The sequence below is a fragment of the Streptomyces sp. NPDC059850 genome (assembly GCF_042731515.1).
Taxonomy (GTDB): Bacteria; Actinomycetota; Actinomycetes; order Streptomycetales; family Streptomycetaceae; genus Streptomyces.
Genome location: NZ_JBHWJI010000002.1, coordinates 193,084 through 249,047, shown reverse-complemented (window position 1 = coordinate 249,047; position 55,964 = coordinate 193,084). Strand labels below are relative to the sequence as shown.

Annotated in this window: 54 protein-coding genes and 1 pseudogene (1 of these 55 running past the window's edge); 27 read left to right on the top strand and 28 right to left on the bottom strand. The window is 71.1% G+C overall.

Annotated elements, in window-relative coordinates:
- Positions 1-1,003: the 5' portion of an alpha/beta hydrolase gene (locus ACFV9T_RS03125; RefSeq protein ID WP_385436340.1), read on the bottom strand. It extends 128 nt beyond the left edge of the window; 1,003 of the gene's 1,131 nt are visible here — the first part of the coding sequence; the start codon lies at positions 1,001-1,003; the stop codon falls past the left edge of the window.
- A 166-nt stretch (positions 1,004-1,169) separates the two neighbouring features.
- On the opposite strand from ACFV9T_RS03125, the gene ACFV9T_RS03120 reads away from it, so the two are divergent.
- From ACFV9T_RS03120 to ACFV9T_RS03095, 6 genes are all read left to right on the top strand, one after another.
- Positions 1,170-3,017, top strand: coding sequence for a phosphatidylglycerol lysyltransferase domain-containing protein (locus ACFV9T_RS03120; RefSeq protein ID WP_385436339.1), 1,848 nt, complete (start codon positions 1,170-1,172; stop codon positions 3,015-3,017).
- 69 nt (positions 3,018-3,086) lie between these two features.
- On the top strand, positions 3,087-3,989 hold the full coding sequence (gene folP / locus ACFV9T_RS03115; protein ID WP_385436338.1) for a dihydropteroate synthase: 903 nt from the start codon (positions 3,087-3,089) through the stop codon (positions 3,987-3,989).
- Positions 3,986-4,465, top strand: a complete 480-nt coding sequence (locus ACFV9T_RS03110; RefSeq protein ID WP_385436337.1) for a nuclear transport factor 2 family protein — start codon at positions 3,986-3,988, stop codon at positions 4,463-4,465. The genes folP and ACFV9T_RS03110 overlap by 4 nt, the downstream gene beginning before the upstream one ends.
- A 237-nt stretch (positions 4,466-4,702) precedes the next feature.
- Positions 4,703-5,062 (top strand): dihydroneopterin aldolase, encoded by a 360-nt coding sequence (gene folB / locus ACFV9T_RS03105; protein ID WP_385436336.1) that lies wholly within the window; start codon positions 4,703-4,705, stop codon positions 5,060-5,062.
- Positions 5,059-5,652: a 2-amino-4-hydroxy-6-hydroxymethyldihydropteridine diphosphokinase gene (gene folK / locus ACFV9T_RS03100; protein ID WP_385436335.1), complete on the top strand. Its 594-nt coding sequence runs from the start codon at positions 5,059-5,061 to the stop codon at positions 5,650-5,652. Before folB ends, folK begins: the two co-directional genes overlap by 4 nt.
- A 59-nt stretch (positions 5,653-5,711) precedes the next feature.
- Positions 5,712-6,209: a DUF3180 domain-containing protein gene (locus tag ACFV9T_RS03095; protein ID WP_385436334.1), complete on the top strand. Its 498-nt coding sequence runs from the start codon at positions 5,712-5,714 to the stop codon at positions 6,207-6,209.
- A gap of 37 nt (positions 6,210-6,246) precedes the next feature.
- On the opposite strand, the gene folE is transcribed toward ACFV9T_RS03095, so the two are convergent.
- The 6 genes from folE to dacB form a co-directional block, all read right to left on the bottom strand.
- A complete protein-coding gene (gene folE / locus ACFV9T_RS03090; protein WP_385436333.1) occupies positions 6,247-6,852 on the bottom strand; it encodes a GTP cyclohydrolase I FolE in 606 nt (201 codons plus the stop codon).
- A 123-nt stretch (positions 6,853-6,975) separates the two neighbouring features.
- Positions 6,976-9,018: an ATP-dependent zinc metalloprotease FtsH gene (gene ftsH / locus ACFV9T_RS03085; protein WP_385436332.1), complete on the bottom strand. Its 2,043-nt coding sequence runs from the start codon at positions 9,016-9,018 to the stop codon at positions 6,976-6,978.
- 256 nt (positions 9,019-9,274) lie between these two features.
- Positions 9,275-9,814, bottom strand: coding sequence for a hypoxanthine phosphoribosyltransferase (hpt, locus tag ACFV9T_RS03080; RefSeq protein ID WP_385436369.1), 540 nt, complete (start codon positions 9,812-9,814; stop codon positions 9,275-9,277).
- 62 nt (positions 9,815-9,876) lie between these two features.
- Complete coding sequence (gene tilS / locus ACFV9T_RS03075) at positions 9,877-10,998, bottom strand: tRNA lysidine(34) synthetase TilS (protein ID WP_385436331.1); 1,122 nt, start codon at positions 10,996-10,998, stop codon at positions 9,877-9,879.
- Positions 10,999-11,198: 200 nt separating this feature from the next.
- Positions 11,199-12,338, bottom strand: a complete 1,140-nt coding sequence (locus ACFV9T_RS03070) for a zinc-dependent metalloprotease (protein WP_385436330.1) — start codon at positions 12,336-12,338, stop codon at positions 11,199-11,201.
- 116 nt (positions 12,339-12,454) lie between these two features.
- Positions 12,455-13,936, bottom strand: a complete 1,482-nt coding sequence (gene dacB, locus ACFV9T_RS03065) for a D-alanyl-D-alanine carboxypeptidase/D-alanyl-D-alanine-endopeptidase (RefSeq protein WP_385436368.1) — start codon at positions 13,934-13,936, stop codon at positions 12,455-12,457.
- 248 nt (positions 13,937-14,184) lie between these two features.
- Here dacB and ACFV9T_RS03060 point away from each other — a divergent pair, with 248 nt between their 5' ends.
- On the top strand, positions 14,185-14,676 hold the full coding sequence (locus ACFV9T_RS03060) for an inorganic diphosphatase (protein WP_009716864.1): 492 nt from the start codon (positions 14,185-14,187) through the stop codon (positions 14,674-14,676).
- A gap of 78 nt (positions 14,677-14,754) precedes the next feature.
- On the opposite strand, the gene ACFV9T_RS03055 is transcribed toward ACFV9T_RS03060, so the two are convergent.
- From ACFV9T_RS03055 to ACFV9T_RS03045, 3 genes are all read right to left on the bottom strand, one after another.
- Positions 14,755-16,464, bottom strand: coding sequence for a threonine/serine exporter ThrE family protein (locus ACFV9T_RS03055; RefSeq protein WP_385436329.1), 1,710 nt, complete (start codon positions 16,462-16,464; stop codon positions 14,755-14,757).
- Between the two features lie 177 nt (positions 16,465-16,641).
- On the bottom strand, positions 16,642-17,337 hold the full coding sequence (locus ACFV9T_RS03050; protein ID WP_385436328.1) for a DedA family protein: 696 nt from the start codon (positions 17,335-17,337) through the stop codon (positions 16,642-16,644).
- 179 nt (positions 17,338-17,516) lie between these two features.
- Positions 17,517-18,275, bottom strand: coding sequence for a MerR family transcriptional regulator (locus ACFV9T_RS03045; RefSeq protein ID WP_385436327.1), 759 nt, complete (start codon positions 18,273-18,275; stop codon positions 17,517-17,519).
- A 140-nt stretch (positions 18,276-18,415) separates the two neighbouring features.
- Between ACFV9T_RS03045 and leuE the strand changes: the two genes are divergently transcribed.
- Together leuE and ACFV9T_RS03035 are read left to right on the top strand one after the other, a co-directional pair.
- Entirely contained in the window at positions 18,416-19,105 is a 690-nt protein-coding gene (leuE, locus tag ACFV9T_RS03040; RefSeq protein ID WP_385436326.1) for a leucine efflux protein LeuE, read from the top strand.
- A 49-nt stretch (positions 19,106-19,154) separates the two neighbouring features.
- Entirely contained in the window at positions 19,155-20,567 is a 1,413-nt protein-coding gene (locus tag ACFV9T_RS03035) for a glutamate decarboxylase (RefSeq protein WP_385436325.1), read from the top strand.
- 13 nt (positions 20,568-20,580) lie between these two features.
- Here ACFV9T_RS03035 and ACFV9T_RS03030 read toward each other — a convergent pair whose 3' ends face one another.
- The 7 genes from ACFV9T_RS03030 to ACFV9T_RS03000 all read right to left on the bottom strand — a co-directional run bounded on the left by ACFV9T_RS03030 (position 20,581) and on the right by ACFV9T_RS03000 (position 27,749).
- Complete coding sequence (locus ACFV9T_RS03030; protein WP_385436324.1) at positions 20,581-21,981, bottom strand: hypothetical protein; 1,401 nt, start codon at positions 21,979-21,981, stop codon at positions 20,581-20,583.
- 77 nt (positions 21,982-22,058) lie between these two features.
- A complete protein-coding gene (locus ACFV9T_RS03025; RefSeq protein WP_385436323.1) occupies positions 22,059-22,844 on the bottom strand; it encodes an ABC transporter permease in 786 nt (261 codons plus the stop codon).
- Positions 22,841-23,878, bottom strand: coding sequence for an ATP-binding cassette domain-containing protein (locus ACFV9T_RS03020; RefSeq protein ID WP_385436322.1), 1,038 nt, complete (start codon positions 23,876-23,878; stop codon positions 22,841-22,843). The genes ACFV9T_RS03025 and ACFV9T_RS03020 overlap by 4 nt, the downstream gene beginning before the upstream one ends.
- A 62-nt stretch (positions 23,879-23,940) precedes the next feature.
- A complete protein-coding gene (locus ACFV9T_RS03015; RefSeq protein ID WP_385436321.1) occupies positions 23,941-24,594 on the bottom strand; it encodes a PadR family transcriptional regulator in 654 nt (217 codons plus the stop codon).
- A 58-nt stretch (positions 24,595-24,652) separates the two neighbouring features.
- Positions 24,653-25,225 carry a DinB family protein gene (locus tag ACFV9T_RS03010; RefSeq protein ID WP_385436320.1) on the bottom strand — a complete coding sequence of 191 codons (573 nt, stop codon included), beginning with the start codon at positions 25,223-25,225 and terminating at the stop codon, positions 24,653-24,655.
- Positions 25,226-25,337: 112 nt separating this feature from the next.
- Positions 25,338-26,795: an aldehyde dehydrogenase family protein gene (locus ACFV9T_RS03005; protein ID WP_385436319.1), complete on the bottom strand. Its 1,458-nt coding sequence runs from the start codon at positions 26,793-26,795 to the stop codon at positions 25,338-25,340.
- A gap of 90 nt (positions 26,796-26,885) precedes the next feature.
- Entirely contained in the window at positions 26,886-27,749 is an 864-nt protein-coding gene (locus tag ACFV9T_RS03000) for a helix-turn-helix domain-containing protein (protein ID WP_385436318.1), read from the bottom strand.
- 308 nt (positions 27,750-28,057) lie between these two features.
- On the opposite strand from ACFV9T_RS03000, the gene ACFV9T_RS02995 reads away from it, so the two are divergent.
- Complete coding sequence (locus ACFV9T_RS02995; protein ID WP_385436317.1) at positions 28,058-28,564, top strand: ATP-binding protein; 507 nt, start codon at positions 28,058-28,060, stop codon at positions 28,562-28,564.
- 14 nt (positions 28,565-28,578) lie between these two features.
- Here ACFV9T_RS02995 and ACFV9T_RS02990 read toward each other — a convergent pair whose 3' ends face one another.
- From ACFV9T_RS02990 to ACFV9T_RS02980, 3 genes are all read right to left on the bottom strand, one after another.
- Entirely contained in the window at positions 28,579-29,730 is a 1,152-nt protein-coding gene (locus ACFV9T_RS02990) for a site-2 protease family protein (protein WP_385436316.1), read from the bottom strand.
- 69 nt (positions 29,731-29,799) lie between these two features.
- Complete coding sequence (locus ACFV9T_RS02985) at positions 29,800-30,033, bottom strand: DUF397 domain-containing protein (RefSeq protein ID WP_385436367.1); 234 nt, start codon at positions 30,031-30,033, stop codon at positions 29,800-29,802.
- Between the two features lie 258 nt (positions 30,034-30,291).
- A complete protein-coding gene (locus tag ACFV9T_RS02980; protein ID WP_385436315.1) occupies positions 30,292-31,389 on the bottom strand; it encodes a family 43 glycosylhydrolase in 1,098 nt (365 codons plus the stop codon).
- Positions 31,390-31,568: 179 nt separating this feature from the next.
- Between ACFV9T_RS02980 and ACFV9T_RS02975 the strand changes: the two genes are divergently transcribed.
- The 6 genes and pseudogenes from ACFV9T_RS02975 to ACFV9T_RS02950 all read left to right on the top strand — a co-directional run.
- The gene (locus tag ACFV9T_RS02975) at positions 31,569-33,269 is read left to right on the top strand and encodes a bifunctional 3'-5' exonuclease/DNA polymerase (protein ID WP_385436314.1); all 1,701 of its coding nucleotides are present in this window, start codon (positions 31,569-31,571) and stop codon (positions 33,267-33,269) included.
- A gap of 76 nt (positions 33,270-33,345) precedes the next feature.
- A complete protein-coding gene (locus ACFV9T_RS02970; protein ID WP_385436313.1) occupies positions 33,346-34,374 on the top strand; it encodes a rod shape-determining protein in 1,029 nt (342 codons plus the stop codon).
- Positions 34,375-34,534: 160 nt separating this feature from the next.
- Positions 34,535-35,131 carry a sigma-70 family RNA polymerase sigma factor gene (locus ACFV9T_RS02965; RefSeq protein ID WP_050799946.1) on the top strand — a complete coding sequence of 199 codons (597 nt, stop codon included), beginning with the start codon at positions 34,535-34,537 and terminating at the stop codon, positions 35,129-35,131.
- Complete coding sequence (locus tag ACFV9T_RS02960; protein WP_385436312.1) at positions 35,128-35,946, top strand: zf-HC2 domain-containing protein; 819 nt, start codon at positions 35,128-35,130, stop codon at positions 35,944-35,946. Before ACFV9T_RS02965 ends, ACFV9T_RS02960 begins: the two co-directional genes overlap by 4 nt.
- A gap of 130 nt (positions 35,947-36,076) precedes the next feature.
- Positions 36,077-36,631 (top strand): RNA polymerase sigma factor, encoded by a 555-nt coding sequence (locus tag ACFV9T_RS02955; protein WP_358614826.1) that lies wholly within the window; start codon positions 36,077-36,079, stop codon positions 36,629-36,631.
- A pseudogene (locus ACFV9T_RS02950) lies at positions 36,628-36,771 on the top strand (zf-HC2 domain-containing protein); the annotation flags it as partial. The gene ACFV9T_RS02955 and the pseudogene ACFV9T_RS02950, both read left to right, overlap by 4 nt.
- A gap of 37 nt (positions 36,772-36,808) precedes the next feature.
- On the opposite strand, the gene ACFV9T_RS02945 reads toward ACFV9T_RS02950, so the two are convergent.
- From ACFV9T_RS02945 to ACFV9T_RS02925, 5 genes are all read right to left on the bottom strand, one after another.
- Positions 36,809-37,498, bottom strand: a complete 690-nt coding sequence (locus tag ACFV9T_RS02945) for a signal peptidase II (RefSeq protein ID WP_385436311.1) — start codon at positions 37,496-37,498, stop codon at positions 36,809-36,811.
- 236 nt (positions 37,499-37,734) lie between these two features.
- Positions 37,735-39,021 (bottom strand): glycoside hydrolase family 5 protein, encoded by a 1,287-nt coding sequence (locus ACFV9T_RS02940; RefSeq protein ID WP_385436310.1) that lies wholly within the window; start codon positions 39,019-39,021, stop codon positions 37,735-37,737.
- Complete coding sequence (locus tag ACFV9T_RS02935; RefSeq protein ID WP_385436309.1) at positions 39,018-39,365, bottom strand: DNA-binding response regulator; 348 nt, start codon at positions 39,363-39,365, stop codon at positions 39,018-39,020. The genes ACFV9T_RS02940 and ACFV9T_RS02935 overlap by 4 nt, the downstream gene beginning before the upstream one ends.
- A 237-nt stretch (positions 39,366-39,602) precedes the next feature.
- Complete coding sequence (locus ACFV9T_RS02930; RefSeq protein ID WP_385436308.1) at positions 39,603-40,676, bottom strand: glycoside hydrolase family 6 protein; 1,074 nt, start codon at positions 40,674-40,676, stop codon at positions 39,603-39,605.
- 7 nt (positions 40,677-40,683) lie between these two features.
- Positions 40,684-41,739, bottom strand: a complete 1,056-nt coding sequence (locus tag ACFV9T_RS02925; RefSeq protein ID WP_385436307.1) for a S8 family serine peptidase — start codon at positions 41,737-41,739, stop codon at positions 40,684-40,686.
- A 519-nt stretch (positions 41,740-42,258) separates the two neighbouring features.
- On the opposite strand from ACFV9T_RS02925, the gene ACFV9T_RS02920 reads away from it, so the two are divergent.
- The 10 genes from ACFV9T_RS02920 (at position 42,259) to ACFV9T_RS02875 (ending at position 53,618) form a co-directional block, all read left to right on the top strand.
- On the top strand, positions 42,259-42,636 hold the full coding sequence (locus tag ACFV9T_RS02920; RefSeq protein WP_385436306.1) for a GtrA family protein: 378 nt from the start codon (positions 42,259-42,261) through the stop codon (positions 42,634-42,636).
- Entirely contained in the window at positions 42,633-43,928 is a 1,296-nt protein-coding gene (locus ACFV9T_RS02915; protein ID WP_385436305.1) for a glycosyltransferase, read from the top strand. Before ACFV9T_RS02920 ends, ACFV9T_RS02915 begins: the two co-directional genes overlap by 4 nt.
- On the top strand, positions 43,918-45,663 hold the full coding sequence (locus ACFV9T_RS02910) for an ArnT family glycosyltransferase (protein WP_385436304.1): 1,746 nt from the start codon (positions 43,918-43,920) through the stop codon (positions 45,661-45,663). Before ACFV9T_RS02915 ends, ACFV9T_RS02910 begins: the two co-directional genes overlap by 11 nt.
- 24 nt (positions 45,664-45,687) lie before the next feature.
- A complete protein-coding gene (locus ACFV9T_RS02905) occupies positions 45,688-47,136 on the top strand; it encodes a hypothetical protein (RefSeq protein WP_385436303.1) in 1,449 nt (482 codons plus the stop codon).
- A gap of 107 nt (positions 47,137-47,243) precedes the next feature.
- On the top strand, positions 47,244-47,675 hold the full coding sequence (locus ACFV9T_RS02900) for a hypothetical protein (protein ID WP_385436302.1): 432 nt from the start codon (positions 47,244-47,246) through the stop codon (positions 47,673-47,675).
- 2 nt (positions 47,676-47,677) lie between these two features.
- Positions 47,678-49,594 carry a PAS domain S-box protein gene (locus tag ACFV9T_RS02895; protein ID WP_385436301.1) on the top strand — a complete coding sequence of 639 codons (1,917 nt, stop codon included), beginning with the start codon at positions 47,678-47,680 and terminating at the stop codon, positions 49,592-49,594.
- Positions 49,591-50,268: a response regulator gene (locus ACFV9T_RS02890; RefSeq protein WP_385436300.1), complete on the top strand. Its 678-nt coding sequence runs from the start codon at positions 49,591-49,593 to the stop codon at positions 50,266-50,268. The genes ACFV9T_RS02895 and ACFV9T_RS02890 overlap by 4 nt, the downstream gene beginning before the upstream one ends.
- Positions 50,269-50,441: 173 nt before the next feature.
- Entirely contained in the window at positions 50,442-51,131 is a 690-nt protein-coding gene (locus ACFV9T_RS02885) for a response regulator (protein ID WP_385436299.1), read from the top strand.
- Positions 51,128-52,759, top strand: coding sequence for a GAF domain-containing sensor histidine kinase (locus ACFV9T_RS02880; RefSeq protein WP_385436298.1), 1,632 nt, complete (start codon positions 51,128-51,130; stop codon positions 52,757-52,759). Before ACFV9T_RS02885 ends, ACFV9T_RS02880 begins: the two co-directional genes overlap by 4 nt.
- Positions 52,760-52,802: 43 nt before the next feature.
- Positions 52,803-53,618, top strand: a complete 816-nt coding sequence (locus ACFV9T_RS02875) for a polyprenyl synthetase family protein (protein ID WP_385436297.1) — start codon at positions 52,803-52,805, stop codon at positions 53,616-53,618.
- Between the two features lie 279 nt (positions 53,619-53,897).
- Here the strand turns inward: ACFV9T_RS02875 and ACFV9T_RS02870 are convergent, their stop codons facing one another.
- The 3 genes from ACFV9T_RS02870 to ACFV9T_RS02860 are packed head-to-tail and all read right to left on the bottom strand — an operon-like array spanning position 53,898 to position 55,604.
- The gene (locus tag ACFV9T_RS02870; protein ID WP_385436296.1) at positions 53,898-55,049 is read right to left on the bottom strand and encodes a glycosyl hydrolase family 8; all 1,152 of its coding nucleotides are present in this window, start codon (positions 55,047-55,049) and stop codon (positions 53,898-53,900) included.
- Positions 55,046-55,216, bottom strand: a complete 171-nt coding sequence (locus ACFV9T_RS02865) for a hypothetical protein (RefSeq protein WP_385436295.1) — start codon at positions 55,214-55,216, stop codon at positions 55,046-55,048. The genes ACFV9T_RS02870 and ACFV9T_RS02865 overlap by 4 nt, the downstream gene beginning before the upstream one ends.
- 34 nt (positions 55,217-55,250) lie before the next feature.
- Entirely contained in the window at positions 55,251-55,604 is a 354-nt protein-coding gene (locus ACFV9T_RS02860; protein WP_385436294.1) for a PRC-barrel domain-containing protein, read from the bottom strand.
- Between the two features lie 139 nt (positions 55,605-55,743).
- Here ACFV9T_RS02860 and ACFV9T_RS02855 point away from each other — a divergent pair, with 139 nt between their 5' ends.
- Entirely contained in the window at positions 55,744-55,911 is a 168-nt protein-coding gene (locus ACFV9T_RS02855; protein WP_009716824.1) for a hypothetical protein, read from the top strand.
- Positions 55,912-55,964 lie beyond the last annotated feature (53 nt).

Here is a 55,964-nt window from a genome sequence, read left to right as displayed (position 1 = left end):
TCAGCTCGCGGACCTTCTCCACGAACCGCATCGTCGCCCGGTAGTTCTTCTCGCCGCGCTCGCTGCTGCTCACCAGCAGCGAGACCGGCGGGGCGGGGCGGTGGTCGAGGCGCCACATGAGGTTGTTCTCGCGCTCCAGCTGACGGCTGCCGCCGAAGAGGTCGCCCGTGGTCGCGTCGTGGGGGGCCTTGTAGAAGGGGGACAGCCCGGCGGCGGCGGAGAAGGCGTCGGGGTGGCGCATCGCCATCTTCAGGGCGCAGTAGCCGCCGGTGGAGTTGCCCACGACGCCCCAGTTACGGGCCTCGGTGCCCACCCGGTAGTGCTCGGAGACGGCCTTCGGCACGTCCTTGGTGAAGAAGGTCTCGGTCTGCGGCCCGCCGGGGACGTCCATGCACTCCGTGTCCCGTGGCGGCGCCACGGTCGGCCGCATCATGACCAGGATGGTCGGCCGCATTCTCCCCTCTTTGACCAGCTTCTGGGACTTCTGGGGGTATTTCAGGCCATTGATAAGGGCCTCGGTGGTGCCCGGGTAGCCGGTCAGCACGAGGGCCGCCGGGAACGAGCGTTCGGCGTACCGGGGCTGGAAGTACTCCGGCGGCAGATAGACGTAGCCGGGGCTGGCGATCCGCGAGACCGGCCCCCGGAAGTTCACCTTGTCGACGCGCCCGCCGGTCTCCGGCGACGAGCCGCCCGAGACGTTGAGCTTGCGGCTCTCGGTGACCTTCACCCGGGTGCCGGGGTTGTCGTGGTCCACCACCACCCCCATCTCGTCCTCGGTCCCGAACAGGTCGGCCCAGGAGCCGTAAAAACCAAAAGACTGATTGGCGAACAATCCAAAAGCGGCGAACACCGCCACCTGAGTTGCCGCTAGCATGCCGACCCGGCCGAGCACGGCGGTCACCCCGCGTCCGGCCAGCCGCGGCCACAGCCATATCGTGGCCGTGAACAGCAGCAGCGCCGCGACGACAGCCATGATCACGACGTTGTTGCTCGTGAGACCCATCACTATCTTTCTGCCGGGCGGCCGGTCCTCCGTACCGCGGGGACGCCTCCCGGCGGGAGCCGGGGGCGGAACCCCGCCGCCTCGAACTGCATCTAGATAGACGCAAATCGTGCGGAAGCTGCGTCAGAGAACCAAAGATCCTTTGACCGAAGCGACGGGAATGCGAATGTCTGACAGTCCAGATGCCGAAAAGTCCGGAGGGGTTCCCAACCGGATACGGCGCGTACTGCGCGGGCCGCGTCCGGAGACGGTCCCCACGGCCGTCGGCACGGCCTGCACGCTGATCGGGCTCGTGGACATCGTTTTCCCGCGGCTGCGGCACAGCAAGGTGCACGCGCTGGCGGAGGTGCTGCCCGGCGCGGTCAGCTCCCTGGCCGCCGCGGCGTCGATCGTGGTCGGGCTGCTGCTGCTCATGCTGGCGCACGGCCTCAAGCGCCGTAAGCGCCGCGCCTGGGTCGCGGCGGTGGTGCTGCTGCCCGTCGGCGCGGCGGCCCAGCTGCTGTACCGGCACTCCGTCCTCGGCACCGTCTTCTCGCTCGTCCTGATGGGCGTGCTGCTGCGCTACCGCCGCGAGTTCGCCGCCCTGCCCGACCCGCGCAGCCGCTGGATGGCGCTGGCCAACTTCGTGGTCATGGGCGGGGTGAGCCTCTTCGTCGGAATGCTCATCGTGCGCTCGCACCCGGACACCATCGAGGGCGCGCCGTCGCTGGCGGCGCAGCTGGAGCACGTGCTGTGGGGGCTGATCGGCTTCGAGGGGCCGGTCGGCTACCGCGACGGCGCGGACTACACGGTCGGCTACTCGCTGGGCGCGCTCGGCCTACTGACCGTCGCCACCACCGCGTACCTCGCCTTCCGCCCCGAACACCCGGCCGCCCGGCTGACCCCCTCCGACGAGGAGAAGCTGCGGGAGCTGCTCACCACCCACGGGCGCCGGGACTCGCTCGGCCACTTCGCGCTCCGCCGCGACAAGGCGGTGATCTTCTCGCCCAGCGGCAAGTCCGCCGTCTGCTACCGCGTGGTCTCCGGCGTGATGCTCGCCAGCGGCGACCCGGTCGGCGACGTGGAGGCGTGGCCGGGCGCGATCGCCGCGTTCATGGAGGAGGCGCGGGCCCACTCCTGGACCCCCGCGGTGATGGGGTGCAGCGAGACCGGCGGCGAGGTGTGGACCCGGGAGACCGGTCTGGACGCGCTGGAGCTGGGCGACGAGGCGATCGTGGACGTCGCGGACTTCACCCTCTCCGGGCGTGCCATGCGCAACGTACGCCAGATGGTCAAGCGCATCGAGCGGGCCGGTTACGAGACGAGGGTGCGGCGCGTCGCCGACCTCGGCCCGGACGAGCTGGAGGCCGTCCGGCGCGCCGCGGAGGACTGGCGGGGCACCGACACCGAGCGCGGCTTCTCGATGGCGCTGGGCCGGATCGGCGACCCGGCGGACGGCGAGTCGGTGATCGCGACCGCCCACAAGGCCGCCGCCCACAACGCCGCTGGGGACGGCACCGAGGAGGGTCCGTACGGGGACCTCAAGGCCGTACTGCACTTCGTGCCCTGGGGCCCGGACGGCATGTCGCTGGACCTGATGCGGCGCGACCGGAGCGCCGACCCGGGCATGAACGAACTGCTGATCGTCGCCGCCCTGCAGGCCGCCCCGGCGCTGGACGTCACCCGGGTGTCGCTGAACTTCGCGATGTTCCGCTCGGCGCTGGCGCGCGGCGAGAAGCTGGGCGCGGGCCCGGTGCTGCGCGGCTGGCGGGGGCTGCTGGTGTTCCTGTCCCGCTGGTTCCAGATCGAGTCGCTGTACAAGTTCAACGCCAAGTTCCGGCCGCGCTGGGAGCCGCGCTTCGTGGTCTTCCGCAACACCCGGGACCTGCCGCGCATCGGCCTGGCCGCCATGCAGGCCGAGGGGTTCGTCTCACTCGCCCTGCCCCGGCTGCTGCGCCGCGGGCGGCGCGCCGAGCCCAGGCCCTGCGCCCACCAGGCCCCGGCCCGCCGCCGCGAACTGGAGCAGGCCGCCTAGGTCCTGTCCCGGGGTGCCCCGCCCCCCGCGTCCCGCGTCCGGGCTGCCGGTACGTCTAGCCTTAAGGTCATGAGGACGTTGCGCGAGCGGGGCCGAGTGACCGGACTGCCGGAATGGGACCGGTGTGCGGTCATGGGCGTGGTGAACGTCACGCCCGACTCCTTCTCCGACGGCGGCCAGTGGTTCGACACCGAGCTGGCCGTCAAGCACGGTCTTGACCTGGTCGCCGCCGGGGCCGACCTGGTGGACGTCGGAGGCGAGTCGACCAGGCCGGGCGCGGCGCGCGTCGACGAGGCCGAGGAGCTGCGCCGGGTGGTCCCGGTGGTCCGGGAGCTGGCCGCGGCAGGGGCCCTGATCAGCGTGGACACCATGCGGGCCACGGTCGCCGAGCGGGCTATCGAGGCGGGCGCGCGACTGGTCAACGATGTGAGCGGTGGCCGCGCGGACCCGGCGATGGTCCCGGCGGTGGCCGCGGCCGAGGTGCCCTTCGTGGTGATGCACTGGCGCGGCCAGTCGATCGACATGAACAACCGAGCGGTGTACGAGGACGTGGTCGGCGAGGTCGCCGCCGAGCTGCGCACCAGCGTGGAGGCGGCCGTCGCGGGCGGCATCGCCCCGGAGCGGATCGTGCTCGACCCGGGGCTGGGCTTCGCCAAGGACGCCGACCACGACCTGGCGCTGGTCGCCCATCTGGCCGCGCTGCGCCAACTCGGCCGCCCGCTGCTGGTGGCGGCCTCCCGGAAGCGGTTCCTGGGCCGCGTCCTGGCCGGGGACGGGAGCGCCCCGCCACCCGCCCGGGAGCGGGACGCCGCGACCGCCGCGGTGACCGCGATCGCGGCCCGCGAGGGCGCGTGGGCGGTCCGGGTGCACGAGGTGCGGGCGAGCGCGGACGCGGTGCGGGTGGCCCGGGCCATCGAGGTGGCCGAGGCCGGATATCTCGACAACGCGGCGAACGCGGCGGGAGCGCTGTGACTTCCCTTACGGACAACGAGCGAGTGGCGCTGGTGAACACCGCGCTGTACGAGGCCATGGAGCAGGGCGACCACGGGGCGCTGGACCGGCTGTGGCTGGACTCCGCCGAGACCGACGTGTCCTGTGTGCACCCGGGCTGGCCGGTGCTGCGCGGCCGGGGCGAGGTGCTCCGTTCGTACGCGCTGATCATGGCGAACACGGACTACATCCAGTTCTTCCTGACCGACGTCGAGGTGTCGGTGATGTCCGACACCGCGCTGGTGACCTGCACCGAGAACATCCTCAGCGGCGCCCCGGCCGAGGAGGAGGGGCAGCTGGGCCCGCTGGTCGGCCAGCTGGTGGTGGCCACGAACGTGTTCCGGCGCACCGACGACGGCTGGAAGGTGTGGTCGCACCACGGCTCCCCGGTGCTCGCGGAGCGTGACGACGAGGGCCCGGAGGGTCCCGAGGACGACGACCGGCTGATGCCGGGCTGAGTCCCTGATCCCGGCCCCGTGATGGCTCGAATGGGGTCCGTTCGAGTCGCGCGAGGTGCGGGTAGGTGAAGGTGGCGCGGGGCTGAGGGAGACATCCGCCGCGACCCCGTGGGCATGTGCCGCCGACATTCGCAGGTAGATTCGAGGAGGTTCCCCGCCGACGGCAGGGGGTCACTGGTGCGTTCCGGACCGGCCGGGGCGTGCCCGCGTAACCGACGACCAGCAGGAGTGATTCGGGTGGATCGTGTCGCGCTGCGCGGCCTGAGGGCTCGTGGGCACCACGGTGTGTTCGCGCAGGAGCGCGAGGAGGGCCAGACGTTCGTCGTGGACCTCGTGCTCGGCCTGGACACCCGTCCCGCCGCCGCCGACGACGACCTGACCAAGACCGTCCACTACGGCGTGGTGGCGGAGGAGGTCGTGGCCGTGGTGCGGGGCGAGCCGGTGGAGCTGATCGAGACCCTTGCCGAACGGATAGCGGACACCTGCCTGAAGCATGATGTGGTGCGCGAGGTCGAGGTCGTCGTCCACAAGCCGCAGGCCCCGATCACCGTTCCCTTCGACGATGTCACCATCACCATTACCCGGAGCCGAGTATGAGCAGCAGCGACCCGACCGTGCAGCCCGTTCCCGCCTCCGTGGTGGAGAAGGTGGACGCCGCCGATGTGACCCTGTCCAACCCCAAACGGGCAGTGATCTCCCTCGGCAGCAACCTGGGCAACCGCCTGGAGACCCTCCAAGGCGCGGTGGACGCGCTGGAGGACACCCCGGGCCTGCGCGTCAAGGCCGTTTCCCCGGTGTACGAGACGGAGCCGTGGGGCGTGGAGCCGGGCACCCAGGCGACGTACTTCAACGCGGTGGTGCTGGTGAAGACCACGCTGCCGCCGTCCTCGCTGCTGGAGCGCGGCCACGCCATCGAGGAGGCGTTCGAGCGGGTACGGGACGAGCAGTGGGGTCCGCGCACCATCGACGTGGACATCGTGGCGTACCAGGACGTGGTGTCCGACGACCCGCTGCTCACCCTGCCGCATCCGCGCGCCCACCAGCGGGCCTTCGTCCTGGTGCCGTGGAACGACGTGGACCCGCAGGCCGAGTTCCCCGGGCGCGGCGCGGTCTCGGCGCTGCTGGACCAGGTGGGCGAGGACGGCGTCCAGGTCCGCGCGGACCTGGAACTGCGACTGCCCGAATAGACGTTGACCAGTTGATGGTGACCAGGTGACCAGTTGATGCGTGGAGGGGCGACCTCTCGGTGAGGCAACTTCGGATCGGGGTGCTGGTCGGGCTGTTCGCCGTGGCCGGTGTGGTGTCGTGGGCGGGATCCCGGCTGTGGGACACGCTGGGATCGCTGCCGAGCGTTCCGGTGGCGGCGCCGATCGTGCTGGCCCTGATCGCGGTCGTGCTGGTCGCGACCGCGATCTCGCTGCGGTCGCGGCTGCGCGCCCAGCGGGACCGGGAGCCGGACGCGAAGGGCGTGGACCCGATGGTGGCCGCCCGCGCGGTGGTTTTCGGCCAGGCGAGCGCGCTGGTGGCGGCGCTGATCTCGGGGATGTACGGCGGGGTCGGTGTCTTCCTGGCCCTGGAGCAGCTGGACGTACCGGCCCGCCAGGACCAGGCCATCTACGCGGGCGCTTCGGTGCTGGCCGGGGCGGGTGTGGTGGCCGCCGCGTTCTTCCTGGAGCGGGTCTGCAAGCTCCCGGAGGACGACGACGAGAACGGCCGGGGCCCGGGCGCCTCGGCCCGCGCCTGACGCGCCTGCAGAGGCGCTGAGGGCGCTCTGAGCGCCCTCAGCGGGCCATGATGAGGCTCATGGCCTCGGCCCGGGTGGCCGGATCGCGCAGCTGGCCCCGGACGGCCGAGGTGATGGTCTTGGCGCCGGGCTTGCGCACCCCGCGCATCGTCATGCACATGTGCTCGCACTCGACCACGACGATCGCCCCGCGCGGTTCCAGTATCCGCATGAGCGAGTCGGCGACCTGGGTGGTCAGCCGCTCCTGGACCTGGGGGCGGCGGGCGAACACGTCCACCAGCCGGGCCAGCTTCGACAGCCCGGTGATCTTGCCGTCGTGGGACGGGATGTAGCCGACGTGGGCGACCCCCACGAAGGGCACCAGGTGGTGCTCGCACGAGGACATCACCTCGATGTCCTTGACCAGCACCATCTCATCGTGGCCGAGATCGAACGTCGTGGTCAGCACGTCCTCCGGCTCCTGCCGCAGCCCCGCGAAGATCTCCTTGTACGCACGGGCCACCCGCCCCGGCGTCTCCCGCAGCCCCTCCCGGTCCGGGTCCTCGCCGACGGCGATCAGAAGCTCGCGGATCGCGCTCTCGGCGCGCTTCTCGTCGAACACGCCGAGGGTGCTCTCGCCGTCCAGCGTCACCGGGTCCGTCATGGAGCTGCCTCGTTCCTCACGTGCACAAAATGCGGAATGCCGCGTCCCCAAGGCTAAAACCTGGGTGACGCGGCATTCATTCCGGGTCCTTCCCGAGGCCAGAAGGCCCCGGGAAGGCCGGGATCAGCTCTCGGAGCCGGAGCCCGACTCCTCGGGCTGCTCGGCGCCGTCCTCGGGCGTGGTGGCCTTGGTGAGCGAGGCCGCCGAGGTGGGCTGGGCACCGTTCGCCGGGGCCAGCTCCCGGGGGGAGAGCACCGGCGGGCGGGTGGAGGGCGTACGCCGGGAGGAGCCGGTCCACGCCGGGCGGGCCGGGCGCTTGTGGATCGCGGCGAAGATCTCGGCGATCTCCTCCTTGTTCAGCGTCTCCTTCTCCAGGAGCGCCAGCACCAGGTTGTCGAGGACGTCGCGGTTCTCGACGAGGATCTCCCACGCCTCGTTGTGCGCGGCCTCGATGAGCTTCTTGACCTCCTCGTCCACCAGTGCGGCGACCTCTTCCGAGTAGTCGCGCTGGTGAGCCATCTCACGGCCCAGGAACGGCTCGGAGTTGTCGGAGCCGAACTTGATCGCGCCGAGCCGCTCGGTCATGCCGTACTGCGTGACCATCGCGCGGGCCGTCGCGGTCGCCTTCTCGATGTCGTTCGAGGCTCCCGTGGTCGGGTCGTGGAAGACCAGTTCCTCGGCCGCCCGGCCGCCCATCATGTAGGCGAGCTGGTCCAGCATCTCGTTGCGCGTGGTCGAGTACTTGTCCTCGTCCGGCAGGACCATGGTGTAACCCAGGGCCCGGCCTCGGGAGAGGATCGTGACCTTGTGCACGGGATCGCTGTTCGGAGACGCCGCCGCGACCAGGGCGTGACCGCCCTCGTGGTACGCGGTGATCTTCTTCTCCTTGTCGCTCATGATCCGGGTCCGCTTCTGCGGTCCGGCCACGACTCGGTCGATCGCCTCGTCCAGATAGTGGTTGTCGATCAGCTTCTTGTCGCCGCGGGCCGTCAGCAGGGCGGCCTCGTTCAGCACGTTCGACAGATCGGCACCGGTGAAGCCGGGGGTACGGCGGGCGACGGCCGACAGGTCGACGTCCGGCGCGACCGGCTTGCCCTTCTGGTGAACCTTGAGGATCTCCAGACGGCCCTGCATGTCCGGGCGGTCGACGGCGATCTGCCGGTCGAAACGGCCGGGGCGCAGCAGCGCCGGGTCCAGGATGTCCGGCCGGTTGGTGGCGGCGATCAGAATGACGCCGCCCTTCACGTCGAAGCCGTCCATCTCCACGAGCAGCTGGTTCAGCGTCTGCTCGCGCTCGTCGTGACCGCCGCCCATGCCCGCGCCGCGGTGCCGGCCGACGGCGTCGATCTCGTCGACGAAGACGATGGCCGGGGCGTTGGTCTTGGCCTGCTCGAACAGGTCACGGACCCGGGAGGCACCCACACCGACGAACATCTCGACGAAGTCGGAACCGGAGATCGAGTAGAACGGGACGCCCGCCTCGCCCGCGACAGCGCGCGCGAGCAGGGTCTTACCCGTACCGGGCGGGCCGTACAGCAGCACACCCTTGGGGATCTTGGCACCGACGGCCTGGAATTTCGCCGGCTCCTGCAGGAACTCCTTGATCTCCTGGAGTTCCTCGACCGCCTCGTCCGACCCCGCCACATCGGTGAAGGTCGTCTTCGGCGTGTCCTTGGTGATCAGCTTGGCCTTCGACTTCCCGAAGTTCATCACCCGGGAGCCGCCGCCCTGCATCTGGTTCATCAGGAACAGGAAGACCACGACGATCAGCACGAACGGGAGCAGCGAGAGCAGAATCCCGACGAACGGGTTCTGCTTCGAAGTCGAGACGTTGTACCCGTCGGGGATCCCGCTGTCCTTCTGGGCATTCGCCTGAAGGGTCCTGGCGAGATCGACACCCTGGTCACCGATGTAGGTCGCCTGGAGCTTGTTGCTCCCCGAGACCTTGGCGACATTGTCCTTGAGTTCGACCTTGATCTTGTGCTCGTCGCCGGTCGTCAGCTCGGCGGACTGGACCTGGTTCCTGTTGATCGCCTTGACGACCTGGCTGGTGTCCACCGACTTGTAGCCGCCGGACGAGCCGACGACCTGCATCAACACGACCACGGCGAGGACGGCCAGCACGATCCACATGACCGGCCCACGGAAGTAGCGCTTCACGTCCATCCATACGGGGCGAAACCGCCCCGTCCCTCCTGCCACAGTGAGGCACGGCAGCCCTGGAGGGGCGCCTGTGCGTGCGGTGTATTGCGGTGTATTTAGTGGTGTATGAGCTGTGTAATCCTCAGTCTCGAAAAAGACTGACCTTCGGACGGTACCCCAGCATTGTCACCCGACGCCGCCGTGGAGCGTTAACACATCCGCCTTCCCCTGCTCCAACGGCGGAAAACCGCGCCAGGTTCCCAGGGGGAGGCGGCGTGCCTCAGCCTCCGTAGACATGCGGGGCCAGAGTCCCGACGAACCGCAGGTTGCGGTACTTCTCCGAGTAGTCGAGGCCGTATCCGACGACGAACTCGTTCGGGATGTCGAAGCCGACCCACTTCACGTCGATGGCGACCTTGGCCGCCTCCGGCTTGCGCAGCAGCGTGCACACGTTCAGCGAGGCGGGCTCGCGGGACCCCAGGTTCGACAGCAGCCAGGACAGCGTCAGACCGGAGTCGATGATGTCCTCGACGATCAGGACGTGCTTGCCCTTGATGTCGGTGTCCAGGTCCTTGAGGATCCGCACCACGCCCGAGGACTGGGTGCCCGCGCCGTACGACGACACGGCCATCCAGTCCATCGTGACAGGCGTCGAAAGGGCTCGCGCCAGGTCCGCCATCACCATCACCGCGCCCTTGAGGACGCCGACGATGAGCAGGTCCTTGCCCTCGTACTCGGCGTCGACGCGGGCGGCCAGCTCGGCCAGCTTCTCGTTGATCTCTTGCTCGGTGATGAGGACCGACTTGAGGTCGGTGCCCATGTCCTTGTCGTCCACCCGCGCCACTCTCGTTCGACGTAACCGGCTCATCTGGCTCGGGCGGATCAGCCCTGCCGGATGACCAGTCTGCCACCCTCCCGGCGGACTTCGACGCGGCCGGGGAGGTTGATGGCCCGCTGACCCCGCCAGCCGGTGATCAGCCGGTCGACTTCCTCGATGTGACGGGCGAAGAGCGAACCCGCGGGCGCGCCAGCGGCGATGGCGGCGCGGCGCAGCACCCGGCGGCGCACGGCGGGGGGCAGCCCGTGCAGCCCGACGGTGTCCAGCTCGACGGCGTCCGGCTCACCGGACCCGGCCCCGGGGGCGGGGGCCGGGGCGGTGCGCAGGACGTCGGCCTCCGCGCGGGCGGCCCAGGCGTCGAGGGCGTCGGCGTCGTCGCGGGAGAGCTGGGCGGTGCGGGCGAGGGCCTCGACGACGCCCTTGCCGAGGGCCTTCTCCAGGACCGGCAGGGCCTCGTGGCGGACCCGGGAGCGGGTGTAGGCCGGGTCCACGTTGTGCGGGTCGTCCCAGACGGGCAGCGCCTGGATCAGGCAGGCCTGGCGGACGGTGTGCCGGTCGAGCTGGAGGAAGGGGCGGCGGTAGCGGCCGCCGGCGCCGGAGACGCGGGCCATGCCGGAGAGCGAGCGGGTGCCGGAGCCGCGGGCGAGGCCCAGCAGAACCGTCTCGGCCTGGTCGTCGCGGGTGTGGCCGAGCAGCACGGCCGCGGCGTCGTAGCGCTCGGCGGCGGCGTCGAGGGCGGCGTAGCGGGCGTCCCGGGCGGCGGCCTCGGGACCGCCGTCCCGGCCGACGGACACGGCGATGGACTCGACGGGGGCCAGGCCCAGTTCCCGCATCCGGTCGGCGACCTCGGCGGCGCGCAGGTCGGAGCCGGGCTGGAGGCCGTGGTCGACGGTGACGCCGCCGGCGCGCAGACCGAGCCGGGGGGCCTCGAAGGCGAGCGCGGAGGCGAGGGCCATGGAGTCGGCGCCGCCGGAGACGGCGGCGAGCACGAGGGGGCGGGCCGCACGGGGGGCGGAGCCGCGGGGGGCGGGCGCCTGGGCCGGGGAGCCGGGGGGAGCCAGGGAGGGCGGCGCGGTGGCGGAGGTGGCCGGGGAGGCGACGAGGACGTCGTGGAGGACGCGGCGGACCGCCAGGCGTATCGCGGCGACCGCTGGATGGGGACCCATGTCCGTTTCCCATCTGTCATGCGAGGGGGTGCCTCGGGGGGCGTACGAGAATGTCGTTACGCGGGGGGATTCGTCACGCTGTGTATGTCGATGGTGACAGAAGCGAGCTGTTCCCCGAGCATCGCACGCCTACCCGTCGCTAACGGTCCCTCGGACGAGTGATTAACGGGAGCATTCGTCCGTTCCCAAGTGAGCCGGTTTCACGACTCCGCCTTACGGTGCACCCGCGCGACCCACTCGGCGGGTTTGCTGATCTCCGACTTGGTCGGGAGCGTGTTCGGGGACGTCCAGACCCGGTTGAAGCCGTCCATACCGACCTGTTCCACCACGGACCGTACGAACCGCTCACCGTCACGGTACTGCCGCAGCTTGGCGTCGAGCCCGAGCAACTTGCGCAGCGCCTGGTCGAGGCGGCCCGCGCCGCTCGCCCGCCGCTTCTGGAACTTCTCGCGGATCTCGGCCACGGAGGGCACGACGTCCGGCCCGACCCCGTCCATCACGTAGTCCGCGTGCCCCTCCAGCAGCGACATCACGGCGGTCAGCCGGGCCAGGATCTCGCGCTGGGCCGGGGTCTGGACCAGCTCGATGATGCTGGACGCGCCGCCGCGCTCCGCGGCCTCCTCACTGTCCGGCCGGCCGCCGCCCAGCGACTGGACGGCCTCCCGGATCCGCTCCAGCAACGTGGCCGGATCCACGTCGGTCTCGCCCAGGAACGCCTGGATCTCGGACTCGATGTGGTCGCGCAGCCAGGGCACCGCCGTGAACTGCGTACGGTGCGTCTCCTCGTGCAGCGAGACCCACAGCCGGAAGTCGTGCGGGGCCACGTCCAGCTCGCGCTCCACGTGGACGATGTTGGGCGCCACCAGCAGCAGCCGCCCGCCGCCCGCGGCTCCTGCGGGCAGCTCGCGGGTGGCCGGGGCGAACGTCTCGTACTGGCCGAGCACCCGGGAGGCCAGGAACGACAGCAGCATCCCCAGCTCCACGCCGGTGACCTTGCCGCCGACCGCGCCCAGCACCGCCCCGCCGGGCAGTCCGCCGCGCCGGTCCTGCATCTTGCCCAGCAGCGGCGACAGGATCTGGCGGAAGCCCGCGACGTTGGCCCGGATCCAGCCCGCGCGGTCCACGACGAGGACGGGGGTATCGGCGGCCGGACCGCCGGGGACGGCCATCCGGGTGAAGGCGCGGACGTGCTCCTCCGAGGATTTCGCGTGCCGACGCAGCTCCGCGACGACGGCGCGCGCCTCGTCCCGGCTGACCTCCGGGCCCGGGCGCACCAGCCGGGTCGCGGTCGCGACGGCCAGGTTCCAGTCGACCATCTCCACACCACCGATGCTCGTCATGGCTTCACGGTACGTGGCCCGCGCCGCATCCGGGAGGAGACGAGTCCCCCGCACACCCGGCCGCCCCCGGCCCGACCGGGCGACGCGTCACCCGCGTCCCCCTCGTCGCCCTCGTCTCACCGGCATCCGCAGTTGGCGAGCGCCGAGGCCATCGTGTCCAGGGCGCGCTGGGCGCCGGTGGGGTCCGTGGTGCCGTTGGTCATGAAGGCGAAGACCAGCAGCCGACCGTCGGCATCGACCACGCTGCCCGCCAGGGTGTTGACCCCGGTCAGGGTGCCGGTCTTGGCGCGCACCACGCCGCGGCCGACGGTGTCCGCGTCGTAGCGGGTGCGCAGGGTGCCGCTGAATCCGGCCACCGGCAGCCCGGTGAGCAGCGGCCGCAGCTCGGGGTGGCCGATGTCCGACGCCTGCACCAGGACCCGGGCGAGCAGCGCGGCGGAGACGCGGTCGTCGCGGTCGAGCCCGCTGCCGTCCGCGATCCGGGCGCCGGAGACCGGCAGCCCGAGCTTCTTCAGCCGGGCGGTGACGGCCTTCGCCGCGCCGCCGAAGCTCGCGGTCTCGCCGGAGGCGACGGCGGTCTGCCGGGCCAGCGCCTCGGCGATGTCGTTGTCGCTGTTGGTCAGCATCCGCTCGACAAGAGCGGACAGCGGCTGGGAGCGGACGGTGGCCAGCGGCTGGGGGCGCTTTCCGGCCGTCTGACTCTTCGGTTCCCCGGTCACCTCGACGCCTCGGTCGCGCAGCATCTCGGCGAACGCTCCTGCCGCGTCGGCGGCGGGGTCCTCGGAGCGCGCGGCCGGGCCGTGGTCGCTGTCGTCGAGCCTGCCCTCGTCGGCCATCAGCGCGGTGACGGGCGAGATGTTCTCGTTGGGGCCGATGGGGTGCAGCTCAGGACCGGAGTACAGCGAGGTGTCGTACCCGAGCCGGATGGACTCCGTGCCGCGCTTCTGCAGGGCGCGGGCGGTGTCGTCGGCGAGGCGGCGCAGCGAGGCGGGGGCCTCGTCGCCCTTGGCGTCGCGGGCGGTGAGGGTCGGGTCGCCGCCGCCCACGAGCACGACGCGATCGCCGCTCCGGACCACGGTGGTCTTGATCCGGTAGTCGGGGCCGAGGGCGGAGAGCGCGGCGGCGCCGGTCGCCAGCTTGATGGTCGACGCGGGCACCACGGCGCCCTTCGCGCCGGTCCCGAACACCTGCTGTCCCGTCGTCACATCCACGACGGACGCGGAGCGCTCGCCGCCCAGCGCGGGGTCGTCCAGCAGCGGTTCGAGGGCGTCGGCGAGCCCGCCGCCGGTCGGCGGCGGCACCGCGTCCTCGCCGCTGTCCGGCGACGGCACGGCGCCGGGCGCGCCGAGAGCGGCCAGCACGGGCGAGGCGCTGGGGGCGGGGTTCTTGGGGTGACGCTCGCCACCCGGGTCCGGGCCCCGGGCCGCGCGGGCGCGTTCGGCCGTACGCTGACCGGTGTCCCAGGGCCCGGCGGCGAGCACGGACCCGGCGGCGACGGCGAGGCCGACCGTGCCGGAGACGGCCACCAGCCGCCAGGTACGGCGCTGTTGGGGCGGGGTGCGCTGCCAGCGGTCGCGGAGCCCGGAGCGGTGCCACAGGTCGCGGACCCGGCCGTGCCACGGCCGTTCGCGGACCGGGCGGTTCCACCAGAGGTCGCGGAGCCGGACCCCGGCGGCGGCGACGTGGCGCCACTGGTCCCGCACGAGGGTGCGCCCGCGCGCGAGCAACTCCCTGAACTGCCGTGATCTGGCTTCAGGCACGACGGACCAGCCCCTTTCGCCACCACACACCTGCGTGGGGGACACTTAATCACCAGACGTATGTGTTGATCATGGAGGAGCCACCCGTGGAGTTCGACGTCACCATCGAGATCCCGAAGGGTTCGCGGAACAAGTACGAGGTGGACCACGAGACGGGGCGCATCCGTCTCGACCGTCGACTCTTCACTTCGACCAGCTACCCCGCGGACTACGGCTTTGTCGAGAACACCCTCGGCGAGGACGGCGACCCGCTGGACGCCCTGGTCATTCTCGACGAGCCGACGTTCCCCGGCTGCCTGATCAAGTGCCGTGCGATCGGCATGTTCAGGATGACCGACGAGGCGGGCGGCGACGACAAGCTGCTGTGCGTGCCCGCGTCGGACCCGCGGGTCGAGCACCTGCGTGACATTCACCACGTGTCCGAGTTCGACCGCCTGGAGATCCAGCACTTCTTCGAGGTCTACAAGGACCTGGAGCCCGGCAAGTCGGTCGAGGGGGCCAACTGGGTGGGCCGCGCCGAGGCCGAGGCCGAGGTGGAGGCGTCCATCAAGCGCCTGGAGGCGTCGGGCGGCCACTGAGCCACCCCAGCGGAACGGGCCGGTCACATGACCGGCCCGTTCGGCGTTTACGCAGGTCAGAAGCGGGCCAGCGGCGGGTCAGAAGCCGCGGGTGCGCTTGGCCGCGCGACGGCCTGAGGGGTCGTCCCCGCCACCCGGGACCTTGAGGAACAGCCGGGCCGCCTCGCCCCCCAGGTTCACCCCGATGGCGATCGCCAGGGCCAGTGCCGCCGCCTGGGTGAGATGGGGGATGCCGCGGTCCAGATTTCCCTGGGCGAGCGCGAGCAGTCCGAAGTACGTCGCGCTACCGGGCAGCAGCGGCCCGATCGCCGCCGTGACGTACGGCAGCGCGGACGCGTAGCGGTAGCGGGAGAGCAGCTGCCCGAAGAGGCCGACCAGCCCGGCGGCCACGGTCGTGGCGGCGACGGGCGGGACGTCGGCGGTGTCGGTGAGCGCGCCGTAGACCACCCAGGCGACCCCGCCGTTGAGCGTGGCGAACAGCACGGTGTGACGTTCCTGCTGGAGCAGGATGCAGAACGTCAGCGCCAGCAGCATCGCCGCCAGTATCTGGACGATCGGCTCCGGCTGGCCCACCAGCGCCGCCTCCGGGTTCAGCTTGGCGTTCAGCTGGAGCCCGCCGTACAGCACGGTGAGCACGCCGCAGACGATGCCGACGATCAGGTAGCCGACCTCCAGCAGCCGGGCCGCGGCGGTGATGTAATACCCGGTCAGCCCGTCCTGGACGCTCGCCACCAGGGCCCGCCCGGGGATCAGCGCGAACAGTCCACCGGTGATCACCGCGGACGACTGGAGCCCGGCGCCCAGGAGGCTGAGCGCGATGCCCATCGCGGCGGGCGGCATCGCCGCGACCACGAACTGGTAGAACTCCGGCAGCCCGCGCCCGGACGCCAGCCACGCCAGCCGGTCGCCGAGCATCGCCCCGATCGCCGCCGCGAAGAAGACCGGCCACGCGCCGCCGACCAGCATGCTCGCCGCTCCGGCCAGCCCGCCCGCGGCCACGGTGAGCGCCCAGCCGGGGTACGGGTGGCGGTTACGGCGGATCTCGGCGAGCCGCCGGTACGCCTCCTCCAGCGTGAAGTCGTCCTGCGAGGTGATGTCGTCGACGAGCCGGAAGACGGCCGACAGCCGGGTGTAGTCGGTGCCCCGGCGGCGCACCGTACGGCTGGCGGTGACCGGGTCGTCGACCAGGGAGGGCTGGTAGCTGACCGACAGCAGGGTGAAGGTCACCGTGGGCTCGCAGCGGTCGAGCCCGTACGCGTGCGCCACGCCGAGCATCGCCGCCTCGACGTCCTCGGCGCCCTCACCGCCCGCGAGCAGCAGCTCGGCGATACGGAGGACGAGGTCGAGCACGCGCGGGACGGCCGGGCCCGTGTCGTCCTCCGGCTCGGAGCGCTGCTCCGGGGTCGGGCGCTCGCTGATCGGCATCCGCAGCATCGTGCGCATCCGGTCCTGCCAGGGCGCGTCCTTGGTCAGCCGGACCATGGGTATGCCGTTCGGCGGCGTGAAGGCCGGGAAGCCGCCGGTGGTCTGGTTGGACGAGGTGGTGACCCCGGCGGGCGGCACGAAGGCCGAGCTTTCCGGCTCGGGAACGGCGCACTCGGTGGTCAGCCCCTCGGGAATGGCGAACTCCGAGGTCGGGTGCTCGCCATCCGGCGAGGGCGGCCTCGGTACCCCCTGCGGCGGGGTGAAGGCGCTGCGCGCCTCGTCGGACTGCGGCTTGCGGTCCGCCGCCGTGTCCGCCTCCTGCGTGCCCGCGCCACGCTGCCCGTACTGTCGCTCCGACCCCACTGCCTCGCTCCTCGACCGCCTCCCCGTGCACTTCTTCCAGCAGCCACGATGCAACATCGGCGGCCACCGAAGCCCATTGTGCGGGGAGGTGGCCGCCGAGTGGGAGTGGGGGCGGCGTGTGCGACGGGTGTGTAGGGCAGTGACCCCTGTGAAGTGACGGTGAAGATCTACGAGTGGTCAGCGCTTGGCGTGGCGGCCGCGCGGCCCCTGCTGGTCCGCCGCGGGCCCGGCCGGGGCCTCGGCGGCTTCCTTCTTGGACTTGCTACGAGCCCGCAAAAATTCGATCACAATCGGGATGACGGACAGCAGGACGATGCCGATCAGGATCAGCTCGATGTGCTTGTGGACGAAATCGACCTTGCCGAGCGCCGCGCCCAGCAGGGTCACGCCCGTGCCCCACAGCACACCGCCGACGATGTTGAAGATGATGAACGAGCGGTAGTTCATCCGGCTCACGCCCGCGATGATCGGCGTGAACGTGCGCACGATGGGCACGAAACGGGCCAGGATCAGCGACTTCGGGCCGTGCTTCTCGAAGAACTCATGCGCCTTCTCCACGTTCTCCTGCTTGAAGAGCTTGGAGTCCGGGCGCTTGAACAGCGCGGGCCCGACCTTCCGGCCGAAGAGATATCCGACCTGGTCACCGACGATCGCCGCGACGGCGACGGCCGTGCACACCAGCCACAGATCCTGCTTGATCACATCGGTGGTGACCAGCAGACCGGTGGTGAACAGCAGCGAGTCGCCCGGCAGGAAGAAGCCGATGAGCAGGCCGGACTCCGCGAAGACGATGGCCAGCACGCCGAGCAGCCCGAAGGTTTCGATCAGATAGTCCGGGTCCAGCCACTGAGGGCCGAGCGCGAGGGTGGTCACGGGTCACAGGCTCCTGGGTCGAGGGGTGCAGGCTCGTGCTCGTGCGAGGCCCGGCCGCAGGGTCGGGTACGGACTGCTGCGGGGTTCATCGCTTCGCAGTGTGCCGCCCAAAGCTATCAACGCCTTGTGCGTGCCCGTGGTTCCCGCTGTCCACCTGCCCCCCTCACACCCCAGGCCTCTCAGCCGTGGCGCTCCGCGTTGGCCTGAATCGCATCCCGAAGGTACGCGGCGAACCCCGGCTTGACCTTGTCGAGGTTCTCGGTGAAGCGCTGGTCCGTCACATAGTTCTCGGCGATGGAAGCGTGGAGCCGGTGGTCGCAGTCGTGGTGGTTCTGCACGATCCCCTGCCGGTGTTCCTCGGCGAGGTCCATCGCGGCCTCGGACTCCGGCGCGGCGCCCGACTCCATCAGCGCGACGAACCGCTCGGTGAGCGCGTCGGCCTCGGCCTGGATACGCTGCCAGTCCTCCTTGGTGTACGTGGCCGCCCGGCGCTGCGACTGCTGGTACGCCTCGGTGTCGCCCCAGCGCTCCTGGACCTCGTCCGCGTACTGGTCCGGATCGAAGTCCCCGAAGACCTCGAACTTCTCCTCGGGGGTCAGATTGATGCCCATCTTCCGTGCCTCCATGGCGCGTTCGACGGCGGCGGCCATCTTCTCCAGCTGCTCGATCCGGTCGGTCAGCAGCGCGTGCTGGCGCCGCAGATGGACCCGCGGGTCCACGTCCGGGTCGTCGAGGAGGACCGCCACCTCGTCGAGCGGAAAGCCGAGTTCCCGGTAGAACAGGATGCTCTGCAGCCGGTCGAGGTCGGCGTCGTCGTACCGCCGGTGCCCGGCCGTGCTGCGGGCGCTCGGGCGCAGCAGCCCGATCTCGTCGTAGTGGTGCAGCGTGCGCACCGTAACGCCCGCGAGGTCCGCGACCCGTCCCACCGAGTAGCTCATGCCCTGGTCCGCTCTCCCTGGTGGTGATGTACGGGGTGTTCCGTACGCGCTTCACGGTGGCGCCTCACGTCACGTGAGGTGCAAGTCCGTATGCCGAAATCATCCGGGCGGAATCCACGCCGCCTGGCATCCTGCCGGGTGTGCTGGGGATAACCGATCTTTCGACGTATCTGGCGGGCCTTGCCCTGATCATCCTGCTGCCGGGCCCGAACTCGCTCTATGTGGTGTCCGTCGCCGCGCGCCGCGGTCCGCGTAGCGCGTACCGGGCGGCGGCCGGGGTGCTGTGCGGGGACGCGGTGCTGATGGCGCTGTCCGCGGGCGGCGTGGCGTCGCTGCTGCAGGCGAGCCCGGCGCTCTTCGCCGTGGTGAAGTTCGCCGGTGCGGGCTATCTGACCTGGCTCGCGGTGGGCCTGCTGCGCGGGGCGCGGAAGCTGTGGCGCGAGGGGCCGGGCGGCGGCGCGCGGACCGCCGGGGCGGCGGCCGTGGCTTCCGGGGACGGCGCGGAGGGTGCCGGGTCCGGGGCGGTCGAGCGGCCGTACCGCCGGGCCCTGATCGTGAGCCTGCTGAACCCGAAGGCGATCCTGTTCTTCATCTCCTTCTTCGTGCAGTTCGTGGATCCGGAGTACGCCCATCCGGCGCTGTCGTTCGTGACGCTGGGCGCGTGGGCGGAGCTGTTCAGCATCACCTATCTGTCGCTGCTGATCTTCGGCGGTACGTATCTCGCGGCCCTCTTCCGGCGGCGCAAGCGGCTGACGGCCGGGCTGTCGGCGGGCGCGGGGGCGGCGTTCCTGGGGTTCGCGGCGAAGCTGTCGGTCAGCAGCGCGGGCTGACGGCGCGGGAAGCACGACGTTTGGGCCGTATGTCCGTAATTTAACGAGCATGGCACTTCACGGCGGCAGGCGCGGCGAGGCAAAGCGGCCCGACATCTCGGTCAACCCGTTCTACGGCGTGGCCGATCCGGTCAGCGGCATGACGACGAACCCGCCGCGCCGCTGCCTCCCGGACGGGCCCATGGCGCCCTCCGCCGCGTACCAGCTGGTGCACGACGAGCTGATGCTCGACGGCAACGCCCGTCAGAATCTCGCCACCTTCGTCACCACGTGGATGGAGGGGCAGGCCGGGCGGCTGATGTCCGACTGCCGCGACAAGAACATGATCGACAAGGACGAGTACCCGCGCACCGCGGAGCTGGAACACCGCTGCGTGACCATCCTGGCCGACCTGTGGCACGCCCCCGACCCGACGACGGTGATGGGCTGCTCCACGACCGGTTCGAGCGAGGCGTGCATGCTCGCCGGGCTGGCCTTCAAGCGGCGCTGGGCCAAGCGGAATCCCGTCCGCTATCCGGCCACCGCCCGGCCGAATCTGGTCATGGGGATCAACACCCAGGTGTGCTGGGAGAAGTTCTGCGCCTACTGGGAGGTGGAGCCGCGGCAGGTCCCCATGGAGGGCGAGCGGTTCCACCTCGACCCGCGGGCCGCCGCCGAGCTGTGCGACGAGAACACCATCGGGGTCGTCACCGTGCTCGGCTCGACCTTCGACGGATCGTACGAGCCGGTCGCCGACGTGTGCGCGGCCCTGGACGACCTCCAGGAGCGCACCGGGCTCGATGTACCGGTCCATGTGGACGGCGCCTCGGGCGCGATGGTGGCACCGTTCCTCGACCCGGATCTGCTGTGGGACTTCCAGCTGCCCCGGGTCTCCTCCATCAACACCTCGGGGCACAAGTACGGCCTGGTCTACCCGGGCGTGGGCTGGGCGCTGTGGCGCACCCCGGAGTGCCTGCCCGAGGAACTGGTCTTCCGGGTCAACTACCTGGGCGGCGAGATGCCGACCTTCGCGCTCAACTTCTCCCGGCCCGGCGCCCAGGTGGCCGCCCAGTACTACACCTTCCTGCGGCTGGGCCGGGACGGCTTCCGCGCCGTCCAGCAGACCTCCCGCGACGTGGCCTGCTCACTCTCGACACGGATCGCGGAGCTGGGCGACTTCAGGATGCTCACGCGCGGCGACCAGCTGCCGGTCTTCGCCTTCACGACGGCGGCGGAGGTCACCAGCTTCGACGTGTACGACGTGTCGCGGCGGCTGCGCGAACACGGCTGGCTGGTGCCCGCGTACTCGTTCCCCGCGCACCGCGAGGACCTGTCCGTGCTGCGGGTGGTGTGCCGCAACGGCTTCTCGGCGGACCTGTCCGACCTCTTCCTGGACGATCTGCGGACGCTCCTGCCCGAACTGCGGAGGCAGCCGGGGCCGATGGGCCGGTCCGAGACCGTCGCCACGGCCTTCCACCACTAGGGCCTGTCGGGGGTCAGCGCGCCTGCGCGGTGGTGCGGAGCAGCTCGACCCTGCGCCGTACGGCCTCCAGGGCGCCCGCTCTGCGGCCCGGCACCCGGCCCCGCAGATCGATCAGCATCGGCGCGAGGGCATGCGCCCGGGCCGCTTCCTGGACGAACTGCCACTGGTGGTGGGCCCGGTCGACGGCCCCCTCCACCTCGGGGTGCCCGGTCGCCTCGCCGTTGCCCAGCCGGGCGTCGGCCACCGACAGCCACAGCTCACACGCGCGGGCCGGGTCCCCGGCGAGCCGGGCGAGGTCGGCGCGGACCTCCAGCCAGTGGATCGCCTCGGAGGAGCGCGGACCGGCCGCCCTGAGGGCTTCCTGCTCCCAGGCGGCGGCCATCGAGGCGGCCTCGCTGTGCCGCCCGGCGTGCGCGGCCTCGAATATCGCGCCGTGCGGATCGGGGGCGGGCGTGGCGGCGCCGGGCGGCGCGGCGGGCGGGGGCGGGGGCGGCGAGGCGGGTGGCGCGGCGTCGCCCGGCACGGCGGGTACGGCCGGTGCCCGGAACTGCTGGGGGTGTTGGGGCTTCTGGGGCTCGCGGGTCCCGTGCGCGTCCTGTGGTGCGTACGCGCCGGGCGCGCCGGGCGCCCGCGACGCCTCGTACGCCCCCGACGCCTCGTAGGCGCCGGGCGCAGCGTACGCCCGCGACACGTCGTACGCCCGCGACGCCTCGTACGCCGCGTAGCCCTCCACCGGGGCGCCCAGCAGCAGCCCGGGACCGGCGCCCAGCCCCGCCTCGGCGGCGGCCTGCTGGTGCAGCAGGGCGAACTCCGGGCCGTCCGCGGCGCCGCGCAGCAGCCCGGCGAGGGCGCGGCTGTAGACCGGCGCCGCAGTCCGCCGCTTGGGCGGGGCCGGGGCGATCGTCCCGTACAGGGTCAGCCCGGAGGCGAGCGTGTCGACCGGCAGCCGCCCGTCGGACAGCCGTGGCCAGGCCGTCTCGTCGGCCACCAGATCGGCGAGCACCGTGGTGCTGCCCGGCGGCCGCCCGGCCAGCTCGGCGGCCAGCCAGTGCCACGGCAGCGCGCTGTAGCGGGCGGTCCTCGGCGTCGTACGGGCCAGCGCGAAGTGCGGCAGCCGCTGCTTGTGATCGAGGGTGAGCTGACCCGCGAGATAGATGAGCACCGGACCCGGATGGGCGGCCGCCGTCCGCAGATGCGTCAGCACGGTCTGCGGATCGGCGGGGTCCACGAGTTGGACGACGCTGGCGCCGCCGGGCGTGCCCAGCAGCGCGGCCGGCGGCACGGCCGCGAGCTGTGGCAGCGCGGCGGCCGCGTCCATCAGCCGCTGCTTGCCCATCGGCCCGGCGGCGAGGAGCAGGGCGTAACCGGGCCTGCTCGTCCGTGCCGCCCCCATGCCCGCCGTGTCGTTCCCCATACGTGCACCGTATCCGCATCCGGCGACGGTGGGTGGGGCTGTGACATACGTGGCATCGGGGACGACCCGTCGGCCGCTCAGCGGCTGAGCCCCCGGTAACGGCCCACGGCGAGCGGGAAGAAGACCAGCAGGAGCGCCAACGGCCAGCAGACGGCGAGGAGTCCGGCGTGGTCCGCGGCCCACGAGTCGCCACCGCCCCCGGGGCTCGCGAACAGGTCACGGACCGCGGTGGCCGTCGCCGACATCGGGTTCCACTCCGCGATCGCGCCGAGCCAGCCGGGCATCGACTCGGGCGCGGCGAAGACGTTGGACAGGAAGCCGACCGGCCACACCAGGATCTGCACGGCCTGGACGAGTTCGGCGCGCCCGGCGAGCAGGCCCAGGTAGATGCCGATCCACAGCATCGCGAAGCGCAGCCACAGCAGCAGCCCGACCGCGTACAGCGCGTCGCCGGTGCCGCCGTGCCAGCGCCAGCCCATCGCGAGCCCGACCCCGATGAGCAGCAGCAGGCTCAGCGCGGACTGCAGCATGTCCAGCACGCTGCGCCCGATGAGCACCGCGGAGGAGGCCATCGGCAGGGAGCGGAAGCGGTCGATGACGCCCTTGTTGAGGTCCTGGGTGATGGCGAGCATGGTGGCTTCGAGACCGAAGGCCATGGTGAGGGCCAGCATGCCCGGCACCAGGTAGTCCTTGTAGCCGCCACCGCCCGGGACGGTCATCCCGCCGCCGAGGAAGTACGCGAACATCAGCAGCATCATCACCGGGAAGACCAGGCCCACGATCACCTGGACGGGCTGCCGGGCCCAGTGGGCGAGGCCTCGGCGGGTCATGGTCCAGGAGTCGACGAGGGTCATGGCGGTCATACGGGCGTCTCCTCATGGGTCGTCGCGCGGGCCTCGTCGCCGGTCTGCTCGTCCGTACGCTCCGCGGTGAGGTGCAGGAACACCTCGTCCAGGGTCGGGCGGCGCAGCGCGATGTCCTCCGCCTCGATCCCGGCCGCGTCCAGCGCCCGTACGGTCTCGGTGAGGGCCGCGACGCGGTCGGTGACCCGGGCGCCGATCCGCCGCCGGTCGGGGTCGGTGTCGACCGTGGCGGCGCGGGAGGCCATGCCGATCACCGAGGCGGCGGCGGCCAGTTGACCGGCGTCGCGCACCACGACGTCGATGCGGTCCCCGCCGATACGGGCCTTGAGCTGGTCGGTCGTGCCGTCCGCGACGGCCCGGCCGTGGTCGACCACGCAGACCCGGTCGGCGAGTTGGTCGGCCTCCTCCAGGTACTGGGTGGTGAGCAGGACCGTCGTACCGTCGCCGACGAGCGAGCGGACCGACTCCCACACCTCGGTGCGGCCGCGCGGGTCGAGCCCGGTGGTGGGCTCGTCCAGGAAGAGCACCCGCGGCCGCACGATCAGGCTCGCGGCCAGGTCGAGGCGGCGCCGCATGCCGCCGCTGTACCGGCTGACCGCCTTGGTGCCGGTGCCCGCCAGGCCGAAGCGCTCCAGCAGCTCGTCCGCACGTTCTCTCGCGCGCCGCCCGCCGAGGTGGTGGAGACGGCCGAACATCTCCAGGTTCTGCCGCCCGCTCAACTCCTCGTCGACGGCGGCGTGCTGGCCCAGCAGCCCGATGCGGTGGCGGACCTCGTCCGGGTGGCGCAGCACGTCGTACCCGGCGACCTCGGCGCGGCCGCCGTCGTGGCGCAGCAGGGTGGCCAGGATCCGTACGCAGGTGGTCTTGCCCGCGCCGTTGGGACCGAGCACGGCGTGCACGGTGCCGGACGGGACGGTCAGGTCGAGTCCGGCCAGGGCCGGTTTGCCTCCATAGGTCTTGCGCAGTCCTTCGACGACGATCGCGGGATCGCTGTCGGCCACGGTCTTCCCCTCTCGCTCCGCGATGAGCCGCATTAGTCAAATTTGACTACGAGCCTCCGGAAGGTACTCCCCGGGACGGGTCTAGTCAAACTTGATTACTGGTGGGAGTCCCCGGTGTCATCCGGATCCGAGGACTCCGCGTACGGGTTCGGCGCCCCCTCCGGCAGGACGTCCACCGAGCGCTCCCCCTCGCCCGCCATGACGTACGCGCCGCCCTCAAGGCGCTCGATCAGCCCGCGGGTCCACTCGGCCCCGCTGTCGGCCGAGTGGACCCAGAACTTCATGATCTCGCCGATGTGGCCCCACTCATCGGGGCTGTCCCCCGGCGGCGACCAGTGCCGGGTGACCTCGGCCCGCCACCCCTCCAGCGCGGCCACCCGCTCCTTCAGCAGCGTGATGGCCTCGGCGCGCGGCAGGTCGACGATGAACCCGACCCCGGCCGTCAGCTCGTCGATCTTCTGGTCGTGCCGCAGCAGGGCGTCCCGGAGCAGCTTGAAGTACTCCCTCTCGCCCGCCGCGGTCAGCTCGTACTCGGTGCGCGGCGGGCCGCCCGCGGTGCTCGGGGCCACGTCGTGGGCGCGCATCAGGCCTTGCTTCGCCATCTGCTTGAGCGCGTGATAGATCGATCCGGGCTTGGCGTTGGACCATTCGTGCGCGCCCCAGAACTCCAGGTCGTTACGGACCTGATAGCCGTGTGCCCGCCCGTGCTGGCGGACCGCCCCCAGCACCAGCAGCCGGATCGCTGACATGTGCCCGTCTCCCCATCCTGCCCCCGCTTGACCTGCGCTGGGGTCCAGATTAGGGGTGTCAGCCCTCCATGAGCGACCAATCGGGCTCGGGCATCGCACCGGTCTCGAAGACCAGATCGAACGCGCCCTTCCCGTCGATCGTCTCGCGGATGACGTCCGCGTGCCCCGCGTGCCGGGCGACCTCCTCGATCAGGTGGAGGACCAGCCAGCGCCAGGTGCGGGTGCCGCCCTCGTCCCAGGGGTAGCGGGGCGACTCGAACGTGTCGTCCATCGAGGACAGGGCGCGCACCGCCTCCTCGGTCTCGCGCGCCACCGCCTCGTACCGCTCCAGCAGCACCGGCACCGTCTCGTCGTCCGTGGGGGCGAAACCGGCCTCGAACTCCGCCACCGCGTCCTTCCGCGGCCACTCGTCCACCTGGCCCCGGCCCTTACGGATCCAGCCCCGCTCAGCCTGGGTCACATGCTTGATCAGCCCGGCGAGCGACAGCGCGCTGGCGCTCGGCGCGCTGCGGGCCTGCTCCTCGGTCAGACCGTGCACGGCGCGCCGGATGCCGCCGCGCTGCGCGTCCAGATAGGCCAGCAGCGCGGAGCGCTCGTCCTTACAGGCTTCGGAGTTCACGACGGTGGGCATGGCTGCCGCCTCTCATGAGGAGGACGCCCGGGGCGAGCGCCCTTCGATGAACACCACAGTAGGAAGGCTTGCGGTCAGCTTCTGTCCGCAAGCCCTCCCCGGGACCGAAGCGTCAGAACGGGAACTGGCTGCGGCCGTGCTGGATCGAGATCCACTTGGTGGTGGTGAAGTCGTCGACCATCGATTCCCCGTTGAGCCGCCCGAGCCCCGAGTGCTTCTCACCGCCGAAGGGCACGATCGGCTCGTCGTGCACGGTGCTGTCGTTCACATGGATCATGCCGGTGTGGACGCGCTTGGCGAGCCGCACCCCGCGCTCCGTGTCGCCGGTGTGCACGGCGCCGCTGAGTCCGTAGTCGGTGTCGTTGGCGATCCGGATCGCCTCCTCATCACCGTCGAACGGGATCAGCACCACGACCGGGCCGAAGACCTCCTGCCGGAGGATCGCCGAGCCCTCGGGGACGTCGCCGAGCACGCTCGGCTCCACCAGGGTGCCCTCGGTGCGCCCCCGCACCAGTGCGGTCGCGCCGTCGGCGATCGTCTGGTCGACCAGCGCGGTGATGGCCTCGGCCTGGCCCTCGTTGATCAGCGGGCCGATGTGGGTGGCCGGATCGCCCGGGTCGCCCACCGTCAGCGTCTTCACCTTGGCGACGAACTTCTCGGTGAACGCGCGCTCCACCGACCGGTCCACCAGCACCCGGTTGGCCGCCATGCAGACCTGTCCCTGGTGGACGAAGCGGCTGAACACCGCTGCGTCCACCGCGTAGTCGAGGTCGGCGTCGTCCAGCACGATCAGGGCGCTGTTGCCGCCCAGCTCCAGGATGGACCGCTTGAAGTGCGAGGCCGCGACGGTGGCGACATGGCGGCCGACCTTGTCGGAGCCGGTGAACGAGATGACCTTCGGGACCGGGTGCTCGACCAGGGCGTCGCCGATCTCCGCGATGTCGGTGATGACCACGTTGAGCAGCCCGGCCGGGAGCCCGGCCTCCTCGAAGATCTTCGCGACCAGACCGCCGCCGCATATCGGGGTGTTCTGGTGCGGTTTGAGGACGACGGCGTTGCCGAGGGCCAGCGCCGGGGCGACCGACTTCAGCGACAGCAGGAAGGGGAAGTTGAACGGGCTGATCACGCCGACGACGCCGACCGGCACCCGGTAGAGGCGGTTCTCCTTGCCGTCGTCGGGCGACGGCAGGATGCGGCCCTCGGGGCGCAGCGCCAGCTGGACCGCCTCGCGCAGGAACTCCTTGGCGAGGTGCAGTTCGAAGCCCGCCTTGACGTGGGTGCCGCCGCACTCCGCGATGATCGCCTCGGTCAGCTCCTTCTCGCGGTCCTCGATGACGCGCAGCACCCGCTCGAAGACCGCCCTCCGGGCGTACGGGTTGCGGGCCGCCCACTCCGGCTGGGCCCGCTCGGCGGTGCGGTAGGCGAGGTCGACCTCGTCGACGGTGGCCACGGTGATGGAGGCCAGCTTCTCCCCGTCGTACGGGTTGAAGTCGACGATGTCCCAGGAACCGCTGCCGGTGCGCCACTCACCGCCGATGTACTGAAAGGCCAACTCGGAGAAGTAGGACATGCCATCCCTATCTGGAGGACGCGGGACCGCATCCGGGCACCCGCGCACGCGTGGGGGGTATTCCTGACAGAACGTCATCCTACTGATCGGTCAGACCTCGCGCAGGAGCCCCCCGAGCAGGTCGCGGCTCTTCTCCGGGGACAGACCGTCCGCGCCGAGCCGCCCCAACACCCGCTCGTACTGCCCCACTTCATCGGGTTTGTCGAGGTAGAGGGCGCTGGTGAGCTGTTCCAGATAGACGATGTCCGGGAGGTCCGACTCCGGGAACCGGAGCAGGGTGAACGCGCCGCTCTCCCCCGCGTGCCCGCCGAAGGCGAACGGCATCACCTGGAGCGTCACGTTCGGCTGCTCGGAGACGGAGATGAGGTGCCGTATCTGGGCGCGCATCACCTCCGGCCCGCCGTACGGGCGGCGCAGCGCGGCCTCGTCCAGCACCACATGGAACGCCGGAGCCCGCTCGGAGACCAGCAGCTTCTGCCGCTCCAGCCGCAGCGCGACCCGCTTGTCCACCTCGGAGTCGCACGCCTGCGGCTGCCCCCGGGTGACCACGGCGTGGGCGTAGCCCTCGGTCTGCAGCAGGCCGTGGATGAACTGGACCTCGTAGACGGCGATGTGCGAGGCGGCACCCTCCAGGCCGACGTACGTCTGGAACCAGCCCGGCAGCACATCGCCGTAACTGTGCCACCAGCCGGTCAGGTTGGCCTCTCGGGCGAGCCCGAGCAGCGGCGCGCGCTCCGCCTCCTCGGTGACGCCGTAGAGGGTGAGCAGGTCCTCGATATCGCGCGCCTTGAAGCCCACCCGGCCCAGTTCCATCCGGCTGATCTTGGATTCTGAGGCGCGGATCGAGTAGCCCGCCGCCTCGCGGGTGATACCCCGGGCCTCGCGCAGCCGCCTGAGTTGGGAGCCCAGGAGAATGCGGCGCACCACCGATCCGCTCGACTCACTCGCTGCCATCTGTCCGTGACCCTCCCTGTACGGAATGCACTCTTCCGGCGTTGGGGCCCCCGCACCCGGCAGGCCGAAGTCTGCCACTTTCCGGGCTTCGGTCTGTGCCCATGTCGTTACCCGGGTGGGAGGACTACGCACATCTGCGTAGGCAGAAAGTGCGGCAAAGCGCAATGCAGTATCCCAATTCTACTGCGTGCACGTGCATTTGCCCTTGCATCTGCCGTTGGCATTCGAAACCATGGGAGTCGCGCACGTGCAAGCTCGTACGAGATCTGGCCAGGATTCGTCAGGGCCACGGATGCAGGAGTGCTCGCATGGGGAGCGAAGGTTCGGCCCTGCTGGAACCGCAGTGGAGAGGGCTTCCCGCGATCGATCCTTCCGCCGTCTCCGGCGCCGTCTCCTGTGCGCTCCCCGCGCGCTACGACGCGGTCAAGGGGGCGCGGCAGTTCACCGGGACCACGCTGCGCCAGTGGGGTCTGCCCGAGCTGCTGGACGAGGTCGCCCTCGTCGTCTCCGAACTGGTCACCAACGCGCTGCGGCACGCGGTCGCCGGGGGGCGGCCGGGCGCCCAGCCCGAGGGCGACGGCCACGAACCGCCCCTGGTCCGGCTCCACTTGATGCACTCCGCCTCACGGCTGGTGTGCGCCGTACGCGACCCCAGCGAGGACGGGCCGGTCACCGGGGAGGCCGGTTCCTGTGCGGAGTCGGGGCGGGGGCTGTATCTGGTGGAGTCGTTCACCGACAGCTGGGGCTGGCACCCGCTGGCGGGAACGCTGCCCGGCAAGATCGTCTGGGCCCTGTTCCGGCTGCCCCGGCCCTGACGTATCGGGGCCGCTCAGTGGGGCGTCGCCTCCGGTGGCGCCGTCGTGATGCCCAGCGAGTGCAGCTGGAAGAGGCGCGACACATCGTGGGCGGTGACGATCCCCTCCAGATGCCCGTCGTCCACCACCAGCACCGGCATCCCCGAGGCCCCCGGCCGGGCCCGCTCCAGCACCTCGCTCAGCAGCTCGTCCGACGTCGCGACCGTGCACCGCGCGATCGGCGTCGCCACCTCGCGCACCCGCCGCTCCTCCCGCATCCCGGCCGGTACCGCCGCCAGCGCGCGCAGCGCCACGACGCCGCTGGGCCTGCCCTCGAAGTCCAGCAGCGGCAGCGTCGAGTGGCGGGAGTGCGCCGCCACCTCGTCGATGAACCGCCCCACCGGCAGCCAGTCGGCACCCGTCGCGACCGGGGACGACATCGCGTCGCCCGCCCGCACCCCGCGCAGCGCCGTGTTCACACCGGCCCGCTGCCGCTCCGCGTTGGCGATCACCATGATGAACAGCCCGACGAGCGCGAGCCACAGCCCGCCGCCCTCGCCGCGCACGAACGAGAACCAGCCGACCGCGATGAGCAGGATCCCGAAGATCTGGCCGCTGCGCCCGGCCGCCCGCTCGGCCCGCTCCCGGTCGCCCGTACGCCACCACAGCACCGCCTGCACCACCCGGCCGCCGTCCAGCGGGGCCGCGGGTATCAGGTTGAACACCCCGAGCAGCAGATTGGCCCAGCCCAGCCAGATCAGCACCGCCGCGGGCACCCCCCACCCGGCCAGCGCGTTGGCCCCGATCCCGGCGCCGACGGCGACACCGCCGATGGCCAGGCTGGTGAGCGGGCCGCTGATGGCCACGAGCAGGGCGATCCGGGCGGTGCGCGGCCGCCCCATCTGGGTCATGCCGCCGAGCGCCCACAGCGTGACGTCCTCGACCGAGACGCCCTTGCCGCGCGCGGTGACCGCGTGCGCGGCCTCATGCAACAGCAGGCTCCCCATCAGCAGGAGGGCGCCGATCACGCTCGCGACGACGTACACGAGTCCGGTCCGGCCGGGCGTCCAGGCGGGCAGCGTCTCGCGGCCGAGCCCATAGGCGAGCAGGACGATCAGGACCGGAGCGCTCCAGTGCATCCGGAGGGGCACCCCGAGGACATGTCCGACGCGGACCGAGCCGTTCATCGCTCACCCGCCGTCTCACATCAGTAGGACCCCCACCGATCACTACCAGTGTCGCTCACACGCGCTCTCTCACGCACGGCCTGCCGGGTCGTGCGCCAGGTGATCGAATTCCCCGTCCTTGACGCCGAGCAGCATCGCCTCGACCTCGGCGGGGGTATAGACGAGCGCCGGTCCGTCCGGGAAGCGGGAGTTCCGTACGGCCACGTGCCCGCCGGGCAGCTTGGCGAACTCGACACAGGATCCCTGGGAATTGCTGTGCCTGCTCTTCTGCCAGACGACCCCTTGAAGGTCCGCGGCCGCCATGCCGTTGTACGGGTGGTCGCGCACAGGGCTCTCCACTGTTAGTGCAACTGTCAACTGACTCGGATCATAGCCGCATTCCTGTGCATATGCATGGGCAAATGCACGTGCAAGAGTCCCACCCGGATGATCATCGCGTCTTCTGCCCCGCGCGGAGCGCGTCAGTCGTCATGGGGCAGTCGTCATGGGGCAGTCGTCATAAAAGACGATGAGGACGCCCCGGGGGTTGACCCGCGGGGCGTCCTCATCGCGTACGCGGCGTCAGCGCCGCAGGGCCGCCGGGGTGCCGGAGGGCTCGGCCAGGGCGGTGGACGTGGAGACGGGGACGCCGAAGTTCGGGGTGCCGTCCGCGTTCCAGTTCACCTTCTGCGCCCGGGTGGTACGGGAGCCGCCGCAGCCGTCCGTGGCCTTGGCGTTGGCGTGGTAGGCCATCCAGACCTCCTTGCCGTCGGGCGAGGGGAAGAAGAAGTTGTGGCCCGGCCCGTACACCCCGGCCCCGTCATTGCGCTGGAAGACCGGGTTGGCGAACTTCTTCCACGCGCCCGCCGCCAGCGGATCGCTCCCGGTCAGCTCCATCAGCCCGAGCTTGTAGTCCGGGGTGTCGCAGTGCGAGGCGGAGAAGGTGAGGAAGGTCCGGCCGCCGTGCTGCAGGATGACCGGCCCCTCGTTGACCGCGCTGCCCGACTTCTCCCAGCCGTAGGAGGGCGTGGCGATCCGCACACCGGCGCCGGTCGGGGTCCACGGGTTGCTCATCCGGACCGCGTAGAGGTTCTGCGAACCGCCCTCCCAGAAGGAGTACAGCATGTAGAGGCGGCCGTCCGGCATCGACAGATAGCTGCTGTCGATCATCCAGCGGTTGTCGCCGTACGGATCGACCTGGCCCTTGTACGTGTACGGGCCCAGCGGATTGGAACCGGCGCTCTCCAGCACATGGACGTGCTGGTGGTCGATGTTCGCCGAGACGCCCGCGCTGTACGTCAGATACCAGCGCAGCCCGTTCGGGCCGTTCAGCCGGTGCAGTTCGGGCGCCCAGAAGTTGCAGCAGCGGGACGCCACGGTCTCGCGGTACACGGTGGTGGGCGCCGCGCTCTTCAGCCCGCCGAGCGTGGGCGACCGGCGCATCTCCCAGTGCGAGGCCCAGGTGGTGCCCAGGTGGTAGTAGTACCCGGCGTAGCGGATGATCGTCGGGTCCGCGCCGTTCTGCGTCACGACCGGATTGGTGAAGCTCCCGGCCCTCACCTCCGGGGCACGGACTGGCTCGGCCTGCGCGGTGGAGGCGTTGCCCGTCTGCAGCAGGGCGACGAGCGCGAGCAGCGCGGCCGCCAGCAGCGGCAGCGCTCTGGTGCGGATGCGGGTCATGGAAGGCTCCAGGGTTCGAGAGGCCCGGGCGGCCATGCGCTCCGCCCGGTCGATATTTCGAACGCGATCCGTCATTGCGAACGGAACGTAGAGCCGCCCGGTCGAGGGGTCAACCCCTTTCACAACGGTGGCCATTGCTCCCCGGGCCGTTGTCAGACCCCCCTGCCAGACTCACGGTCATGAGGTGGGCAGCGGCAGAGACGGGCGACGGGGGTGTCCGTCTCTGCCCGCTGGACGCCACGGGGAAGGCCGCCGGGCCGGTCACCGAGGTCCCGGCGGCGCGGGGCGGGATCGCCGAAGCCGTGCGGTCCCGCCCGGAGGCCGACCGGTGGGTGTGGCGGTCCACCGCCGAGGTCTATCCCCGGCTGCTGGCGGCCGGAGTCCGGGTCGAGCGGTGCTACGACGTGGAGGCGGCCGAGGCCCTGCTGCTCGGCCACGAGGGGCGCTCGGGCGCCCCGCGCTCGCTCGCCGCGGCCTGGGCCCGGCTGCGCGGGCTGCCGGTGCCCGAGGATCCGCCGGTGCGGGCCGCCGAGACCCAGCCGTCGCTGTTCGAGCCCGGCCCGCCGCCGCTGCCGCCCGGCACCGACCCGCTCGACGCGCTGCTCGCGGTGTACCAGGCGCAGCTGGCCCGTACCGAGGAGGCCGGGCACCCGGACCGGATGCGGCTGCTGACCACCGCCGAATCGGCCGGGACCCTGGTCGCCGCCGAGATGCGGCGCGCCGGGGTGCCCTGGCGGGCCGACCGCCACCGGGAGTTGCTGGACGAGCTGCTGGGCGAGCGCTATCCGGGCGGGCTTGAGCCGCGGCGGATGGCCGAGCTGGCCGACGAGGTGTCCCGCGCCTTCGGGGAGGGGGTGCGGGTGCGGCCCGATCTGCCCGCCGACGTCATCCGGGCGTTCGGGCGCGCCGGGATCGCGCTCACCTCCACCCGGGCGTGGGAGCTGAAAGAGATCGACCATCCGGCGGTGGAGCCGCTGCTGCGGTACAAGAAGCTCTACCGGCTTCATACGGCCCACGGCTGGTCCTGGCTCCAGTCCTGGGTGCGGGACGGCCGCTTCCGCCCCGAATACCTGCCCGGCGGCACCGTCTCCGGCCGCTGGACCACCCACGGCGGCGGGGCCCTCCAGATCCCCAAGGTGGTGCGGCGCGCGGTCGTCGCCGACCCGGGCTGGCGGCTGGTCGTCGCCGACGCCGACCAGATGGAGCCCCGGGTGCTCGCCGCGATCTCCCGCGACCCGGGGCTGATGGAGGTCGCGGGCACCGGCCGGGATCTGTACGCGGAGCTGTCCGACCGCGCCTTCGCGGGCCGCCGCGACCAGGCCAAGCTCGCGCTGCTCGGCGCCGTCTACGGGCAGACCTCGGGCGACGGCCTCAAGCACCTCGCCGCGCTCCGGCGCCGCTTCCCGGCGGCCGTGGCCTACGTGGACGACGCGGCCCGCGCGGGCGAGGAGGGCCGTCTCGTACGGACCTGGCTGGGCCGCACCTGCCCACCCGCCGGTGGCGCCGCCGCCGACCCGGCCGACGAGGCGGGCCTGCCGCGCGACCTGGAGGAGGAGCCGCGTTACGGCAGCACCCCGAGCGCCCGCGCCCGCGGCCGCTTCACCCGGAACTTCGTCGTCCAGGGCAGCGCGGCCGACTGGGCGGTGCTGATGCTCGCTGCGCTGCGCCGCGCCCTGGCCGCCGCCGGGCTCCGCGCCGAGCTGGTCTTCTTCCAGCACGATGAGGTGATCGTGCACTGCCCGGAGCCGGAGGTGGCGGCGGTGCGGCAGGCGATCGCGGAGGCGGGCGAAGCGGCGGGCACCATCGCCTTCGGCCACACCCCGGTCCGCTTCCCCCTCACGGTGGCGGCGGTGGAGTGCTACGCGGACGCCAAGGACTAGTAGAGGGGTGAGCGGCGCTCGCCCGACCGGCGCACCTCCGGAGGCAGCGACCGCGTCCGGCCGCACACGATGGCATATGAGCATCAGCCTTGAGCGGCTGCGTCGCTGCTCCATCGCCGTGGACCTCGGAGCGTCCAGGACCCGCGTCTACCTCAAGCGCACCGGCCTGATCGTCGACGAGCCCACCGTCGCCGCCGTCAACACCCGCACCGGAGCGGTGATCGCGGTCGGGGCGTTCGCCGAGCGCATGGCGGGCCGTACGCCCGCCCACATCCGGGTCGTGCGCCCGGTGGCGGGCGGCACCGTCGTCGACATCGCCATGGCGCAGCGCATGCTGCGGCTGCTCCTCGGCAGCAAGCTGCGCCGCGCCTGGCGCCGCAAACCGAGGCCGAGCGCCGCAGTCTGCGTACCGCACGACGCCGATCCGCTCGCCCAGCGCGCCGCCCTGGAGACCCTCGCCGGGCTCGGCGCCAAGCGGGTCGAGCTGGTGGACACGCTGATCGCCGCCGCCGTGGGCTGCGGGCTGCCCGTGGAGCGGCCCGAGGCGACGATGATCGTGGTGTGCGGCGCGGCCACCACCCAGGTCGCGGTGTTGTCGCTGGGCTCGATCGTGGCCGCCGAGCGGGTCCCGGTCGGCGGCGAGACGGTCGACCACGCCGTCGTCCAGCATCTGCGCAACGCGCACGCGCTGACGCTGCCCAGCCAGGCCGTCCGCCCGCTGCACCTGGTCCTCGGCGATACGGCGCTGGCCTCACTCGGCACCGAGGTGCACGGGCGGGACGTGGCCACCGGGCTCGCCCGGTCCGTCACGGTCGACGTCGAGGGCGTACGCAACGCCATCCGCACCCCGCTGACCGGCATCCTCGACGCGATCAGCGCCGTACTGCGCCAATGCCCGCCCGATCTGGTGGCCGACCTCGCCGACCGCGGCATCATGCTGGCGGGCGGCAGCGCGGTGCTGCCCGGTCTGGACACCCTGCTGCGGGAGGCGACCGGTGTCCCGGTGAACATCGCGGACAACCCGGGTGTGTGCGCGGTGGAAGGGCTCGGCGCGATGCTGGAGGGCAAGGTCCAGCCGCATGTGCTCAGCTCGGCCATCACCTGAGGCCCCTTCACCCACCTCCCCCTCCGGGCAACTCCAGGAACTGATCGGAACTTTCTTCCCGACGCGTTGAGTGGCCGCCCCCTCCCGTCCGTACGAAGGGAGGAAGAGGCCGACATGGCCACCCCACCCCCCCGGGGCACAGACCGGGAGTCGTCAGTTGATGTTGTCCAACTCAGGTCCTGTCCTGGAGGTTCTGGTGCACGACGACGCCGCCGTGGCCGATGAGCGTCCGTCCAGATCGCAGCGCGGTACACCGGACGAGCAACTCATGCGTGCGCTCTACCAGGAGCACGCCGGACCGTTGCTCGCGTTCGTACTGCGTCTGGTCGCGGGCGATCGCCATCGCGCGGAGGACGTCGTGCAGGAGACCCTGGTCCGCGCCTGGCGGAACGCGGACCAGCTGTCCCGGGCCACCGGTTCCATCCGGCCCTGGCTGGTCACGGTCGCGCGGCGCATCGTCATCGACGGGCACCGCAGCAGGCAGGCCAGGCCCCAGGAGGTCGACCCGTCTCCACTGGAACTCATGCCGGCGGAGGACGAGATCGACCGGGCACTACGGCTGATGACACTTTCCGACGCGATGCACGACCTCAGCGACGCCCACCGCGAGGTGCTCGTCGAGACCTACTTCAAGGGTCGTACGGTCAATGAAGCGGCGGAAACGCTCGGCATACCCAGCGGGACGGTTCGGTCCCGGGTCTTCTACGCGCTGCGCTCCATGAAGCTCGCGCTTGAGGAGAGAGGAGTGACGGCATGACAGCGCAGGCGCACCACGCGGGACACGACGCCGTTGGCGCGTATGTGCTCGGCGTGCTCGACGAGGCGGAGGCCACGTACTTCGAGGAGCACCTGGCAGGTTGCGACCAGTGCGGCCGCCAGCTCGACGAACTGACCGGGCTGGAACCCCTGCTCGCGGATCTCGCGGCCGACATCCCCGGCATCCACGGGGCACCCGGCCGGACCGCGATCACGGGCCACACCCCGCACGCGTTCACCGCCACCCCCACCGCCATCGACACCCTGACGGCCAAGCCGGGACCCGCCCTGCTGAACCGCATGGTCGGCGAGGTCGCCGCGGCGCGCAGCAAGCGCAAGCGGCGCGGCCTCTACCTGGTCGCGGCGGCGGCCGCCCTGATCATCGGCGGACCGCTCGGCACGATGGCCGTCACCTCGGGTTCGGACTCCGGCACCGAGGCGCCGGTCGCCGCGGCCAGCGAGAGCCAGCTCTTCGCGGGCATGACGGACAAGGTCGAGGCCACCGACCCGGACACCAAGGTGACCGCGGCGATCGCCTTGGAGGAGAAGATGTGGGGCCTCGACGGGATGCTCAGGCTGGGCAACGTCAAGGGCCCGCTGAGCTGCAGCCTGATCGCGGTCTCCCACGACGGCAAGAAGCAGACCATGACGACGTGGTCCGTGCCCGAGCGGGGATACGGGATCAAGAACAGCCCTGACGCGGCCGCCAGAGCCCCGCTGTGGGCGCACGGCGGAACGGGCATGAAGCGTTCCGACGTCGACCACTTCGAGGTCGTGACGTCCGAGGGCAAGGTGCTGGTCTCCGTCGACGCGTAACCGGCACCACCGTGGCCGCTGTGCCACTCGGATCGCCGACCATCCCGTGCGGCGCTGTGAGCGAGATGTTACACAGGGTGTGATATGTCGCTTTCGCGTCCCCGGGGGGTCCGGATCCGAGGAGGCACACGTGGCTGACCCGGACGCCCATCAGCAACGCATGTTCACCCAGTACGTGCTGCCCGAGATCGAAGTGCTGCTGCGCGTGGCGATGTCTCTGACCGCTCAGCGCGCCGACGCCGAAGATCTCGTGCAGGACACGTTACTACGGGCGTACCGGGCAGTCGGCCGTTTTGACGGGAGACATCCACGGGCCTGGCTGCTGACGATCATGCGCCACGCGGAGGTGAGCCGCCGCCGCCAGCGACGGCCCCGCCTGCTGGACGACCCGGACACCGAGCTGGAACGGCTCTCCCCGGCCCGCGGCGCCACCCCGGAGGAGCTGGTGGTGGACACCGCGTTCGACGAGGCCGTGGACGCCGCGTTCACCGCACTGCCGCTCCGCGACCAGCAGGTCGTACGGCTGGTGCATGTGGACGGGCTGTCGTACGCGGAAGCGGCGCAGGTGCTGGACGTCCCCAAGGGGACGGTGATGAGCAGGCTGCACCGGGCCCGCAAACGCATCCGGAACCAGCTGCTGGCCGCGGGGCGCACGGGACGGGAACCAGAGCGAGGTGAGGCATGAGCCGATGGACATGGTGGCGCGAGACCGAGCGGCGCCGGACGAGGGAATGCCCAGTGGGCGCGCCGATGCTCCAGGCGTACCTCGACGGCGAACTGGACGCGTCGGACGCGGGACGAGTGCGGGCCCATGTGGCGGAATGCCACCGCTGCGCCCGTGAGCTGTCCCTCTACCAGCGGGTCACCAGCGCGCTGGCCTCCCGGGAGGTGACCGACGAAGCGGCGCTGGCGCGGCTGAAGGAGTTCGCGGCCTCGATCGCGTCGATCGCGGAGCGGGAGAGCGGACGGGAGCCGGGGCCGGGCCAGGATCCACTGCCGGGTTCGGGGCCGACCTCGGGGCCGGGGTCGCGTCCGGTACCGAAGGCCGGAGGCTGACGGACGGCCGCCGCACCGCCGTGCCCAGCAGCACGGCCGCGGTGAGCAGGGTCCCGGAGACGAGGGCGACATCGGCCAGGTTGAACACCGGGCCGCGCCCCGCCACCGTGATCCAGTCGACCACCGCGCCGCGCAGCGGGCCCGGTGGCCGCACCGCCCGGTCGGCGCCGTTGCCGACCGAGCCCCCGGCGATCAGCGCCATGCCGAACGCCAGGCCGCGGCTGTGGGCCCGCATCCCCGCGCAGACGGCGGCCCCGGTGGCGACCGCGCCGGTGAGGGTGATCATCGTGATCAGCACCGGGCGGCCGTGCCCCAGCCCGAAGGCCACCCCGGCGTTGTGCACCAGCAGCGCCTGGAACGGCCCCAGCCGGGCCTGTGGCCCGGAGGTACCGCTCCAGGCGGCCAGCGCGAGCGCCTTGGTCACCTGGTCGGCCGCGATCACCAGGAGCGCGACCAGCGGAAAGAGCAGGCGACCGGGGTGCTGGTGCGGGTTCATGGGCGGCCTCCCTGGATGCCGGGGCCGGTCCGCGGGCGCGGGCGGGGCTTAGGTAGGGAAACCCGGCGGGGGCACGCCCCACTTCCCTCCATACGGGACTTTCCAGACTTTCCGGGCAGACTGCGGGCGCGCGGACGGGTGCGGGACACGGGTCCGGACATGACGGAGGGCCCGCAGGCGGCTGCCTGCGGGCCCTCGCTGTCACATCACCATGATCGGCTAGGTGCCGGAAGGGGTCACTCCGACGCCTTCCCCTTCGGCTCCAGCATCGGCATCTGGTACTTGGACAGCATCTTCATCTTGTTCTTGTCGAGCGTCTTCCAGTCCTTGTTCAGCACACCGCCGGTGTCGCCCGAGTCCGGGTTCCAGGTCCAGTAGGTGTAGCTGATGCCGTTCTTCTTGAGGTAGTCCATCAGGGCGTTCTGCCAGATGGCTTCCTTGCTGTTACCAGCGGTCTTACGGCCACCGAACTCACCCAGCAGCAGCGGTCCGATGTTCTGCTGCTTGATGTAGGCCCAGTGCTTCTTCCAGATGGCGGGCATGTTCTTCGGGAAGTCCTTCGCCTGGAACCAGTTCTGGTTGAAGACGCCCGGCCCGTAGTCATGGGCCGAGTAGACGACCTTGTTGCCCTCGTCCAGCTTCACCGGGTACTTCTTCACACCCTGGAGGTCGCCACCCCACCAGAACTGCTCGTTCTTGTGGCGGTCGGTGCCCTCGACGAAGATCAGCCAGTTCTTGTTGACCTTGTGGATCGCGTTACCGGCCTTGGTGGCGGCCATACGCCAGTCGGTCTTCTTGTTGCCGTCACCCCACGTGGCCTGGCCACGCGGCTCATTGTGAAGGTCGGCGCCGACCACTCGCTCGTTGCCCTTGTAGCGCTTGGCCAGCTTGACCCAGTCGCTCAGCCACTTCTCCTCGGTGAGGCTCTGGGAGTACCACAGCTCACTCTGGCTGTACTGGTCCGGGCGGTGCTGGTCCAGGATCACCATCATGCCGCGGTCGGTGGCACCCTTGACGACCTTGTCCATGATCTGCTGGCCGGTGAGGCCCTTCAGGTCGGGGTTCTTCTTGTAGTCGATCCCGTTGGGCTTGCTCTTGGCGTCGAACATCTCGTTCGCGTAGGGGAGCCGCATGGTGTTGAAGCCCTGCTTGGCCATCTGGTCCAGCATGGAGTCCAGGCCACGGGTCCACAGGCCGTGCGGCGCGAAGGTGCCGGTCTCGAAGCCGAACCAGTTCACACCGGTCATGACGACCTTGCGGCCGTTGGAGTCGACGATGTCGCCCTTCTTGGTCGACAGCGGGAACTTCACATCCGAGCCCGCGGGCTTGCCCGGGGCGGCCGAGGACGAGGAGCCCGCGTCGTCGGAGTTCATGGCGAACGCCGTGACAGTGCCGCCCACGGCAGCGACAGCGACGACGGCCGTGGCGATACCCATACGCAGACGGCGGGAGCGCGGAGCGCGCTTCGTCTCGGTGGTCTCGGGGTTGGTCGGGACGTTGTTCTGGTCCATGGGGGAATTCATTCGGTGATACTCCTGAGGAATTCGCGTACTTCGGTCTTGAGGATGCTGGGGGTGTTCGTCGGAGATTCCAGGCATTCCATTTGGGGGTCGGATACGGCGGTCAGCCGGACAATCCGCGCCTGTGGAAGGAGGTCGCCGATCATGCGGTCCAGCCCTTGCGCTTTCCAGCTGGGCTCGTCCACATCGATCAGCACCACATCCGGTTGCGCTGCTCGGGCCAGAGAAATTGCCTCCCTGGCCGATCCGGCAATTCCGGACAACTCCAGTCCCGGCTCCTCGATCACGAGATCAGCGAGAGCACTCAACACCTGGGCGTGGTGCTCCACGACGAGAACTCTTTGCATCGATGGAGCTCCTTCGGGCTTTCTTGTCCTGTCACTCATCGACATTAGGAAAGCCCGGGGCTCGAAACACCGTACGCATGAGCGAAATCCAGCTACCTCAATTGCAGGAATTCAGGGCACACCAAACGGCCGAATTCCGGATACCTCAGTTGAGGTAGCGGAATTCGGCCGTTTTATATGGGTTATGTCCGTTTTGCGGGGGTGGTGGGGGCTGCTACAGGAGCCCTGGAGCGGGTCTCAGCCCGTCAGCCGGTACGCGTAGCCGGGCACGAAGACGCCCGCACCGGCCGCGCAGCCGTCCGCCTGCCCCGGCTGTTTGACCCACAGGAAGGCGTCGACCCCGGGGATGCCGGTGGCCGCGGTGGGGGCCCGGCCCAGCCTGCGGCCGGGCGGATCGCAGAACTGGTGCTTGGACGTCGGCCCTGCCCCATTGCGGCTGGTGTCGACCACGACCCCCAGCCGGGGGCGGCGCAGCTCGGCCAGGACGGAGAGGCCGTAGCGCACCTCGTCGCGGGTGGCGTTGAAGTTGGAGACGTTGACCGCGATGCCGTCCCCGTACCGGTCGATTCCGGCGTGCCGCAGCCGCGCGGCCATGGTGCGGGCGGGCTGCCAGCCGGAGTTCCCGGCGTCGTAGTAGACCCGGGCGCGCGGGGCCCGCTCCCGGAGCGTCCGGGCCGCGTACGCCAGGGCGGCGAACCGCTCCGTACGCTGCCGCTTGCGCAGACAGCCCAGGTGGGCGAGGGCGTCCGGTTCGAGGACGACCAGGGCGGGCCGGTCGCCGATGCCCCGGGTGAAGGCGTCGATCCAGCGCCGGTAGGCGACGCCCGGGTCCCCGCTGCCGCCGGCGCTGTACTGCTCGCAGTCGCGCTGCGGGATGGCGTACGCGACCAGGACGGGCAGCCGCCGCCGGGCCGTGGCCGCGTCGACCAGGCCCCGGGCCCGCTCCTCGACCAGCGACTCATTGGTCTCGGTGAACCACGCGGCCTGCGGCTGGTCGGCGATGCGCTGACGGATGGCCGCCGCCCGCCGGTCGCGCGGATGGGCGCGCACCCAGGACGCGGCGGGGTTGTGCGGGTCGGTGTAGAAGCGCGTCGTCGCGGGATAGAACGGCTTGGTCACGGAGGGTGGCGGCCTGAAGGCATGGGTGGCCGCGGGCTCCGGCAGCGTGCCCGCCGTGGTGATGGCCATCACGACCTCGGTTATCAGCACCATGACCAGCACATGGGCCATGCCGCGGCTCAGCCGGGCGGCCCTGCGCGACCGCGCCGGCGGGCGGGCCCGGTCGGCGCGGTCACGCGGTCCGGTGAACATCCCCGCCTCAGCCGTTGTGGGAGTTGCCGGGCGGGGGGCGGCGGCGGCTGATGAGCACCACCGCCAGCACCGCGAGCACGACCAGCACACCGGCCACGATCCCTATCGTGACCAGGGCGGAGGTATCCCCGGCCGCCTGGGAGGCGGCGGCCGCCTTGGTGCGGTGCGGGGAGGGGGCCGCGGTGGGCTCGGCGGAGGGCGGTGGTGCGGCCCGGTCCGCGAGCGCCTTGGCGGGGGCGATCACCCCGTAGCCGTAGCGCGGATCGTGGCCCGCCGCCCCCTTCCGGTCGGCCGTGTCGATCAGCTTCCGGACGATCTGGCGGGAGTTCCAGCGGGGGTGCTCGGAGCGCAGCAGCGCCGCTCCGGCGGCGACCCAGGGCGCGGCGTAGCCGGTGCCGTCGCCGGTCCAGTAGTCGTTGTTGCCGGCCGTGGTGAGGATCGCGACGCCGGGCGCGGCGAGGGTGATGGTCCCGCCGTGGTGGGACGAGGTCCACACGGCGCCCTTCTTGTCGGTGGCCACGACGGCGACCACGCCGGGGAGGGCGGCCGGGTAGGTGGGCTTGTTTCCGTCCTTGCCGTTGTCCCCGGCCCCCGCCACGACCACGGCGTCCTGGGCGGCGGCGTACTTCACCGCGGACTTCAGGTCGGCGTTCGGGCGCTTGAAGGCCACGGCGACGTGGATGATGTGCGCGCCATGGCTCGCCGCGTGGCGGATGGCCCGGGCGGTGGCCTTGGCCTGGGGCTTTCCGTCGCGGTACACCCCGAGCGGCATCACCCGGGCCCGGGGCGCGAGCCCGTACACCCCGTCGCCGCGGTAATTGCGGCCGGTGCCGGCGATGATTCCGGCGGCGTGGGTGGACTGCTCGTCGTGGTTTCCGTCGTCCCGGGTGACGGGACTGCCGCCGCCCGCGAAATCCTTACCGGCGGCGACCCGGCCGCGCAGATCCGGATGAGATGCGTCTACTCCGGTGCCGACGACCGCGACGGTCACTCCGGCACCCTTGCTGATTTTCCACGCACGTTCCGCGTCGAGCGCGGTGAGCGCCCATTCGGAATCGTGCAACCCACCGCTGTCGGAATCACTTGCCGCAGCCGGCGTGGCCAGTGCGAGGGTCATCGCTGCGATGACCGCTCCGGCCCGGCCGGCGAATGGATGGCGTGACATCACGTGACCTGACATTACGTCACCTACTCTCGTCGCACGGGACGCAAGGCCGTCGGGCCCCTTTCATCTTGGGCAGCCCCCGGAAGTACTGGCACCCACGGGCGAGGGAGCGACCGTTCCCCTCTTCGGGGGAAGCGGCCCAGCGCCCAAAACCCGGTGCTCCCCGAAATGGGGGAGGAAAGGGATCCGCCGAAGGTGCACTCACCGCTCCCCCGAGCGCGGGTACTACCTCCTTTGCGGGTGACGCACTCTGGGACCCGACGGCGATAAGAGCCTCCTGTCAAGGGAGTCGCGATGCAGCGTTTCCGAACGTTCAGTGAGCGCGCGGGAGAGCCGGGCGATCCAGCGGACGTCACCACTCACCGGCGGAACGGGACCTCGGTCCGGACCCGCTCGCCGCGGAAACGGATGGCGGGTATGCCCGGTCTGGCGCTGCGCTTCGCCGTGGTCGGCGGGGCCGGTGCGGTGGTGAACTCGGCGGCGCTTTTCGCGCTCTACCACTGGGGCGGGCTGCCGCTTCTGGTGGCGTCCGCCATCGCGGTGGAACTCGCCGTGGTCCACAACTATCTGCTCAACGACCGGTGGACCTTCGCCGTGCACACCCCGTCGGCCAGACGTTTCGTCAAGTTCAACGTAACCGTACTGGGCGGACTCGCGGTCAACGTCGTCATCGTCTGGTCGCTGGTCCGCGCCGGAATGTATCTCCTGCTGGCGAATTGCCTCGGCATCTCCGCCGCGTTCGCGGTCAACTTCGCCTCCAGTACGGGATGGGTATGGGGGAGGCGGAGCCGATGATTATCCCGATCATCTACCTGGTGCTGGTCCTGGTGTCGATCCTGCTCACCGTGCAGTCGACCCACGTCCTCTATCTCATGCTCTACACCTGGGACCGGGCGGACGCCGAACGGAAGGCGAGGGCGCCGGACACCTTCATTCCGCCGAGGCTCTCCTTCAGCGTGCTGCTGCCCGCCCGGCATGAGGAAGACGTCATCCAGTCCACCATCGAGCGAGTGGTGCGCGCCGACTATCCGGCCGAATTGCTGGAGGTCTTCGTGATCTGCTCGCAGGACGACGACGGCACCATCAAGAAGGCCGAGGAGAAGATCGACCAGCTGGCCCGGGAAGGGCTGCACAACGTGCGGGTCGTGGTCTTCGACGACGAGCCGGTCAACAAGCCGCACGGGCTCAACACCGCCCTGCCGCAGACCGCCAACCAGGTCGTGACCATCTTCGACGCCGAGGACGACATCCACCCGAAGATCTTCCGGCTCATCAACACCGTGATGGTGAAGGAGCGGGTCCGGGTGGTGCAGGCGGGCGTGCAGCTCATGAACTACCAGTCCAACTGGTATTCCACGCTGAACGTCCTGGAGTACTTCTTCTGGTTCAAGAGCCGGCTGCACTACCACGCCCACCACGGCTCCATCCCGCTCGGCGGCAACACCGTCTTCTTCTCCCGCGAGCTGCTGCTGCGGCTCGGCGGCTGGGACGACCGCAACCTCACCGAGGACGCCGACATGGGCCTGCGGATCTCGGCCATGGGCGAGCGGGTGCGGGTGGTCTACGACGACCGGTACGTGACCAAGGAGGAGACCCCGCCCACCCTCGGCCACTTCATCCGGCAGCGCACCCGCTGGAGCCAGGGCTTCATGCAGACCCTGAAGAAGGGCACCTGGAAGAAGATGCCGACGCGCAAACAGCGCTGGCTGGCCTTCTACGTGCTGGTCTTCCCGCGCGGTCAGGCGCTGCTCGGCCTCTATCTGCCGATCTCGCTCGGCATGATCCTGATCCTCAAGGTGCCGGTGCTGATCGCGCTCTGCTCGTATCTGCCCGTACTGCTGCTGGTCGCGCACTTCCTGGTGCAGGTGGTCGGCCTGTACGAGTTCACCGACGCCCATGGCCTGGAGGCCTCGCCGAAGGAGGTCCTCCGGATGGCGATCGCCTGGTTCCCGTTCCAGATGGTCCTGGCGTACGCGGCGCTGCGGGCCATGCGGCGGCAGCTGGCCGGCCGCCACGACTGGGAGAAGACACAGCACGTGGGCGCCCACCGGGGCCAGACCGAGGAGGCGGAGTCGCGTGTCGCATGACCCCGTGCCCAGCCGGGCACCCTCGAACCCGGTCGCCGTCGGCCAGAACGCCGACCAGAGCACTGGGAAGAACACCGGCCAGGGCCAGGCCGCCCCGCAGCGGCCTCCCGGGCGGCGGCGCCGCCGGTTCTCCGTGGAGCGCGGCTGGTTCCCGCCGCTGGGGAACGTCGGGAAGATCGCCCTGGCCATCTCCCTGCTGACCGGCGCGCTCACCCACGGCTACCACCTGTTCCGCTACCCCCTCTACCTCACCGACGAGGGCATCTACATGCAGCGGGCCTGGTCGCTGGTGCGCGAGACCAGCCTCTCGCCCTACACCTACGACTACGACCACGCCCCGGCGGGCTGGATCACGCTGGCGGGCTGGGTCTTCCCACTGCCGCAGCAGTTCGAGACGTTCGGCAACGCGATCAACACCGGTCGCTTCCTGATGCTGCTCGTGCATGTCGCGAGCGTCTATCTGCTGTTCGAGATCACCCGGCGGCTGTCGGGATCCGTGCTGGCCGCCACCATCGCCGCGTTCTTCTTCAACGTCTCGCCGATCGCGGTCTACTACCAGCGCCAGGTGCTGCTGGACAACCTGATGATGTTCTGGCTGCTGCTGAGCCTGTTCGCCCTGCTGCGCCGGGAGACCACCATCAGATCGGTGTTCGGCGGCGGGATGGCGCTCGGGCTCGCGCTGATCACCAAGGAAAACGCGATCTTCTTCGTGCCGAGCTTCATCTATCTGCTCTACCGGCGGATCAAGGGGTCGGCGAGCCACCGGTTCCTGCGGACGCTCTGGCCGTTCGCCGCGGCGGCCCCGATCGGCGCCTATGTGACGTACGCGGTGCTCAAGAACGAGCTGCTGCCGAGCAGTTTCGACTTCGACCTGGACAATCCGCCCGCCGACCACGTCTCACTGCTCTACACCCTGTGGTGGCAGCTCAACCGCAGCCAGGGCAATCTGCTCAGCCACGACGGGCTGCTGTACACGAGCTGGCTGATGCGCGACTCGTTCATGCTGATCGCCGGATTCGTGGCGATGCTGCTGTGCCTGTGGTGGGGGCTGCGGGACCGGCAGCGGAACCTGGGCTACCTGATCGTCGGAACCCTGGCCTTCGGCTACACCTTCTATCTGCTGCGCGGCAGCGTGGTGCTGGACTTCTACGTCACCCCGCTGATCCCCATGTTCGCGATCAGCATCGGGATGGCCGTGGACCGGCTGCTGAAGGCCTCGTTCAAAAACCGCTTCATGCGCGGAGCCCATTCCCTCGTCCGGGTCGGTGTGCCCTCGCTGGTCGCGGTCGTCCTGCTGATGTCGCCGTCCTCCGGATATCTGGTGCACACCAATACCGAGGGCGTCGTGCAAATCGCGGACCAGTACCAGTCGCGGATCAACCTCACCAAAATGCAGCATGATCAGATCGCCTGGGTCCGCAAACACGTCCCACCCAATTCGCGCATCATCATGGACGACGATCTATGGGGACAGCTGCACGATGTGCGCCCCTTCTATCCGTACGCGCATTCGCACTGGAATGCCGCGTCCGACCCCGATGTGCGCGACAAGCTCTTCAAAAAGAAGTGGCAGAACATCGACTACATCATCATGTCGAACAAGATGCGCAAGTCGATGGCCACCAACAACTCCGATGGCCGCGAGAACTGGATTCTCAAGGCTCTGCAGAATTCCGACCGGGTCTGGTCGAGAATCCAGGGCAACATCAAGCTCGAAATCTACCGGGTGCAATAGCCGCGGGAAGAGGAGGTGAAGGCCATGCCTGAGTACGACGACTGGGATGATGTTCCGGAGGACAGGGATGTTCCCGAGTACGAGGAGAAATCCCCGGCCGGGGGCGACCCGGGAAACAAGAACAAGAAGAAGTTCACCTGGAAGACCGTCCTGCTCGCTCTCGTGGTCTTCGCGATCGTCGGATCGCTCGTGCAGGTGATCGCGCGCGGTGGCTTCGGTGGCGCCCTCGACACCACCGGCAACGGAGGCGGCGGCGCACCGAAGAAGGGGCATCCGCAGGAGCGGCAGGAGGTACGGCCGCCCAAGCAGCCCAAGACCATCAAGCTGGGCAACCAGCGCATCCCGCAGGCGTCCGGCCCGATCATCGTGCTCAACCCGGGCCTGGTGACCCCCGGCGGCAAGGCGACGGTGGAGGGCGGCGGCTTCGGCAAGAAGTCCACCGTGGACCTGCTGCTCAAGGCGCGGGCGTCGGACACCAAGGGCCGGACGATCGGCAGCGTCAAGACCGACCGCTACGGCTCGATCTACGCCCGGTTCACCGTGCCCGAGTCGAACAGCGGGCGGCCCGCCACCCTGGTCGCCCAGCAGCGCGGCAGCACCAACGCGGCCGAGGCCAAGGTGATCACCGGCGGCGCGGTGGGCACCGCGCGGATCAACAAGATGGTCGGCCGCCCCGGTGACATCGTCATGGTCAGCGCCCATGGCTTCCGGCCCGGCGAGTCGATCGACGTGTTCTGGGGCCGGACCACCGGCACCCCCGTCACCACGCTGCACACCGACAGCGGCGGCAGCGTGGGCCGCGCGGACATCAAGGTCGGGGTGGCCCCGACCGGCAACAGCACGCTGGTCCTGGTGGGCAAGCGCAGCAAGACCACGGCCACCGCGCCCTTCCAGATGCTGGCCATGTACCCGTCGATGAAGTCCAAGCCGTACGCGCTCAAGGCCGGTCAGCGGATCACGCTGTCCGCCAACAAGTTCGCGCCCGGCGAGCGGGTGCTGGTCTACATCAACCGCAACAGCGGGCTGCCCGCCTTCACCGCCCAGGCGAACGGCATGGGCCAGATCCGCGACGTGGCGTTCAACGTGCCGTTCGGGCTCAAGGGCCGCCAGACGCTGATGGCGATCGGCGACCAGAGCCGGGCCGTGGTGCGCTCCGGGTTCACCGTGCTGCCGTACTCCCCGTCCGCCGAGCCCAGCGCCTTCGGCGGCAGGGCGGGCACCACGCTGAGCTTCTACGTCGCGGGCTTCGCCCCGGGCGAGACGGTGGTCGCGTACGCCGGGTCCGGCTCCACCGGGCAGCGGAAGATCGGGACCTTCCAGGTGGACGAGCGCGGCAAGGCCTCGGCGGTGGGCTCGTACCGGATCACCGCGGCCGACGAGAACGGCGTCGCCTTCCAGCTCATCGGCCAGAAGAGCGGCGGCATCGCCAAGGCGAGCATCAACATGTCCTCGGGCCACGGACAGAACGACTAGGACAGACGCCCGAGCGGGAACGTGGGCCGGTCCGTCCGGCCGCCTCAGAAGGCCGGGGCCCACGTTCGCGATAGTCCGGAGATGTACCATGCGTCCTGGAGTGTCCTATGAGTATTATTTTCGGCCCGAACTCGCGAAGAGTCCTCCAGTTCCTGACCCATATCGAGGATCTCTCTCCCGAAGAAATCGACCGGGTGGCCGATCTGTGGAAGCAGACCTCCAGCCAGACCCGGGCCGAGGGATGGGCGGAGGTCCACCGCACCACGACCGACGAGGAGCGGTACCGCATCCTCGTGGCCGCCTCCGTGGCGCGCCGCGCCGCGCTGGACGCGGCCAAGAACCACCGCCGTCACGACTGGGCCTTCTGGGCCGCGGTGTGGGACGCCGCGGCGGCGGTCGCCGTGTGCGATCGCATCGGAAGCCACTACAACGTGCTGGTCGCGCCGCTCGCCGCGGTCATGCCGTCGCTGTCGCACTGCCGGCGCGATGAACTCAGCGTCCGCGAGCTGCAGGGTGCCGTCCTCAAGGGAGGTGGGTAGCGATGGGTGACGACCGCATCGACGTTGTAGTGGCCGATGACGACCCGGCGGTCCGGGAAGCCCTCGCCGACCTCATCGACTCCCACCCCGACCTGGAGCTGGTGGGACTCGCCATCGACCACGAGCAGGCCGTGCACGAGGCGGTCGAGCACCACCCCCGCGTCGTGATCATGGACGTGCACATGCCCAAGGGCGACGCCCCGGGCAGCGTCCGCGCCATCCGCGACCAGGCCCCCGACGCCCGCGTGGTCGCGCTGTCCGCCCACGGCGACCGCGAGACCGTCCTCAACATGCTCGCCGTCGGAGCCACCGGCTACCTGGTCAAGGGCACCCCCGCCGAGGAAATACTCGAGGCGATCAACCGGGCGGCCCGCGACCAGTTCTCCATGTCCGCCGATCTGCTCACCGACTGCGCCGAGCCGCTGCGCCGCGCCGACCGCGCCTCCTGGCGCTTCGAGGACCTGGTGGGCGGGCGGCTGGAGGAGTCGTACGTGGACCTCCTCGGCCACGCCCCCTGCGGGGTGCTGGTCCTCGGCTCCCGCGGCCGGATCGAGTTCGCGAACGCCCACGTACGGCACATGTTCGGCTACAGCTCGACCGAGCTGCGCGACAAGCGGCTGCGGGACCTCGTCCCCGAGCGCTACCGCACCGCCTCCGAGCAGCTCGTCGGCCGGGTCTTCAGCGCGCCCTCGGCGATGGCGGGCCGCCGCCGGGACGGCACCGAGTTCCCCGCCCAGTTCAGCGGCGGCCATCTGCAGGGCAAGCGGGCCCGCGGCGTCGTCTTCGTCGCCGACCTGAGCCAGCTGCGGGCCGCCGAGAGCCGGTTCCGCCAGCTCATCGAGTCCTCCCCGGACGCGATGATGATCGTCGACGCCGCCGGGCGCATCCAGGCCGCCAACAACCGCACCGAAGGCCTCTTCGGCTACGACCGCGACCACCTCATCGGCCGCGCCGTCGAGGCGCTGCTGCCCGACCAGCCGCTGACCGTCTCGCTGCGCGAATGGGACGAGGCCGAGGAGCCGCTCGGGCACAGCATGGAGCTGGTCGGCCGCCGCAGCGACGCCAAGCAGTTCCCGGCCGACGTCAGCGTCAGCCCGCTGCGCACCGAGGAGGGGCTGCTGTCCGTCCTGACCGTCCGGGACATCACCGAGGTGCAGCGCGCCCAGTTCGTCCTGGAACGCAGCCTGGAGCTGCTGGAGGTCACCGACCGGGACCGGCAGGCCCTGCTCAGCCATCTCGTCCACGCCCAGGAGGCGGAGCGCGGGCGGATCGCCGCGGACATCCACGACGACACCATCCAGGTGATCACCGCGGCCAGCCTCCGGCTCCAGCAGCTGCGGCGGCGGCTGCGGGACCCGGAGGAGCAGCGGGTGATGGACAAGCTGGACGAGACCCTGAAGCTCTCGCTGAGCCGACTGCGCCAGCTGATCTTCGACCTCCGGCCGTCCAGCCTGGAGCACGGCTGCCTGGCCGCCGCGCTGCGCGGGCTGCTGGAGCAGATCCGTACCGAGACCGGGCTCACCTACCGGCTGGAGGACCGGCTCGCGGCCAAGCCGCCCGCCGAGACCATGGCGCTGATCTACCGGACCGCGCAGGAAGCCCTGATGAACGTGCGCAAGCACGCCCGCGCGAAGACGGTGCACGTCCAGCTGCTCGGGCTCGACGAGGGCTGTCTCGTACGGATCGTCGACGACGGCAGGGGCTACAACCCCCTGGACGTCGAGTCCCGCCCGGGCCACCTCGGGCTGTCCCTCATCCAGGAACGCGCCCAGATCGCGGGCGGCTGGTGCCGTATCGAGAGCGCGCCGGGCACGGGCACCACCGTCGAGTTCTGGGTGCCGCTGGGCGAACCGCCGGTCCCGGCCCTCGGCGCGCCGTCCATCGGCTCCCCCTCATCGGAAGGGGAACCGGAACCGTGACCGCCCCGGCGGAGCTGACCAAGGTCCTGATCGTCGAGGACCACCGGGTGGTCGCCGAGGGGCTGTGGGCGCTGCTGGCCGAGTACGGGGACCTGACCGTCGTCGGGTGGGCCGACTCGGTCGCCGAGACCGTGCCCATGGCCAAGGAGCTGTCGCCCGATGTGGCCCTGATCGACTTCCGGCTGCCCGACGGCACCGGGGCCGACGCGGCCGCGGGCATCCGGGCCCATGACCCGTCCTGCGCGATCGTGATCCTCAGCGCCGACGCCAGCGACTCGGCGCTGCTGGCCGCGGTCGAGGCGGGCGCGTGCGGCTATCTGCTGAAGTCGGCGAGCGGCGACGAGATCGCCTCGGCCATCCGCTCCGCCGCCGAGGGCGAGACCCTGATCCCGGCCAGCACCCTGGTCGAGGTGCTGTCCCGGAACCGCGAGTCCGCGCGCTCGACCGCCGAGCAGACCGGGCGGCTGGAGAGCCTGACCCGGCGCGAGCAGGAGATCCTCACCCTGATGAGCCAGGGCCTGGACAACCGGGCGGTCGCGGAGCGGGTGAGCATCAGCTACGCGACCGTCCGCACCCATGTGCGCAAGATCCTGGAGAAGCTCGAGGTGCGCTCGCAGCTGGAGGCGGTGGCCAAGGCCGCCGAGTGGGGCTTCAGGCCCGTAGACCCGGAGTGAGGGCCTTCCCCCGTGCGGCGCCTCCGCCAACCGGGGGCGGACGAATGGGGGACGAAATCCCCCGACTGATGGAATTCCGGACACCGCTCACCGGGTTCCCTTCCCGTACGCCTAGCTGGACGCTCCGTTCCGTTGTTCCCGTCGTTCTCCTTCTCGTGGGCAGGTGAGTCAACGTGGCGCTTCGCGTTCTGATCGCAGACGATCACGCGGTGGTCCGGCAGGGCCTGCGCATGATCCTCGGGCTCGACGACGAGATCAAGGTGGTCGGCGAGACGACCAACGGCCGCGAGGCCGTACGGCTGGCCCGGGAGCTGTGCCCCGACGTCGTCCTCATGGACCTGCTGATGCCCGTGATGGACGGGGTGTCGGCCACGGCGGAGATCCGCCAGGACATCCCCGAGGTCGAGGTCGTGGCGCTGACCAGCTCCCTCGACGACGCGATGGTGATGGGCGCGGTACGGGCCGGGGCGATCGGCTTCCTGCTGAAGAACGCCGAGGCCGACGACCTGCGGCACGCGGTGAAGTCCGCGGCCGCCGGACAGATCCATGTCTCCCCCGCCGCGATCTCCCGGCTGATGGGCCAGGTCCGCGAGCCGAGCGGGCCCGAACAGCTCACCGAGCGGGAGACCGAGGTGCTGACCATGCTGGCCCGGGGCAAGGCCAACAAGGAGATCGCCCGCGATCTGCGGATCGGCCAGCAGACCGTGAAGACGTACGTGAGCCACATCCTGACCAAACTCGGCGTCCACAGCCGGACCCAGGCGGCGGTCTACGCGGTGCAGTCGGGCCTGGTACCGGCCGGTGAGCTGACCCCGCCCGAGGCGCTGGAGTCCACGACGAGGGAGCAGTGGTGGTCGGCGTGATCGCTTTCGGGATACACGGGCACGAGCACGGGCCTCGTCCTGGCCACCGCTTCCCGTTCCGGTGGCGGCGGCGCCGCACGGCGCTCGCCGAGGTCACCGAGCGGGTCCTGGCGGGCGACCCCGGCGACGAGGTGCTGCGGCTGATCGCCCACCGGCTGCGGGAGCTGCTGGGCGCCGACCTGGCGCGGGTGATGGTGCTGGAGCCGGGCGACGTCCTGGCCGTACGCGCCGTCGACGGCACCCCGGACGCCATCCCCCGCGGGCTGCTGACCCCGGGCGGGTCCGCGCCCGCCCGCAAGGCGATCCGCGCCGGACGGCCCACGGTCTCCGGCGGCCTCGGCCTCTTCCACCGCGTCCCCCACGACGCGGCCCTGGCCTCCGTACTGGACGCGCCGCTGCTGGTGCGCGGCCAGGCGGCGGGCGTGATCGAGGTGGCGACGCGGCGCGGCGGACGGCGGCTCACCCGGGCCGATGTGCGGACGGTCCGGATGTTCGCGGAACCCGCCGGGCTCGCCGTGGCCCGGCTCCGCGGCCGCGAACAGCTGCGCCGGGTGGCCGCCACCACGGCCGCGGCCGCCGGGCAGGGTTCCGTACGGCGCACCCTGGACGCCCTGGCCGGGGGCGCGGTGGCCCGTACCACCGCCGCGAGCTGCACCGTCTACCTCCTGGAGCCCGGCCCGGGCGCCATCCTGCGCATGGCGGGCGGCGGCCACGGGCACACCCCGCCGTCCCGTAAGCCCGCGCTGGAGGCGATCGCGGGCGCCACGCCCGTGATCCACGAGGGCCTGTCCGGGACCGGACAGACTCCGGCGCGGGGCGCGGTGGCCGCCTGGCCGCTGCTGCGCGAGACCACCGTGATCGGCGCGATGTGCTGCCACTTCCCGGCGGGCCGCCGCCCCGGCGAGACCGATATGACCGTCCTGGAGGTGATCGCGGGCCATGCGGCGTGCGCGGTGGAGCACGACCGGCAGCGCGCGGCCGCCCGTGAGACGGCCGTACGGGAGGAACGGCAGCGGGTCTCCCGGGAGCTGCACGACTCGGTCTCGCAGGCGCTGTACGGCATCGCGCTGGGCGCCCGTACCGCCCGTGAGCTGCTGGAACGCGATCTGGCCGAGCCGACAGGAGTGGCCGAGCTGGCCCAGCTCGCCGAGCCGATCGAGTACATCAGGCGGCTCGCGGACGTCGCGATCGCCGAGACCCGGACCCTGCTGTGCCAGCTGCGGCCCGAGTCCCTGGAGGCCGAGGGCCTGGTCGCCGCGCTCACCCAGCACGTGGAGACGCTACGGGACCGGTACGGCATCACGGCCGAGGCGATGCTCGGGTCCGAGCCGGAGACCACGCCGGAGGCCAAGCACGCCCTGTACCGGATCGCGCAGGAGTCGCTGCACAACATCGCCAAGCACTCCCGGGCCCGGAACGTCACCCTCCACCTGCTCAGCGGCCCCGGAACGGTCACCCTGACGGTGGCCGACGACGGCGTGGGCTTCGACTCCCAGGGCACCTTCCCCGGCCATCTGGGCCTGCTCTCGATGCGCGAACGGGCCCGTGAGGTGGGCGGCACCCTGCTCGTGGACAGCCGCCCGGGACAGGGCAGCCGGATCCGGGCCACGGTCCCGGCCGAACCCTAGGGACATATGAGACATTACTGACCCCCTACGAGAGGACCCCCGAGTGACCGTCGCCGGAAACCACACGCTCCGGAACCCCACGCGGGAACCGGACCTGCGGGCCGCGCTGGCGGCGGTCGAGGACGCCCTCGTGGAGGCGACGCGCAGCGACATGCCGTTCATGGCCGAGGCCGCACGGCATCTGGCGCGCCCGGGCGGCCGCCGGTTACGGCCACTGCTGGTGCTGCTGGCCGCCCGCTTCGGCGACCCGGACGCGCCGGGCGTGGTGCCCGCGGCGGTCGTCGTCGAGCTGACCCATCTGGCGACGCACTACCACGACGACGTACGGCACGAGACGAACGCCTCGGTCGCCGTGCTCATCGGCGACTTCCTCTTCGCCCGGGCCTCGCGCCTCCTGGCCGGTCTCGGACCGAGGGCCGTACGGCTCCAGGCCGACGCGTTCACCTGCCTGGTCACCGGCCAGATCCTGGAGACGACCGGCCCCCGCGACGGCCACGACCCCGTCGCCCACCACCTGCGCACCCTGGCCGCCCGCAGCGGCGCCCTCACCGCCGCCTCCGGCCGCCTCGGCGCGCTGACCTCCGGCGCCCCCGAGGAGATCGCGGACGCGCTCGCGGTGTACGGCGAACGTCTGGGCGTGGCCCGCCACCTGGCCGCCGAACTGCGCTCCCCGGTCCACGGCGCCCCCACCCTCCCGGTCCTCCTCTCCGGCGACCCGACGGCCCCGGCCCTGGCGGAGGCCCGCCACGAGGTACACCGCCAATGCGCCGAGGCCCGCAAGGCCCTCACCCCCCTCCCCACCGGCCCAGCCCGCACAGCCCTGACGGAACTGTGCGAAGCGGTGGCCCAGGAGATCTGACGCCAGGGAACCGCTCAGGACGGTCGATCACCGCGCGACAGCGCCTCCCCGAAGCGCCGCAGCCGGGCCAGCGCCCCCGGGTCCAGCGCCTCCCGCCGACGTACCAGCGCCCGCGCCATGACCCACCGCACCCCCGCGCCCCCGCACGGGTACCGGCACCGGCACTCCCGCGCGCCCGCGCCACCGCTCCGTCGTCCCCTGTGCGTCCTCACCCCACGGAAACCCCCGCCCACCGCCGTCCGATTCCACCCGGGAAGCCGGGGCACCCCGGGACCCGGCCTAGGGGGGCCACCAGTTGTGGCTGGCCATCAGCATCACCTGCAGCTGCACGCTCGCCGAGTAGTAGCGGCCCGGGTCCGGCGGGGACGCCGCCATCCACGCCCACAGCGCGTCCAGCCACTCCTGCCCGCCGCCGCCCACCATCGCCGCCACCGCGAACGGCGCGACGAACGCGCCCGCCGCGCCCTCCCCGTACGCCGCGCCGTCCAGCCGGTATCCGCACCGGATGCGGCCCGGGTCGCCATGCGTCGCCGCGCGCATCCAGCACCCCATCCGGGTGGCCGCCGCCCGGGACCGCGCGTCGCCGCTCACCGCCGCGTCCGTACCGAGCCGCCAGGGATCGCGGCAGGCGTTCCAGTGCAGGTCACCGTCGTGCTCGCTCTCCAGCACCCGCCCCGGCGCGGGCTTCGGATCGCTTCCCGCGTCCACCACGAAGTCCGGCAGCAGCCCCGTGTCCGGCGCGTACCGCCGCTGCAGGTCCCCGGCCAGCGACAGATGCGTGTCCAGTACCGCTCCCCACCGCGGATCCCCCGTGGCCGCGTGGAACGCCCTGAAGTGGCCGGGCATCCAGTCCGAGGTGCGGGAGACCTCGTCGAAGTGGCCCGAGGACCAGTCGCCCAGCTTGATCGGCCCGCCCGCCACGGGCAGCCCCGCCTCCCGGATGGCGTCGATGCGCCGTATCGCCAGCACCCGGTAGCCGTCACCGTCGCCGCCCCACTGCCGGTCCGCGAGCAGCAGCCCGTACGCGATGTCCAGGTCACCGTCGGTCGCGGAATTGGCCCCTCCGACGTCCCGGCCCGCCCCGTCCTGCTGGGCAGCGTGCAGACCGGGATGACCGGCGGACGGATGCGCGAGGACGTACCGGAGGATCCCGTCGAAAACCTCCCGGGCCTCGGGATCCGCGCCCGCCATCAGCGCGCTGATCACCATCCCGTACCCCTGCGCCTCGGCGACGTACGGATACGCGGCATCGGGAGCGTACACCGCGTACATGCCATCGCCACGCGGCCGTACGAAGTACCGCTTCCACAGCCGGTAGTGCTCCAGCACCACCCCATCGGCCCCCGCCGCACCGCCGGAGAGCCGCAGCGTGCCGGGAGCGTACGGGAACGCATGGCCGCCGAACGGAACGGCGGCCCGCCCCGCGCTCATCGCAGCGACCGGTGCCGCGCCCGCCGCGCCCCGTGCGCGGCCAGGAAGATCAGGTCGGCCACGAACACCGCCACCCCGATGACCAGCAGATACCCCAGCCCGTGCACCACCGTTCCGATGAGCCCGAGCACCATCGCCACGATCACGAAGAAGAGGAAGAGAGCCACCGCGCGACACCTCCCCGGCCGGTAGGGGCGAGCGTCAGCGGCGGGCGAGCCGCCGTTCGCCCGCGCTCGCCTGGTACGCCTTGCCGTAGTACTGGAAGATCGCGCCCTCCTCCTCGGCGGGCAGCACATCGTCCACACCGAGCGACGGCGCCTTCTTCACCAGCGACCGCGCGTACGACACCTTCACATAGCCCGGCCCCACGATCGCGTCGTCCACGGGGACGAAAACCAGGCGGTGCCGCATGGGCGCCCCGGTCCGTACCGTCGCCATCTGCGGCTCGTCGGTGGACGTGGACACATAGACCGACTCCAACGCGCCGATCTTGCGGCCCTCGTCGTCCACGACATCGCGGTCGCGCCACTCACGGATATCAGCCGACTGGATCATGACCATCACCCTCTGCCTGCCCTGGCCGCCACCCTCTACCCCTCCAGGCTGCGCCTCGCGACGGCGTTCGACAACCGACCGAAATGATCAGGCGTGTGCGCGGAGGGCAGGGGTACTCGGGCGGCGGAGGTTGATAATCATGGTCCCGCTTCTCGTGGTACTACTCCTCGCGCTCCTTCTCTTCGGTGCCGGGTTCGCCCTGAAGGCACTGTGGTGGATCGCCGTGATCGTTCTCGCGGTCTGGCTGCTCGGCTTCATCGTCCGTCCCACGACGGGCGGCCGCCGTGGCCGCTGGTATCGCTGGTAGCACACCACAAAAAGAGTGGGGGGCCTCACGCAGACTCATAGGGCCCCCCAACA

What these genes read in the sequence shown, in the direction of transcription:
- ACFV9T_RS02905 (WP_385436303.1), top strand. Translation starts at nt 45,688, where the DNA reads ATGCCTGAGTACGACGACTGGGATGATGTTCCGGAGGACAGGGATGTT.
- ACFV9T_RS03005 (WP_385436319.1), bottom strand. Translation starts at nt 26,795, where the DNA reads ATGTCCTACTTCTCCGAGTTGGCCTTTCAGTACATCGGCGGTGAGTGG.
- ACFV9T_RS02965 (WP_050799946.1), top strand. Translation starts at nt 34,535, where the DNA reads ATGTTGTCCAACTCAGGTCCTGTCCTGGAGGTTCTGGTGCACGACGAC.
- ACFV9T_RS02940 (WP_385436310.1), bottom strand. Translation starts at nt 39,021, where the DNA reads ATGAATTCCCCCATGGACCAGAACAACGTCCCGACCAACCCCGAGACC.
- ACFV9T_RS03015 (WP_385436321.1), bottom strand. Translation starts at nt 24,594, where the DNA reads ATGTCAGCGATCCGGCTGCTGGTGCTGGGGGCGGTCCGCCAGCACGGG.
- ACFV9T_RS02915 (WP_385436305.1), top strand. Translation starts at nt 42,633, where the DNA reads ATGATTATCCCGATCATCTACCTGGTGCTGGTCCTGGTGTCGATCCTG.
- ACFV9T_RS03035 (WP_385436325.1), top strand. Translation starts at nt 19,155, where the DNA reads ATGGCACTTCACGGCGGCAGGCGCGGCGAGGCAAAGCGGCCCGACATC.
- ACFV9T_RS02970 (WP_385436313.1), top strand. Translation starts at nt 33,346, where the DNA reads ATGAGCATCAGCCTTGAGCGGCTGCGTCGCTGCTCCATCGCCGTGGAC.
- ACFV9T_RS02855 (WP_009716824.1), top strand. Translation starts at nt 55,744, where the DNA reads ATGGTCCCGCTTCTCGTGGTACTACTCCTCGCGCTCCTTCTCTTCGGT.
- ftsH (WP_385436332.1), bottom strand. Translation starts at nt 9,018, where the DNA reads ATGGACGTGAAGCGCTACTTCCGTGGGCCGGTCATGTGGATCGTGCTG.
- tilS (WP_385436331.1), bottom strand. Translation starts at nt 10,998, where the DNA reads ATGGGTCCCCATCCAGCGGTCGCCGCGATACGCCTGGCGGTCCGCCGC.
- ACFV9T_RS03025 (WP_385436323.1), bottom strand. Translation starts at nt 22,844, where the DNA reads ATGACCGCCATGACCCTCGTCGACTCCTGGACCATGACCCGCCGAGGC.
- ACFV9T_RS02995 (WP_385436317.1), top strand. Translation starts at nt 28,058, where the DNA reads ATGGGGAGCGAAGGTTCGGCCCTGCTGGAACCGCAGTGGAGAGGGCTT.
- folP (WP_385436338.1), top strand. Translation starts at nt 3,087, where the DNA reads ATGAGGACGTTGCGCGAGCGGGGCCGAGTGACCGGACTGCCGGAATGG.
- folK (WP_385436335.1), top strand. Translation starts at nt 5,059, where the DNA reads ATGAGCAGCAGCGACCCGACCGTGCAGCCCGTTCCCGCCTCCGTGGTG.
- ACFV9T_RS02990 (WP_385436316.1), bottom strand. Translation starts at nt 29,730, where the DNA reads ATGAACGGCTCGGTCCGCGTCGGACATGTCCTCGGGGTGCCCCTCCGG.
- folE (WP_385436333.1), bottom strand. Translation starts at nt 6,852, where the DNA reads ATGACGGACCCGGTGACGCTGGACGGCGAGAGCACCCTCGGCGTGTTC.
- ACFV9T_RS02920 (WP_385436306.1), top strand. Translation starts at nt 42,259, where the DNA reads ATGCCCGGTCTGGCGCTGCGCTTCGCCGTGGTCGGCGGGGCCGGTGCG.
- ACFV9T_RS02985 (WP_385436367.1), bottom strand. Translation starts at nt 30,033, where the DNA reads ATGGCGGCCGCGGACCTTCAAGGGGTCGTCTGGCAGAAGAGCAGGCAC.
- ACFV9T_RS02900 (WP_385436302.1), top strand. Translation starts at nt 47,244, where the DNA reads ATGAGTATTATTTTCGGCCCGAACTCGCGAAGAGTCCTCCAGTTCCTG.
- ACFV9T_RS03030 (WP_385436324.1), bottom strand. Translation starts at nt 21,981, where the DNA reads ATGGGGAACGACACGGCGGGCATGGGGGCGGCACGGACGAGCAGGCCC.
- ACFV9T_RS02870 (WP_385436296.1), bottom strand. Translation starts at nt 55,049, where the DNA reads ATGAGCGCGGGGCGGGCCGCCGTTCCGTTCGGCGGCCATGCGTTCCCG.
- ACFV9T_RS03120 (WP_385436339.1), top strand. Translation starts at nt 1,170, where the DNA reads ATGTCTGACAGTCCAGATGCCGAAAAGTCCGGAGGGGTTCCCAACCGG.
- ACFV9T_RS02895 (WP_385436301.1), top strand. Translation starts at nt 47,678, where the DNA reads ATGGGTGACGACCGCATCGACGTTGTAGTGGCCGATGACGACCCGGCG.
- ACFV9T_RS02930 (WP_385436308.1), bottom strand. Translation starts at nt 40,676, where the DNA reads ATGTTCACCGGACCGCGTGACCGCGCCGACCGGGCCCGCCCGCCGGCG.
- hpt (WP_385436369.1), bottom strand. Translation starts at nt 9,814, where the DNA reads ATGGGCACCGACCTCAAGTCGGTCCTCATCACCGAGCAAGAGATCAAC.
- ACFV9T_RS02980 (WP_385436315.1), bottom strand. Translation starts at nt 31,389, where the DNA reads ATGACCCGCATCCGCACCAGAGCGCTGCCGCTGCTGGCGGCCGCGCTG.
- ACFV9T_RS03045 (WP_385436327.1), bottom strand. Translation starts at nt 18,275, where the DNA reads ATGAGCTACTCGGTGGGACGGGTCGCGGACCTCGCGGGCGTTACGGTG.
- ACFV9T_RS03000 (WP_385436318.1), bottom strand. Translation starts at nt 27,749, where the DNA reads ATGGCAGCGAGTGAGTCGAGCGGATCGGTGGTGCGCCGCATTCTCCTG.
- ACFV9T_RS02935 (WP_385436309.1), bottom strand. Translation starts at nt 39,365, where the DNA reads ATGCAAAGAGTTCTCGTCGTGGAGCACCACGCCCAGGTGTTGAGTGCT.
- ACFV9T_RS03070 (WP_385436330.1), bottom strand. Translation starts at nt 12,338, where the DNA reads ATGACGAGCATCGGTGGTGTGGAGATGGTCGACTGGAACCTGGCCGTC.
- ACFV9T_RS02960 (WP_385436312.1), top strand. Translation starts at nt 35,128, where the DNA reads ATGACAGCGCAGGCGCACCACGCGGGACACGACGCCGTTGGCGCGTAT.
- ACFV9T_RS02860 (WP_385436294.1), bottom strand. Translation starts at nt 55,604, where the DNA reads ATGATCCAGTCGGCTGATATCCGTGAGTGGCGCGACCGCGATGTCGTG.
- ACFV9T_RS03010 (WP_385436320.1), bottom strand. Translation starts at nt 25,225, where the DNA reads ATGCCCACCGTCGTGAACTCCGAAGCCTGTAAGGACGAGCGCTCCGCG.
- ACFV9T_RS02945 (WP_385436311.1), bottom strand. Translation starts at nt 37,498, where the DNA reads ATGAACCCGCACCAGCACCCCGGTCGCCTGCTCTTTCCGCTGGTCGCG.
- ACFV9T_RS03020 (WP_385436322.1), bottom strand. Translation starts at nt 23,878, where the DNA reads ATGCGGCTCATCGCGGAGCGAGAGGGGAAGACCGTGGCCGACAGCGAT.
- ACFV9T_RS02975 (WP_385436314.1), top strand. Translation starts at nt 31,569, where the DNA reads ATGAGGTGGGCAGCGGCAGAGACGGGCGACGGGGGTGTCCGTCTCTGC.